Genomic DNA, 57671 nt, shown 5'->3' on the forward strand with positions numbered 1-57671 from the left:
AAAATGTGTAAGAGGTAAATCTAGAAGGTAGGTTAGGCTAAGATTGTTTAGTTATAGGGCACTAGAGCTTACTTCACCTTTTTTAAATCTTTAATATTGAATTCATATTCTTTCTCGAATTCTATTTTTAAAGAATCAAACTCCTCATCGAGTACAAATTTATAGCCAGCTATCGTATCGTTGGGGATGATTTTTTTGCCTTTGTACTTTTTGAAAAATGCCTTTATCAATTTTGCGTTATCCGCATTGATAGCAACAAAGCATTCCAAAGCTGTATTTTCATACATGTTATAATCACTCTTGATTGATCTAAGTATTCCCATTTTTAGTTCGTTATTTAAGTCCCTCGTTTATGTTATCAATGTCATCTTCAAAATCTATACGAATATCTTCGTGAAGTGTATTTAGCGCCTTATTTATATTTTTTACTTGTCGCTCGTATAAATTGACCATCACTTTACTTTCTTTAAAGGAAACACCGCAGTTTTGCATATTTAAGCAAAAGCATATTAATAGTTCAATGGCAGTTTCTTTTTTGCCTGAGTGTTTAATGTGTTTAGTCACAACTCGAAGTATTCTGCGAATGTTTTTCTTTGTGTAGTAAAAGGTGTTCTTGTCAATGCTCAGAAATTCAGTTTCTATTTCCTCCTTAATAGTATTGATGTAATCAAGTTCATTATCAGCTTCGAATAGCAGGTAATTAAGTAATTCTTTATTATCCTTTTTGTATTTAGCCATTCTCAAGCAGTGCTCAACAATGAGTTCCTTGGGCATCTGCTCCAGTTCTTTTTTTATCGTATGAACGGTGTTAATCTTTATTGGCATATACTGGTTTGTTATTCTTAGCAAACATACTAAAAGTTCAGGATAGGCTAAGTGATTTCTCATGATCGGTCACTTCTTTTTCTACTCTTTTATACAGAATTGTTTTTTATATTGTGTTCAAAATATTTAACAATGAAATCGAAGTTATTCTTAATTGTATTTAGTGCGATTATCTATTGGGTTTTGGTTAATTATGTTCCGTTTGGGACGTATATTGTTTTACCCATTAATTTGTTTGTGACTTTTTTACATGAGTTAGGGCATGCAGTATTTGCATTAATAACAGGAGGGAATGTTCATGAAGTCTTTATTCAGAGTAATGGAGCAGGGTATGCAGTTACTTCAGGTGGATTTGTGCCTCTCATTTTAATGGGAGGATATATTGGAAGTGCGTTATTTGGTAATTTATTATTATTCATAGGAATTTGTAAGCCTAAAACGAGCATGGTAGCATTATATGTTATTATTGCCATTTTAGTTTTTACAGCCATATGGTGGTATAGCTCAATATTTACTACGATTCTTTTATTGTTGTTTTCTGGCTTAGCATTTCTGCTGAGTAAAAAATCAAAAAAATTAGTCGCAGATTTATTGGTGGTTATTGGAACGGTTAGCCTTCTTTATATTATCATGGATTATAATTCTGGTCCATCATCGGATTTAGCCAAGTTTACTGAGATAGTACCGATTCTACCTCAAGCAATATGGGCCATTGTATGGCTTATATTAGTCGTTTGGATGACTTATCTTACTTTGAAAAAAGCATTTAGGAAGTCATAATTAAGATACTTCCTCTGTAGGAAAATAACAATAAATTATTATATTCGTCCGTCTTGTTTTATTTAAAGGAATATTTCAAGATATCCTAGAACTATTTATTAACTAAACCAACTATGAAAGAAACATTAGACGCTGCGTTTTCTGCGATTAATATTATTCCTACCGTATTTCTTATTCTCATATTAATTTATTGGTTAACTGTAATTATTGGTGTTTTTAATATCGATAGTTTTGATATTGATGCGGATGCTGACCTTGATGTGGATGTGGACGTAGATGCCGATGTTGACCTGGATGCTGATATAGATGCCGACGCTGACGTAAGTGCAGGTGATTCGTTACTTTGGTTAAACTCTGCTCTTTCCTTTTTTAATTTAGGAAAAGTACCTTTCATGTTGATTTTGAGTTTTTTTGTATTGTCGATGTGGGTTATTTCGCTACTGATGAATAATGCATTAAATAATGGTTCTGTTCTGTTATCGCTTGTTTATTTAATCCCCAATATTTTGGTTAGTGCTTTTATCATGAAGTTTTTAACCAGTCCTTTTGTGAAGTTATTTGAGAAAGCAGAAAGTGATATTGATAGCAATGTTAGACTAACGGGTAAAATGTGCAAGGTGACTTTAAATGCAACGCATCATAAAATGGGTCAAGCAGAGATTAAGATAGAGGGCTCATCATTTATTATTAATGTGAAGTCCACGGAGGAACAATATAATTTATATAAAGGAGACAGTTGTTTAGTGATAGACTATATACCGGAGAAAAAGATTTACTTAATTGAACCATATAAAAACTAGAAAAGATGTTTGAAGGATTATCAGGATTACCAACAATAATTATTGTTGCTATTTGTGTAATATTATTTGGGTTTATCATATTAGTGATTAAAACCTATCGTAAGGCTACCCAGGGGCAGTCGCTTGTTCGTACTGGTCAGGGGGGTGTTAAAGTTTCATTTGGAGGAATGTTTGTTATCCCAGTTCTTCACCAAATGGAGTTAATGGACATCACGCTTAAAACAGTAACCATTGCTCGTCAAGGTAAAGAAGGATTGATTTGTAAAGATAACTTGAGAGCCGATATTAAGGTTAACTTCTTTGTTCGTGTAAATAAAACTTCAGAAGATGTAATTCAAGTTGCACAAGCCATTGGTTGCGATAGAGCATCTGATAAAGAATCATTGGTAGATTTATTTGATGCTAAGTTTTCTGAAGCATTAAAGACGGTAGGTAAGCAATTTGATTTTGTTGAATTATATAACTCAAGGGAGCAATTTAAGTTAGAAATACTTAGGACAATTGGTACCGATTTGAATGGTTATGTACTGGATGATTGTGCCATTGATTATCTAGAGCAAACATCTATTGACGTACTATCTCCTGATAATATTTTAGATGTTGAGGGTATCAAGAAGATTACGAAGATTACTGCCGAACAACAAATATTATCTAATCAGATTAGAAGAGATAAAGAAAAAACTGTAACCAAGCAAGATGTTGAGGCCAAAGAAACTGTGCTACAATTAGAAAAACAGTTGGCAGAAACAGAAGAAAAACAAAAGAGAGAAATTGCTAATATTAAATCACGCGAGGAAGCCGAGATTTTTAAGGTAGAGCAAGAACAAAAGCTAATCAGTGAAAATGCTAGACTAGCAACAGAAGAAGAAGTTCAGGTAGCAGAAGAGAATAAAGAGCGACAAGTTATTGTAGCGCGTAAAAATAAAGAACGCACCGAGGCTATCGAAAATGAAGCTGTATTAAAAGACCAACAGATTGAAGAAAATGAGCGCGAACGACTTGTAAGCATGGCTCGTTTAGATAAAGATAAAGCTCTAGAAGGTGAGCAAAAGAAAATGCAAGAAGTCATTCGTGAGCGAGTTGAAGTAGAGAAGTCGGTTGTTATTGAAGAGGAAAAAATAAAAGATACCAAAGCACATGCTGAGGCGGAAAGAAATAAGTTAGTGGCCATCAAGGATGCAGAGAAGGAAGCAGAAACGAATCTGGTGACTGAAATTAAAAGTGCTGAAGCGCATCGTAAAGCGGCTGAATTTCAAACTGAGCAACGTATCATGGAGGCTAAAGCTGCTGAAGAGGCTGCTGATAAAGAGGCTAATGCCACTAAAATATTAGCGGAGGCTAAAGCTGCTGAAGCTGCAGCATTAGGAATTTCTGAAGCGCAGGTGATTGAAGCTAAAGCGGAAGCCAAGGAGAAAGAAGGTATGGTTGATGCGAAACTTATTCTTGAAAAATCAAAAGCACAAGCTGAATCTATTAAAGAAACAGGTTTGGCTGAAGCTACTGTTGTAGAAGCTAAAGCGGATGCTGCCGAGAAAGAAGGTATGGCCGTTAACCGCGTAGACAGCGAGAAATACACTGTAGAAGCTAAAGGTATTGAAGAAAAAGCTGCTGCCATGAAGAAGTTAGATGGCGTAGGTAAAGAGCATGAAGAGTTCAAATTGAAATTAGATAAGGACAAAGAAATTCAGTTAGCTAAAATCAATATTCAAAAAGATATTGCAGAGTCGCAAGCTAAGGTGATTAGCGAAGCACTTAAAGCTGCTAATATTGATATTGTAGGAGGTGAAACGATGTTCTTTGAGCAAATTATGGGAGCTATCTCTAATGGTAAGAGTGTAGATAAAGTAGTTAATAATAGTGAGGTTTTAAAGCAAGTAAAAGATACTTTCTTCTCTACTGAGGATGGGCAATCTTTTAAAGATAACATGTCTAGCTTTATTAATCAGTTTGGTGTTTCTTCCGATGATTTGAAAAACTTAACTATCTCAAATCTTTTATTTAAAATTGGCAATTTGGCCAATAATGAAAGTGATAAAAGCTCCATCTTTAATTTATTAGATATTGCAAAAAGTATGGGCTTATCTAATAAGTCTGCTTCTGATATAGGAATTGACCCATTTTAATTGTCAGACAAAATAAAATAAAGAACCCTCAGGACATGGTTCTTGTTAGTTCGAAAAGATAAAATTGTTAGATATCATGTAAATCGGCTCTCCTCCTTGCTAAGGAAACGTACGTCCACTTAGTGGAGGGGAGGTGGTTCTATGTGTATCTTAAAATTTCAGTTTTGTATGAGGTACAATTCAAATGTGTAGGGATAACTTTTAAAGGTTTGAGTGTTGTGTAGACAATTAAACCACCTCCCCTCGTACTTGATGATGTACTCCTCTATTTTAATGAGGAGTGCCGATTTACAGCTTAAATAATTTATTTTTTTGAAATATAAAGAACGATCCAAAGAGATTCCTAAATGGCTAACGAACAGTGTGACAATCTAAATGTCTCCAGTTTGTTAATCGATCAATAATTAAAGCTCATTTACCAGGCTTTCTTCTTTGAAATATAAACTCAAAGCAAATCATGGCTACAACCACACCGCAAGATACCAACGAAAATACAGCTGCCGAACCCCAGTTAGAACAAGGAACCTACGAAATTATTCGAAGTCGTTTAAACCAGCATGGTAAACAACTTCAGAGTAGATTAAATAACTTAAACGAGGAGCGTAAAGGTGTTTTTGGTTCCATAGAAACTACTTTAATTGGTAGCGAAAGAATTACAACGGCTAATAACTGTATCCCTGTGGATATGGTTACCATTGGTAATTCTTTTATTTTTGGTTACAACGTCATCATCGGACTGAAAAAGGAAGTGGATATTTCTGATGTTTTTAGCGTGTATGGCTATAACGCTGAAGAGCATAACTTTCATGAGGAATCCTTGGAGTTATTGATTTCTGATGAATTTGAGAAGGATTTTAAAAACTTATATAAGTACTACAAAGAAACGCAGTTTATAAAGTTTGGTAAAATAGGGCCTTCGCTATTCTTGGTTTTTAAAACAGGAAAAGGAAAGTTTGATATCAAGACCTTTAAGTTTTTGATAAAAGGAAATACGATAGAGTACGTAGATAACAGAAGTGACCACGAATTCGTATTTCCGGATCAGCATGAGTTTAAATGGACCCGCACCACGCGTGATATGCATGTAAAAGGTCAGTTTCCACACATCTCTATTGAGGAGCAAATTTTTGTGGAAACAACTGAAGGTGATTTGACCATAAAGGTAGAGAATAACACCGATTCTGGTTTGGGTATTTATGCCGAAGAGGTGGAGCATAAAACACAAACACTGGATGATGCAGAGTTTTATTATTCCATTATCGAAAACCTGATTGTACTAAAAATAAAGCCTTACCAAGAAGAGCAATTTCGATATATCGTTTATAATAAAAAAATGCAGGAGGCTGTTCGAATAGATTCGCTGGAAGACTCATGTGTTTTATTGCCCGATAGCCACGGTTTAATATTCGCCAATGGTTATTATTTGCAAACTGGGGAGATAAAGATTTTTGATAATGAACTGACGGAGATGATTTTTCTACGTCGTATACCATCCCCAAATGGCGAGGATTATTTATATATATTCTATAATCAAACTCGTGGCGATTATGTGTTACTATCCTACAATTTAATTGCTCAGCAGGTAGAAACACCAGTTATTTGTAATGGATATTCTTTGTTTGAGAATGGTGAAATCTGTTTTATGAAAACCGATGGTGCACCTAAAAAACACCATGCCTTACAAATATGGAAAACGCCTTATCTGGATAGTAATTATCAGTTGGAAACAGAGTCAAACCAGACTTCGTTTTTATATAAAATTGGCAATAAGGATATTGTTAGGGGAATGTCGGAATGTAATGAGGTACTTAAGCTCATTCAAAAAGAAGACAGTTATGCCAATCTGTATTTTGATATTCAAAAAACGGCCAATGATATTTTAGATTCGTATTATTGGATAGGAAATGAGGAAGCAGCCAATCTTCAGGAGCCTCTTTTACAAATTAAAGAAACGGCAGGGAATGCCATAGATGAATACGACAAGGTTGTTAGCATTAAAAAGAACTCGGCTGCAGAGGTGACCAGAGTGATGGAGCTAATTTCCAGTGTCACTAAAAAAATTAAAGACACCTCTTTTTCTGCTATCAATGAATATGTAGATGTGCTGGCAGAATTACGAACGCTGCGTGGCGAAACTATTTCGTTGAAAGAGTTGCGTTACGTAGATGTTGCTCATATCGAGAGTGAAGAGCTTAAATTGGAAGAATTCAATCAGGAGATTTCAAATAACTGTGTTCAGTTTCTGCTGAAACCTGAAGCCTTAGAACCATACAGTAATAAAGTTGAAGAGCTGAAGGGTGATATTAAGGAAGTGAAAAAGGTGGTGAAAGCCAATGACATTGAAGAAGAGTTGAGCCAGACTTCCGGTGAGTTAGAGATGTTGATTGAAATTGTTAGTAATTTAAAAATTGATGATGCCACAGAAACCACGCGTATCATCGATAATATATCTACCATATACTCTAGTTTTAACCAAGTAAATGCAGCTTTAAAACGTAAGCGTAAGGAGTTATTAAGCCTGGAGGGAACTGCAGAGTTTAATGCGCAAATTAAGCTGATTAGTCAAGGTTTAACAAATTACTTAGAGCTATCGGATTCTCCTGAAAAGTGTATTGAATTTCAAACTAAACTGATGGTTCAGATTGAAGAGCTGGAAGGTAAGTTTTCGGAGTTTGATGAGTTTATCGATAAGATTTCTACCAAGCGAGATGAGATTTATAACTCCTTTGAATCGAAGAAAATTAGTTTGGTAGAGGCTCGAAACAAACGTGCTAATACATTATTCCAATCGTCTGAAAGAATACTAAAAGCCATTCAAAATAGGGTTTCTAAATTTGGAGATGTAAGTGAGATAAATGGTTATTACGCATCCGACTTAATGATTGAAAAGCTTCGAAACATTGTTTCTGAGCTAATAGAATTAGAAGATTCGGTGAAGGCCGACTCTATTCAAAGTCAATTAAAAACCGTCAAAGAGGAGGCCATCCGTCAGTTAAAAGATAAAACTGAATTATATGTAGATGGCGAAAATATCATCAAATTCGGGGAGCATAAATTCTCGGTAAATACCCAACCATGTGAATTAACGATGGTTTACAAGGGTGAGGAGATGTTTTTCCACTTAACAGGAACTAACTTTTACGAGAATGTAAAAAATGAACAATTCTACGGATTTAAAGACCTGTGGGACCAAAGCATTCCTTCGGAAAATACAAAAGTTTATCGCGCGGAATATTTGGCTTATAAAGTTTTTGTAAAATGTCAGCAGGAATTCAATGGCCAATTAATTGCATTAAAAGATGACGATATCCTAAAGTACATTCGTGATTTTATGGCGCAACGCTATAACGAGGGTTATGTAAAAGGAGTGCACGATATGGATGCCTTTATCGTGGTAAAGGAATTAATAGAATTATTAAAAACAGCAGGACTTCTAAAATATTCTACCCAAGCACGTGCATGTGCTGTTTTATTTTGGAATAAATATGCCTCGGCAGAAGTTAAGGAATCGTACTATAAACAGTTAAAAGGTGTAGGTGCTTTATTAGAAATATTTCCAGATGCACAAGAGTTTCAATACATTGTTGATGGCTTAAAAGTGCAGATAGCAGAGTTTATTAACAAAACAGAATTGTTTAATCCTATTTTGGTAGACGAGGCAGCGGAGTACTTTTTTCATGAGGTGGTAAAAGATGAAAACTTTGTGATTGACAGCGAGGCTGCGGATTTATATAAATCGTTTATCGCTTATTTAAAGGATAAAAAGGCCAACGATTTCTATCAGCAGTCTATTGAAGAATTAAATGCTGAACCTGTTGCGCAATATAAACTGATTAAAAAATGGCTGAGTGCTTTTATGAGTGCTTCTAGTCAGACCAATAAAACTCAGTATACTGATGAAGTGGCAGTGCTCTTGATGCTCAATTGTTTCAATAAGAAAAACATTGTTAAGGCATCTTTACGAAAGGAGCTGGAAGGGTTTCAAGGAACGCATAATGCTTTGGTTGATGGGAAATATTCTTTCGATTACAATCAGTTTATTCTTAAATTAAAAGCATACGAGAAGAACACAGCACTGCGTTTTGCCGATTTTACAGCGCTTAAAAAAGATTTGATTCAAGATTTCGAAGAGGAACTTCGTTTAGAGGAATTTAAACCGCGTGTGTTGTCGTCCTTCGTCAGAAATAAATTAATAGATAAAGTATACTTACCATTGGTGGGTGACAACTTAGCCAAACAGTTGGGTGCAGCTGGTGAGGGTAAGCGTACCGACTTAATGGGAATGCTGTTATTGATATCGCCTCCAGGTTATGGTAAAACTACCCTGATGGAATATATTGCCAGTCGTTTGGGTATCATTTTTATGAAGATAAATGGTCCTGCTATTGGTCATGAGGTAACTTCCTTAGACCCTGCCGAAGCTGGTAATGCGAGTGCTCGTGAGGAGTTGAAAAAACTGAACTTGTCGTTTGAGATGGGTGATAATGTGATGATTTATCTCGACGATATTCAGCACTGTAATCCAGAGTTTTTACAGAAATTTATATCGCTTTGTGATGCCCAGCGTAAAATCGAGGGTATTTATAAAGGACGCAGTAAGACCTATGATTTCCGTGGAAGAAAGGTTTGTGTAGTGATGGCGGGTAACCCATACACCGAGAGTGGTGATAAGTTTCAGATTCCAGATATGTTAGCCAACCGTGCCGATATATATAACCTGGGAGATATTTTAGGCGATACAGCCGATGTGTTTAATATGAGTTATATCGAAAACTCGTTAACATCGAATAAAGTGTTAAACCAGTTGGCTGCCAAGAGTCATAATGATATTTACCCAATGCTTAAGTTGGCTGATTCAGGTAATAAAGAAGGACTTGAATTTGAAGCCAGTCATACGCAAGGGCAGATTAATGATTATGTGAATATTCTGAAGAAATTAATGGTTATCCGTGATGTTATTTCTAAGGTGAATCAACAATATATTGAGTCGGCTGCACAAGCGGAAGAATACCGAACTGAACCAGCTTTTAAGCTTCAAGGTTCGTATCGTAACATGAATAAGATAACCGAAAAGATTGTGACCATCATGAACGATGATGAGCTGGAGACTTTGATTCTTTCGCATTACGAAGGAGAGTCGCAAACACTGACTTCAGGAGCAGAGGCCAACATGCTTAAATTTAAAGAGATTGTAGGCAAATTATCTGATGAAGAAGTACAACGTTGGGACGATATTAAAGCTACTTTTCAGAAAAATATGAAACTAAAAGCTGGAGGTAGCAGTCAGGCAGCGCAGGTACTGGAAGGTATGGTGAGTGTTACCGAAAGTATTAATAATGTTTCTGAGACGTTGAAAAAGTGTATATGGAATAGCTAAAAAAGTGGGCAGTCTTCAGTAGGCAGTTAATAGTAATATTTCTATAATGACCGATAACGAATGTCGCTTCACGATATTGCTCCGACGGAGCCAAAGCAACAGCCCAGTGCATAGCGCTGGGTATACGTAATGTAAATCAACCGATGCATCACAAGGTCGTTTTTAATAAAAACAGAATTTGCATCGGAACTAGTTATTAAAAACAACCATTGACTATTTACTAAAATATAATAAGCAATAAACTAATGTTATGAATATAAGCGAATATCTTAATTCTGAAAAAGCCCAACTGGCCGTATTAACTAAAATGGCCAAAATTGACGGTCAGGTAACTGGTTCTGAAAAAATGTTTTTGAACCTAATGGCGCGTAAACTGGATATTTCAAATAACGATTTTGAGCATATTTACGAAAATACCGATAAATACGAATACGTACCACCCATTAATGAAGAAGATCGATTCATCATGTTTTATCGTGTTATTCAAATGATGAAAATGGACTTGTCGGTAGATGTTGAAGAGATAGATTTTTGTAAAGAACTAGGCCAAAAACTAAACATTAGTACCGATAAAATAGATGAGATCATTAAACTATCCATCATGAAAAATAAAGAAGTGGTGGAGTATGATGATATTAGGAAGTTGTTGGTGGGGTAGGTTAAATTGATGAAAACTATATGATAAAAGCTTATAGAGCATATACATATTTAGTTAATGTTATAGCATTAATATATATTGCAGCTGAAATTATTGATGGTTTTTCAACATTTTTAACTGAAGATTTCCTCATATTAGGTTTAATTGTCAGCGTATTATTTACCTCTTTCACTCTATGTAAAGCTAGTAGCCACTTTTCTGATGATAGAAAAGGAAAAGTGATTTCTTCAACAGAAATAAAGTCTATGATGAAAGAGGGGAATGTTGATAAGGGAATAGTTTGGGCTAATTTTTCATTTGGTTTTTTAATAAGTCTTATGATGATTTTATATATTATTGAAGAGTCAATTCGTAATTTAATCTCTGATGCGCCAAGACTAATCTCCATTCTAGTTATAGTTCTATATGGTATTGTTCAAATGCTGTTTGCTATATTGATAAAAAAAAAGATTCATTAATTATTTGAAACCAGCATTATTAGATATTGTGTTGATATAGCAGAAATGGTAAGAGTCCAGATTAAAACAACATAGAGGGACGCTTGGCTGATGATTAAATAAAGCTTTTAGAATGATTACCGACAACATCATTATAGCTCAAATATTTAGTGCCTTATTATTGTGCGCTTTTATCGCCTTACATATATACTATGGTTATGTTTCTAGCCAGCAATTAACCGAGATGATCAAGTATTACTTTAAGCAAGGAGGTGTTGAAGTACTATCTGTTGATAAGCTCAGTTTTAACGACCAATTAAGAACTGGAGCTATCTTTACATACATAAGCAAGTACTTGGTGAGGTATACTTATAAACCTTTTACGTATGGGAGTAAGTATTATAGAAGGGTTGAAATTATCAATGAATCGGGAGAAGAGGAGTTGGTTTATATAGCTGTTTTTGTAAAACAGAAAGCCATCGTATATTGCGATGAAGTTAAGTTTTAAATTCATTTTGCTCAAGCTTTCGTAGCTTTGCAATAAGCCGAAACCAATTGTTCCAGAATATTTACCACTTAATTTCTTTTAAGCCTTTACTACGTAAATATTCGTTGGTTTGGCTAAAATGTTTGTTGCCTAAAAAGCCTCGGTAAGCCGATAGAGGAGAGGGATGTGCTGATTTTAAGATGCAATGTTTGTTGGCATCAATATACATCGATTTTTTACCTGCATATGCACCCCAGAGTAAAAAAACAACATCCTGCTTTTGTTGAGCCAGATGTTTAATTAGACTATCCGTAAACTTTTCCCAGCCCTTTTTCTGATGCGATCCAGCCTGATGAGCTCTTACGGTTAAGGTAGCATTTAAGAGTAATACACCTTGCTTGGCCCATCTTTCTAAATTACCACTCTCGGGGCGAGGAATACCGCAGTCGCTTTCAATTTCCTTGTAGATATTAACCAATGAAGGAGGAACTTTTATTCCGTCGTTTACCGAAAAGCATAAGCCGTGTGCTTGGTTTATATCGTGGTAAGGGTCTTGCCCCAAAATAACCACTCGGGTTTCTTTTAATGGACATAGGTTAAAAGCATTAAAAATGAGATTTGCCGGAGGGAATATGGTATGTTCATCATATTCATCTGCAACAAAATCACTTAACTCTTTAAAATAAGCTTTCGAAAGCTCTTCGTTTAAAAGCTGTTTCCAACCAGATTCCATTTTTACGTCCATAGCCGTTATCTTTTATCAAGGTATAATATTACAATTTTTCGGCTTCCTTTTGTATTTAGCCAACGGGCTTTTACTTTTCACCTACAGCAGAAAAGTAAACAAAAGATGCCGCTGCTGCTGATAAAATTGCTAAAAACTTAAGCATATAACCAAAATCAAAGAACTCGTTGCACTGAAGTAACTTTGATTTTTTCACCTTATAAACTTAAATTTTCTGACGCATTTTATTAGAGGCAGAAAGTCTTTCAGCAAAAAAAATAAAAATAGCCGAGAAAAACGATTTGCTTTTAATTACTTTACATATACAACTAATTATTGTGAGTTGAATTCATTGACCTTTTAAATATATGGCGAGAATATTTCTAGTATTTGTTTTAGTTTTTTTTGCTTGCGAGAGTGCCTGCGCACAGGAAGCTGATTTGTTGAATCAGTTAGATGAAGAAATAAAGCGCGAATGGTTGTATAATCAGAACAAGGAAAATAGTTTGGATTCGCTAAAACATGAGGTGTTGTTAAATGCCACCAAAGGAAAGGAGTGGGAGCAATTTAGATTATATGAGCGTATAGCCAATGAATACTCCACTTATGTGTTTGATTCTGCAATGTTGTATTTTCGCAAAGCCTTAGATTTAGCTTACAAGCTTAATCATTCAAAAGCCATTGCTCAATGTCAATCTGATTACGGGCATTTATTGGTTTCCGTTGGATATTACAAAGAGGCCATTGATACGCTCAATTTAGTTTCTATTCAACATTTATCTTCAGATAAAATGGCGCGCCATTATGGCTATTTAGTCCGCGCCTATTACGATTTGGCCGATTATATTAATGATGACTTTTATGCACCTGAGTATCGCAGCATCGCAAGCAATTATGTAGATTCGGTTTTACTATATGCCGAACCGAATACAATTCAGCCAGTAATTACAAAGGCCTTGCGTTTTTTGGTGCATTGGCAACCAGATTCGGCCATGTTGTATTATACTTCAGCTCTTACGGATATGAAACCCGATATACGCGAGCGGGCTGTTATTCATTCCTGCTTGGGTTTTATACAAATAGAGATGAATAATACCAGCCAAGGCGAATCGCACCTAATTAATTCAGCTGTTGCCGATTTAAAAAGCTCTACCAAGGAGGCTTTGTCGTTGATGGTGTTGGCTAACTTTTTATATGAGCAAGGTGATGTTGAGCGGGCCTATAAGTATATTCTAAAGGCGAAAGATGATGCAGAGTTTTTCGGTTCGAAACAAAGGAAGCTTCAGGTCTCTGAGATATTTCCAGCCATTGAAGGTGCTAAACTGTTGTTAGAAGAACGCAAAAAAGAAAAAGCGATCAGAAGCACTTGGTTAATATCTGGCTTGACCTTAATTGTACTTGTTTTTTTATTAATTGTATATAAACAGCTCTTTAATCTTCGCAAGATTTGGCTGATGATAAAGCAAAACAACAAAGAGCTGGAGGCTTTAAATACCCAACTCAACGAAGCCAATAAGATAAAAGAAAAATATATTGGCCATTTTTTTAATACCGGTTCAATGTTCATTAATAAGATTGAGGATATCTCTAAATCGATGAATAAACTCCTGATTTCAAATAATCCTCAAAAGTTAAAGGCCGTATTAAAAAGTATCAACCCTAAAAAAGAACGAGAACAGCTTTTTCATAACTTCGACGAAATCTTTCTGAAGATATTCCCCACTTTTATTGATAGCGTTGAGCAACTCATAAATTCAGAAGAGAAGTACGTTTTAAAACCAGGGCAATTATTAAACACCGAGCTGCGTATATTAGCGCTAATAAGGTTAGGTGTTGATGATAACGAAACCATGGCGCAAGTACTAGGTGTTTCGATTAATACTATATATACCTACAAAACCAAGGCTAAAAATAAATCGCCCCTTCCTACAGAAGAATTTTTTAATAAGTTGGCCGATATTAAATCTGTGTAAATAAAACTATTTCACTTTAACGGGGATGCCGCTAACCATGAGAAATACCTGGTTGGCTTTACTGGCAATATATTGGTTCATCCAGCCTTGTAGGTCGGTAAATTTGCGCTGAACTTCATTTTCGGGCATCCCGCCTAGCCCAATCTCGTTGGTCACGAAAATAAACTCAGCATCTTGCTCTATCAGTTTATTAAATTCTGCCTTAGCCAGATCAAGAGAGGTGTCTATATCACTTTTGTTATCGAAAAAGAAGTTGGTTAACCAAAGGGTGATACAGTCCACTAGTACCACTTTACCAGAAAAGTTATGACTTGAAAGAAACTTCTCCTCTTCGATATTCTCCCAACGTTCATCCCTATCAGCTTTATGGCGCTCAATTCGCTTTTGATGCTCTGCATCCCAAATTCTGGAAGTAGCCAGATAAACGGGTTTGTCGCTTGCTGCTAATGCTAAGTCTTGCGCGTATGAGCTTTTCCCAGAACGCTGTCCGCCTGTTATTAAAGTTATTTTTTGCATACCATATTAGTCATTAGATAATAGTCATCAGTAAATCCATCACGATTGACCAAAGACTATTTAGTATTTATTATTTTATAAATTCTACTTCTTCAAAATTGGAGTGCAAGGTCAACTTAACTACTGCTCCATAGTTTAATTTTAGCTGAAATATTTTTAATAAAGGTATTTCTAAAAATCTCGATAATAAACATCGGATGACTCCTGAATGTGTTACAATAGCTATTTTATCTGCATTGCTGTTTTTTACTCTATCGTTGATGAAACCATTAGACCTTTGAAAGAGTTGCTCAAAATTTTCACCATTTGGAGTAGGGCTGTTAACGAAATCAGCACTCCAACTCTTCATCACTTTCTCATCTATATCTGCCCATGGTTTTAATTCCCAATCTCCAAAATGCATTTCCTTTATCCTGTCATCATAAACGATTTTAGCAGTAGGGAATAAGTACGAACTCAATTTGTCACACCTCATTAACGGACTAGAATAAACTTGCTGTGGTTCAAATAGCTTTAGACTTTGTTGAATGCTTAAAGCTTCGTCTTCAAAGGTATTTATCACATCAATATCCGAACTTCCGTAACACAAGCCTGCTTTGATGTCAGGTGTTGTGTGTCTGATTAAATAAACTTCCTTCATCGAACTAAATCATCGTTAAAATAGCACTTAAGGCTATTATACTTAGGTAAAAAACTACTTCGGTAACTTGTTGCATGGTGCCGAGGCAATCGCCCACATAACCACCAATCCACTTTTTAAAATATTTCTCTAACCATATTTTTGTGATGATTAAAGGAATTATAATAAAGAAGACTTGCCAATTCATAAAAAACAGAAAAGATGCAAGACCTATGATAATAGCGATCCAAAGATCTGTAATGTGCAGATTCTTGGTCACTGGTTTTACCTTACTCAATTCATCCTCTCGAACATAGGGTAGGTTGTACATGGTAGAAACTGCGAACGTTCGACTGATACTATGTCCAGCGATTAACGCAGGAATTACATAGGCTTGAGGCAAAGAACTAAGCGCAAGAAACTTTAACATTAAAAGTAATATCATACCTATCATGCCGTAAGCACCTACCCTTGAGTCTTTCATTATTTCAAGGATTTTTTCCGTAGTCCAGCCTCCTCCAAAGCCATCGCAAACATCGGCAAATCCATCTTCATGAAAAGCACCCGTTAATAAAACCGTACTCACCATGGACAATAAAATGCTAATGCTATTGGGGAATAAAAAGCTGCTAGCCCAGTACACCAATGCTCCTCCTGCTCCAACAATTATCCCGACCAAGGGAAAGTACCGATTGCACTTATTAAGGTTTGCCTCTGAATATCCAACCCAACTAGGAACTGGTATACGGGTGATAAACATTAATGCTGTAAAAAATAATTTTATCTCTTTCATGTTTTAAACTAGTATCAAGACCCAGGTATTTAAACCATTGACCAATGACTAATGACCATTGTACTATTTAATCCTTATTAGAAACGCCAGCATCTTCGAAACTACTCATCTCGTTAAAAAAGTTAACTGCGCTTTGAATGATTGGATAAGCAATGGCACTTCCAGTACCTTCACCTAATCGCATGCTGATATCTAAAACGGGTTCTGCTTTTAAATGTTCTAACATTAAAGCGTGACCTTTTTCGTGCGATTTATGAGAGAAAATACAATAATCTAACACTTTGTTATTAATTTCAGAAGCAGCTAGTAAGGCCGATGTTACGATGAATCCATCAACTAATATGACCATTTTTAGCTCTGCAGCTTTAAGCATGGCTCCAGCGATAGTCGCTATTTCAAAACCACCCAATGCTGCTAAAATATCTGCTGGAGTATTTTTATCTTGATGCAAAACAACCGCTTTTTCAATGACAGCAGCTTTATGTGTTATGCCCTTTTCATCCATTCCTGTTCCTGCTCCAGTGGCATCAATAGCGGCGCAATTTGTATAAGCAGTTAAAAGAGCTGCAGCAGCAGTAGTGTTACCAATACCCATCTCTCCAAAACCTATAATATTGGTTCCTTCTTGATGTAACTCATCTACAATACTAGCACCATTTTTCATGGCCTGTTCACATTGCTCAGCACTCATGGCAACTTCTTTTGCAAAGTTTTTAGTCCCATGAGCTACTTTAGCATCAATCAGTTTATCGTTGCTTTTAAAGATGAAATTAACACCAGTATCAGCAACTAATAGTTTTATATTATTCTGACGAGTAAACACGTTAATAGCAGCTCCTTCTCCTAAAAAGTTCATCACCATTTGAAAGGTTACCTCTTGTGGAAAAGGACTTACGCCTTCCTCAGTAACACCATGATCGCCCGCACATACAAGAATGGCTGGTTTTTTTAGTTCTGGAGTCAAGGTGTTTTGAATCTCGCATATCTTTTGTGCAATAGTTTCTAATTTACCTAATGAACCTAGGGGCTTGGTTTTGGTATTTATTTTATGTGTTATCTGTTCAGATAACTCTTTATTAATAGCTTGTATATTAAAATGCATATTTGAGTTTTTTAAGAATAAAAAAAGCGCCTTGATATTTCAAAGCGCCTGTAAAAATAAGTTATTTATTGGGCAAGCCATAAGGCTTATCCTATTTTTAAAAATTCCATCCTATTCTTAAGCCAGAAGTTATAGCCAAAGGAAAATCATCGATTCCGCCAATAAAAGCTTTGTGCAGACCAAAATCATGATCATCTTTACCAAAGCCATATCCAACACCTACAAACCAATCTAATACAAAGCCTTGTTCAAACACCCATTGTTTACCAATGTTAAGCATCACCGCACCTACTACATTTGTTTCTCGTTCCGGCTCGTCAATGCCGCCAAATAAACCATAAACAGGTTCGTAATCATAATTGTAGTAAGAAAAGATTAATTCGGGACGAAAATAGGCTCCCTTAAGGATATGGGCAAAACGCTGACCTTTTATATAATAGTCGGGGCTTTTGATAAACTTATATCCTGCTTTTAAAAATACACCAGATTCATTATAATCGCGAGTGTCCCAACCAGCACCTATAATTCCTAAGGTTGTTTCAAAGCTTCGCCCTGGACTAATACTTCTTTCGTATGTAATTTTGGTGCTATTAAATAAGGGAGAAAGGAAACCTACCTTAATGATATCCTTTTTATCCTTTACATAGTTTTCTGGGTCAAACATGGTATTGGTAAAGGTTAATTCTTTACCGTTAGCAAAAATAGCTTTGCTTACATTATTCTTGTTAATACCAAATACAACGGTCTCGCTAATTTCTGGGGTCAGATATTTTATTTCTTCATCGCCAATTTCTTTAATGGTACAATGGATGGTGTCGTTGTTGGTTTTAATTAAGCGATCCTGTGCTTTGATGTTACCTAATGCAGTAAAGGTTAGCATTAGAACAATTAAACTTAGCTTGTTCATTTTGTTAGGTTCTTTTAGTTATTAATTTGTTGCAAAGGTATGATGCAATTTTGTATAAAGAGTTGCTTAAGCAAATTATTATTTTAAAATGCCTTTAACATCGTAGCCTAATTCGTTTATAGCTTTCTCTACTTGACTTTCATCAATTTCTTTGCCAGTTATTTCTACTGTATTTATTGATGGGCTTGCTATAACAATATTTATGCCATCTATCTTTTTAAGGTTTTTCTCAACGCTGGCTTTACAGTGACTGCAGGTCATTCCTTCAACTTGAAAGGTTTTAGTTGTTAGGTTGCCAGCAAATGAAAACTGAGACGCATTAAAGTTGGGTGCTACATTTATTGAAGAGCTTGGTGCTATAATGGAATCGTTATTTGTTTTAGTTTCTGGTTTAAGTTGAGTTTTTCTTATCTCTATATTTTTACTGAGGTATCCATAAATGATTAATCCAATTAATACTACCGTGCTGGCTATCTTCATCCATGGAGGTAATAGTTCGTGTTGGTGATGAAGATGGGACGCATCCGTCATTTGAAACCACTCAGCAGGCAAAAAGTGGTTAATTAAAAATCCGAATACTAAAGCTCCTCCAATAATAGATCCTAAATAGCTAAATAGAGTTTTGTTACCAAATACCTTTTTAATTATGGTGATGGTCGCTGCATTAGTAGCTGGGCCAGCCATTAGTAAAATTAATGCCGCACCAGGAGATAATCCCTTCATCATTAAAACGGCTGCTATTGGTACAGATGCTGTGGCACATAAATATAAAGGTACAGATGCTATTAAAACCGTAAACATACTGAGTGCTTCGTTCTGAAGATATAAGGTGAAGAATTCATCGGGAATAATCGTTGATAGAACTGCAGCTATTAATATACCAATGATGAGCCACTTGGCTATATCCATTAAAAACTCGTTAAATCCATATTTCAAAACTCTTTGTAAGGAACGATCTTGGACGGTATTATCATTTGAACAACATGAATCGGTGCAAGTTTCAATAGGTTCTTTTTTATCCTTAGCTAATATATTTGTGACTACGCCTCCTATCACTCCTGTAATTAAAGCGACCAATACACGAATAATGGCAAAAGGCAAGCCTAGTAAAGAATAGGTTACTAAGATACTATCTACGCCAGTTTGGGGTGTGGAAATTAAAAATGATACGCTCGACCCTTTGGAAGCTCCATTTTTATAAAAGGATATACCAGTGGGTATTACTCCACAAGAACAGAGGGGTAGAGGTATGCCAATTAAAGCTGTATTTACTACAGATTTAAAATTGCTCTTTCCCATATATCTGTCAATCCAATGCTGCGGAAACCAAACTTTGAGTACGCCTGCAAAAAAGAATCCCAATAATAAATATGGCGACATAGCATTGAGTAGCTGAAATAGCTCTTGGGCAAACTCTTTAATAAAATCAAGTATCATAAGTACTGCTTGTAATTAGACTGTTTTGAAAATAAAACCAATGACCAGTTTAATAAAGAAACATGGTAAATGTCATTTATGTTTTAAGCAAAAAAAATCCCCAAATAAGGGGATTTTAAAATATCTTTAGAACAAGTATTATCTCATATCTATAATATCTACATCTGGGTTGGCTGCTTCATCAAACACAAACATATTATCTGCCATTGGCGTGTTTGTTTTCATATTTTTGATTAAAATGGTATAGTTGTTTCCATCTTTACCAATTTGTTTGATGCCATTCAGCTGCATATCGTTTTTCTTAATTTCAAGTTTAATTCTAGAGTATGGTTTGTCTCTATTGATAGGATAAAGGTCAATATGGTACATCACCACTCCATCCTTAGTTTTTTCACCAACAAAAGTGTACTTAAAACCTGTTTCATAAATAGTAAATATTTTTGCTGGGTTTAAAGTTTCTTCATCTTCAGGATCTGGTTCGTCCACATTTACTTCCTCGGCATCAATCATATGTGTCCACATTGTTTTTCCATCAAAGTAAGTGTCTACATCCATTAGGTTAACTTTGTATTTATCTCCTTTTATAGAGATGTCGCCATCGTATTGTTCCTGAATATCTTCTTGTTGATTTTCCATAGCAAAAGAGAAATCTGCCTCAATAGTGGTGTATGTTTTGGTTTTTGTAGATAACTGGTCTAATATTTCCTTTGCTTTTTCTGGATTCTGTCCGAATACAAATCCAGGTATAAATGCTATAAGTAAAAGTATTTTCTTCATCATATTAAAATTAATAAAACCTTTTTGGCTGGGATGAAAAAGCAGATGTTACTTGCTACGCCATGTAGGTTGTGTTTTTATAAATTAGTTAAGCTTTATTTATTCTATAATACAGTTAGTGTTTTCAAAAACGATACCAAACTCTACAGGCCTTTTATTATGTGCTCTAACGAAGCTTCGTCTGGTACCAATACTTGTCGAGCTTTGCTACCTTCAAATGGTCCTACAATACCTGCAGCTTCCAGTTGATCGATAATTCTACCGGCTCTGTTGTAACCAATAGAGAACCTGCGCTGAATTAACGATGTAGAACCCGATTGGTTAGCTACCACCACACGTGCAGCTTCTTCAAAGTGAGCGTCTTTATTACTCATATCCACTTCGCCCGCCTCGCTTGTTGAGGTGTCTCCAACGTATTCTGGTAATAACAAGGCGCTTGGATAACCTTTTTGTGAGCCGATAAAATCATTTATTTTTTCAACTTCAGGTGTATCCACAAAGGCGCATTGAACGCGCACTAAGTCGCTTCCTTGCGAGATTAACATATCTCCACGGCCAATTAACTGGTTGGCTCCAGGTGAATCTAAAATTGTTCGGGAGTCAATCATCGAGGCTACTTTAAAGGCTACCCTAGTTGGGAAGTTGGCTTTAATAACACCTGTAATAATATTGGTAGATGGTCGCTGTGTTGCTACAATCATATGAATACCTACGGCACGAGCCAACTGCGCAATACGTGCAATAGGCATTTCAACCTCTTTACCCGCCGTCATAATCAAATCAGCAAATTCATCAATAACCACCACAATGTATGGTAAAAAGCGATGCCCATTTTCAGGGTTAAGTGATCGTTTTACAAACTTATGGTTGTATTCCTTAATGTTACGCGCATGGGCTTTTTTAAGTAAATCATACCTCGAATCCATTTCAATGGTTAACGAGTTTAAAGTATTCACTACTTTTTGCACATCTGTAATGATAGCTTCATCTTCATCATCTGGCAATTTAGCCAGGAAGTGGCGCTCTATTTTACTATAAATATTTAATTCAACCTTTTTAGGATCGACTAAAACAAATTTTAATTGCGATGGATGCTTTTTGTATAACAGTGATGTGATAATAGCATTTAATCCAACCGATTTACCCTGACCTGTGGCACCCGCAACTAACATGTGTGGCGCTTTAGCTAAATCAATCACAAAAGTTTCGTTTGAAATTGTTTTACCTAAAGCGATAGGTAATTCATATTTTGTAGTCTGAAACTTTTTAGCGCCAATAATAGATTTCATCGATACTACTTCTGGCTCACTGTTTGGTACTTCAATACCGATGGTTCCCCTGCCAGGAATAGGCGCAATAATACGAATTCCTAAGGCTGCTAATGATAACGCAATATCATCTTCGAGGTTTTTAATTTTGGAGATTCTAACACCTGGTGCAGGAACAATTTCGTATAATGTAACAGTTGGTCCAACCGTAGCTTTAATACTTTTAATCTCAATTTTATAGTCGATGAGAGTATTTACAATCTTATCTTTATTGGAATTCAGCTCTTCATCAGTAACAGGTTCATTACCCATATGATGATCTTCTAATAAATCAACAGGAGGTAGTTGGTACGAAGATAAATCAAGTGTTGGGTCGTAATCTCCTAAAGGCGTGTTATCTTTTACCTCAAATACTTCATCTTCTTCCACTTTTTCAATCGTAAAGCTATCGTCTTCCGAATTCTCCGATCCTGCATTTTCAGAGATGTCTAATTCTACCTCTGTTTTAGGTAATGTGGTTTCTGTTTCCTCGGTAGGTACTTCTTCCTCTGGAGTAATTTGTTTTACTACAAACTCTTCTTCAGGTGCTGTTTCTTCTGGAATCTCTTGTTTGTTTGCTATAACAACATCCTCAATAGCTTCTTCGTTTTGTAATAAGTCTATATCTTCTGTTTCGGGTTTAGCTTCTTCTGTAACTTTATCCGCGGGTTCTTTTGTGTCATCCGTAGCTTTAAAATAGTTTCTGATAAAAGGAGCAAAACTATCGAACGTAAATGTGACGTAAATGATAAGCGTAAAAAATAGGAATAGAATAATTCCAACATTGCCAATAGCAGCAATCAACCATTTACTCATAAAATATCCCATCTCACCACCTAGTAATATGTAGTGATTGTTAACGATATTCATAAATATATAACCCAATAAAATAGAAAGCCATGCTCCAACAAAGAAACAGTGTAAGATGGTTTTTTTTACTGAAGCCAGCTTAATATTGAAAAGCCTAAAAGCGATGACTACAAAAGCAACAATAATAGCCACAGCAGCAATACCTATACCTGAATTAATAAATAAATCGGCAAAGTATGCTCCTAGTTTACCTGTTCTGTTTTGAACTGTAATTTCGGAGTTACTGATGAATTCGAAAAAGTTAATGTTGAATTTACTACTGTCAGCGCCTCCTGTAAATATAAATGATACGAAGGCAACCAATAGGAATATAGAATATGCTATTAGGAATAGACCAACAAAAAACCGTACTCTAAAATCACTAAGCTTCGATTTAAAGTCGGTTAATAAATTCTGTTTGGATTTTGCCTTTGTTTTTGCTTTAGGACGTTTAGTTTTTACTCCCATTGTAATATTTAGTTTTTACCAGATGCTAGCTTGCCGACAAAATTAATAAATGTAGTTTCTAAATAGTGATATATATCTAATTCTTTTTAAACGTAATTTCTCCTTTCTTATTATTAAGCTGAAATACAGAATTAGTAGACTAAGAAATATATCTAAGATGAATGATGTTATCGGAACTAAAAAGCCTTATTGGAAGTTGTGAATAAGTGTAATAATTAAATCTTCAATTTCAGATTCAGGTACATTTTTTGATTTATTAGGGACTTTAAAAGTAGACTTTGAAGGAATATTGTAGTCAATATCTTTTGCAGTAAAATGAAAACGAACACCATTGTAGTCAACAGAAAATTCTAGTAACAGGCCTGGAACTTCTGAAAAAGGCGTATGTCTATTGGGAATATCAATATTTATAGACTCAGCATAATAGATATCAAAGGTTGGTAAGCCTTTGAAGGTTACTTCTCCTTTTCGGCATGTTAAGCCAGCAATTTCTTTAGTCTCATCTTTAAAGTAGGTAATTTCAGGAGATACCTGATCGTTAAAAAAGAAAAAGTTTGACCTGCAAGCCCCCTTGTACATCAGTTTGTTATCCATAAAGCGAAAGATGGTTGCACAAGAATCATCGATGGCAGGAGAGAAAAAATCCAGAGCAAATACGTTAAAGCTCCCTTTGAGATTGTATCTGACTTTGTTGTCTCTAAAACTTAAAGTCATTTTGTCGGGCATCAAACTGCTTGAAGCAGACTTGCTAACTTCTTCGGGGTAATTAATGGAATATGTGACTACACCAGCACTAGGGAAATCAGACTGGTCTGCCTTAGTTTTACATCCCTGTATTATTACAGAAAGCAGAGCTATATATATAATAAACTTCATTCAGTTACCAGGAATGTAAAGTGTAAATTAATATTAGGTTGTCCTCTGGTTCAAAAGTAAGTATAATAAATGAACCAATTCTTTATTTTAGTATGGAATAAAGAATTGTTTGTCAAAAATACGGCTCTATAACTTTATGTTTTTAACAAATAACATAAAAGCATCCTCATAGTTGACGATGCTTGGTGAAGTGCTTGCTTGTGTAGTAAAACGTTTATTTTTGTGGTAAAAATATTTCTGAAATCATGCATCTGGCACTACCTCCGCCAATGGTTTCAATGGTATCAATAGGTATTGGACAAGGCTCGCAATAAGTATCTAAGGCTAGTTTCTGATAATCACTTAATATATTATAGGCGCTTTGCGACATAACCAATATTTCTTTTTGGTCTTTATTTTTTAAGGATAGCATATTGCCTGCAAAATGATTGACCTGATCTAATGAGATATCAATAATTTCATGGCCTGTAGATTCCAGCGAATTAATTACTAGTTTTTTTTCTTCTTCATCAATAATACTTTCTAAACAGATAACTGAGAATTTTTCGCTAACACACATCATTACATTGGTGTGATATATTTCTTGTCCGTTTTTATCAGTCGATGTAAAGGCAATTGGCTTATATCCGATTTTATTACAGAGTTCATTCAATACATCTTTATCTGTGCGAGGAGATATACATGCATAAGCGAGTTTGTTAATGTGATCGAAAATAATACTTCCCGTACCTTCTAAAAATTTGTGTTGTTTTTCATATTCTGATAGATCTATCAATTCTGAAATTTCAAATTGCTCTTTAATCTGATTTAAAATTTCGGGTCTTTTTTCGGCCTGGCGGTTGGGTGTGGCCATTGGGTATAAAATGGCTTTCCCATTAGCATGGAAAGATCCCCAATTGTTTGGAAATATAGCATCAGGTTTCTTCGGTTCGTCCGTATCCTGAACTACCATAACATTTATGCCTTTTAACTTTAAATGCTCGGCAAAGGCGTCAAACTCTGCTATGACTCTTTGTTTTAAATCATCCTGAGATAATTCTGTTTTGTTTTGAAATGCATTAGAAACAGCTGTTTCTGCATTGAAACCAAAATTTGCAGGTCGAACTAGGAATATGTTCGAGGTAGATTGTATCATTATCGTAAATCAATTAATTATGAATGTAAATTTAGAAACATACTACTTTGCGTAAAATGATAAAACTTAGCAAAAAAAAAGGCTGTTGAAAATTTTCAACAGCCTTGAACCTATAAAATGTATTATTTCTAAATCAAACCTCTATCGTTTAATAGAGCTTTTTCGTCTGGTTCCGCACCTCTAAACTTTTTGTACAGAATCATTGGGTCTTCAGTTCCACCTCTTTCTAGTATGTTTTCTCGGAATTTTTTAGCTGTCTCCTGATCGAAAATGCCATTCTCTCTAAATGCTTGGAAAGCATCAGAATCTAAAATAGCAGACCAGATATAAGCATAATAACCTGCTGAATAACCTCCAGAGAATACGTGGTTAAAATATGTACTTCTGTATCGGGTAACTATTTCTGGGATAAGTCCCATTTTGGCAACAGATTCTTTTTCGAAATCATTAGGATTCATCGTTAGTGCTTCCGTTAAGGTATGGTAATCCATATCCATAATAGCTGCCGCTAGATATTCTGTAGTGATAAAACCTTGGTTAAATTTAGAGCTCTTCTGAATTTTAGCAATTAACTCATCCGATATAACTTCGTCAGTTTTATAATGCTTGCCGTAAACTTTTAAAAGTTCAGGTTGTGCAGCCCAGTGCTCCATAATTTGCGAAGGAAGCTCCACGAAATCTCTTGGTACCGCAGTTCCAGATAATGAGTTGTACTCACATTTAGAAAGTAGTCCGTGTAAAGCGTGGCCAAACTCATGAAATAGAGTAGAAGTTTCGTCAAAGCTTAATAAAGCTGGAGTATCTTCTGTTGGGCTAGTAAAGTTACAAACCATAGTAATGATAGGAGCAATGTGCTTACCATCTTTCACTTCTTGTTTGCGATATGAGCTCATCCAAGCACCACCTCTTTTGCTTTCTCTAGGATGAAAATCCATAAACAGAATTCCTACATGAGTATCGTCTGCTTCTTTTACTTCAAAAGAAATTGCATCAGGATGAGGAGTAGGAAGGTCTGTTCTCTCTTCAAATTTTAATCCGTATAGGTTTGTTGCAGTATATAATATACCATCTACCACGTTGCTTAATTCAAAATATGGACGTATTTCGCTTTCGTCTAAATCATACTTTGCTTTCTTCACTTTTTCAGAATAGTACCACCAATCCCAAGGCTCAAGCGTAAAGTTTCCGCCTTCTGAATCAATTATATTTTGCATATCGGCCACTTCTTGCTTAGCAACTTTTAAAGACTTCTCCATGAGAAACGAAAGTTTGTCATTAACCGTTTCTGGAGTCTTAGCCATATTCTTTTCAAGAATAAAAGATGCATGGTTTTCGTAACCTAAAAGCTTAGCTCTTTGAACGCGCAAAGAGGCAATCTTTTTAATGTTCTCCTTATTGTCGTATTCGTTATTGTTGTCGCCTCTATTAATGTATGCTTTAAATAATTTTTCTCTTAAAGCTCTATTGGTTGAGTATTGTAAAAATGGAGTAATGCTTGGGCGATGTGTAGTGAAAACCCATTTACCTTCTTGGTCATGATCTTTAGCTGCTTTCGCTGCTGCGTCAATTTGTCCTTTTGTTAAACCATCTAAATCTTCTTTTTTATCAACAACCATTATGTAGTCGTTGGTTTCGTTTAGTACATTATCGCCAAACTGAAGTGTTAACAAGGATAATTGCTCATTTATATTTCTGAATTCATCCTTTGACTCTGCAGGAAGATTAGCACCGCCTCTTGTAAAAGCTTGGTAAGTTTTTTCAAGTAACATGGCTTTTTCACCGGAAAGATTCAGTTCACCCTTTTGCTCGTATACCGATTTAATTTTAGCAAATAAAGCTTCATTTAAATATATATCATCACTAAGTTTAGATAACATTGGAGCTACTTCTTTAGCGATAGCTTTTAACGAATCGTTGGTGTTAGCGCCTGTGAGGTTATAAAAAACACTACTTACCTTGTCTAGTAACGGACCGCTATATTCGAGTGCTTCAATGGTGTTTTCAAAACTAGCAGCATCTTTGTTTGCTACAATAACACTTATATTATTTTGCTGTTCTGCAATAGCTGCGTTAAAAGCCGGTAAAAAGTGCGAAGGTTTTATTTCGTTAAAAGGTGCAATTTGGAATGGTGTGGTATACTCATTCAGTAATGGGTTGTCATTCATTGCTTTTTCTGTTTTACATCCGATAATGAGAAGGCACATCATCGAAACCAAAATAGTGAGTTTTTGCATAATGGATAAATTATTAATTGGTTTGATGCAAAAATACTTATTACACTACTAAATAATAATGACTAAATTCATGATTGATAATTTATCGCATTATGATTGTTTCTGATGGAATTAAAATTGATGCATATAATTACGAATTGTTAGCGGTGTTGTGTCTGTGGTTATGATTTGGAAGTTATGGTGCTTTGGATCGAAAACTTCTTTGTAAAATTCGAAATCTATTTCCTTAAATAAAGAAATAATTCTGTAATTGTTTATAGCACAATACTTTCTCTATTTATATGAAAACGTTAATTTATTGATTGCTAACCTGTCACACGTATATATTTATGTTGTAAAACAATCATCTTTTTTGCATTAAATGATGGTTGAGGTCATTTAAAGTCTTATTTTTGTGCTCGATTCTGAAATAAGTAATAATTCAAAAAAATAAGATAATGAGTATGAAACCATCGCACATTGAGCACATTGGTATTGCAGTTAAAAGTTTAGATGACGCTATTCCATTTTATGAAAAAGCTTTTGGATTAGAATGTTATGCTGTTGAAGAGGTTCAAGAGCAAAAGGTAAAAACAGCTTTTTTTAAGGTTGGACAAACCAAAATTGAGTTGTTAGAGTCAACTGATCCTGAAGGTCCTGTTGGAAAATTTATTGAGAAAAAAGGAGAAGGCGTACATCACCTTGCTTTTGCTGTTGAGAATTTAGCAGAAAAATTAGTTTCTATTCAAGAAGCTGGTGTAAAAGTAATTGACAAAACTCCTCGTCAAGGTGCTGAAGGATTAAATATTGGTTTCTTACATCCAAAATCAACTTTTGGTGTATTAACAGAGTTGTGCGAAGATCCTGCTAAGTAAAAATTTGAAATATATTATTAGATGTCAAGTCAAGATAAAATTAAAAAGCTTATTGACCTTAGAAATGAGGCTAAGTTAGGTGGCGGTCAAAAAAGAATTGATGGTCAGCATGCAAAAGGAAAACTAACTGCTCGTGAGCGTATTGAAGCGCTTTTAGATGAGGGTAGTTTTGAAGAGTTTGATATGTTTGTTACCCACCGTTGTGTAAACTTCGGAATGGAGAAGAAGAAATTCATGGGTGACGGAGTAGTAACTGGTCACGGTACTATCGATGGCCGTGTTGTTTATATATTCTCAAAGGACTTTACGGTTTTAGGAGGTTCATTGTCAGAAACAATGGCTGGAAAAATTTGTAAAGTAATGGATATGGCAATGAAAGCTGGTGCTCCAATGATCGGAATTAACGATTCTGGTGGTGCTCGTATCCAAGAGGGGGTAACTGCTCTAGCGGGTTATGCTGAAATTTTCCAACGTAACATTGAGGCTTCAGGAGTAATTCCGCAAATTTCTGCGATTTTTGGTCCTTGTGCTGGTGGAGATGTATATTCTCCTGCGCTTACTGACTTTATTATGATGACTGAGGAGAACTCTTATATGTTCGTAACTGGTCCTAAAGTTGTAAAAACGGTAACAGGTGAAGATATTTCTGTTGCAGATTTAGGTGGAGCTCACGTTCATGCATCTAAATCAGGTGTAGCACATTTCGAGTTGGAGAATGAACAGGAAGGGTTATTGTTGATCAGAAAACTTCTTTCTTATATGCCTCAAAATAATCTTGAGGAAGCTCCGATATTAGAAACTAGTGATCCTATTGATCGTTTAGACGACGTTTTAAATACAATCATTCCAGATAACCCTAACATGCCATACGACATGAAAGAGGTTATTCATACGTTAGCGGATGATGCTGAGTTTTTAGAAGTACACAGAAATTATGCTAAAAATATTTTAGTAGGATTTTGTCGTATGGGCGGACAATCTGTAGGTGTTGTAGCTAACCAGCCAAGTTTCCTTGCGGGAGTTCTTGATTGTGATGCTTCGCGTAAAGCAGCTCGTTTTGTACGTTTTTGTGATGCCTTTAATATTCCAATCCTTACTTTAGTTGACGTTCCTGGTTTCTTACCTGGTAGTGGACAGGAGTATGCTGGTATTATTACTCATGGTGCAAAATTAATGTTTGCGTATGGTGAAGCTACAGTTCCTAAAATTACGGTAACACTTCGTAAGTCATACGGTGGTGCGCATGATGTAATGAGCTGTAAGCAACTTAAAGGTGACCTTAACTATGCATGGCCTTCAGCTGAGATTGCTGTTATGGGTGCTAAAGGTGCTATTGAGGTTCTTGAAGGACGTGCTATGTCAGCAATCGAGGATCCAGAAGAGAAAAAGAAGTATGCAGCAGACAAAGAAGCTGAGTATACTGAGAAATTCTCTAATCCATACAATGCAGCAGCGCATGGTTATATCGATGATGTAATTGAGCCACGAAATACTCGTTTCCGCGTAATTAGAGGATTACAGGTTCTTCAGACTAAAAAGGTGAGTATGCCTCCTAAGAAGCACGGAAATATTCCATTGTAATAAATAACTAATAGATATGACTTTACTAAGTGTTGAATCAAGTACTTGGACCATAACTATTTTAGGTTGGGCAATTGTTTTTGTTGCCCTGCTTTTTTTAGTAGGTATATTTCTAACGATTCCAAAGATTATACGTTGGGCATCTAATAGAAAAGTAAGAGTCGTTGAAAACGGGCAAGAGGTTGTTAAGGATATTAATGACATTTCAGGAGAAACCAATGCGGTAATTGCTACCGCATTGCACCTGTTTTTAAACGAGAATCACGATGACGAAAGTAATGTAATTACCATTAAACAGGTACAAAGACGTTACTCTCCCTGGAGTTCAAAATTATATGGAATGACTAATTATGGTTTTCCGCATAATGTTTCAAAACAAAACCGTTATAGCCGTAGATAATTCCCCTTTTCTACACACGACTATCTGTTTTTAGTTTTCATGTTTGTTAAGTATAACATAACCATATTAACGTACATGATTTTAGTAACATCTGGTAAGGTTAATGTAACAAATAAGCTCAATTAAAAAGGTGTTTATTTGTTATATCAGCTACAGATGAAATAAACATAAAATTAGACAAATGAAAAAGTTTGATTTTTCCGTAGCAGGAAATAAATATAACGTTGAAGTTAAAGACTTCGAAGATTCGGTTGCGACTGTATCGGTAAATGGTACTATCTACGAAGTAGAGGTGCATCAAGATAAAAAAGCGGTTTCTAAAACTCCAAAGTTGGTACGTAAAGCAGTTACGCCACAACCAGGAGAAGGAGCTGTGCCGCAAAAAGCAACAGGTGCTGGAGCTGTTAAAGCACCGCTTCCAGGTAATATCTTTAAAATTGAGGTAGCTGTTGGTGATACTGTTGTAAAAGGCGATGTTCTTCTTGTAATGGAGGCCATGAAAATGGAGAATAATGTATTAGCTGAAAAAGGTGGGGTAGTAAAATCAATTAAAGTTGGTTTGGGTGACGCAGTGCTTCAAAACGACATATTAATTGAATTTGAATAGCCATGAAAAAGCACATAACTACATTTATTACATTAACCTTTTTGCTTTGCTTACAAGTTGTTTTTGGTACAGATATTATGGCTGCACCAGAAGCGGTTGGAGCAATGGATGGTTTAACTACTCTTTGGAACTTTACTGGCTTTGCTAATATCGATTATTTTAATCTGATAATGATCTCGGTTGGTTTGTTCTTTATCTTCCTTGCGGTTAAATATGATTACGAACCTTTGTTATTAATACCTATAGGAACTGGTATTATTTTAGGTAATATACCTGGAGCGGAAGCTTATGGTGTATATGCTAAGGATTATTTAACTTCATTAGTTGCTAGTGGGCAATTGGATGCTGGCCAAGCTACTCCTTCTGTCTTGGAATACCTATATTTCGGTGTACAGCAAGGTATTTACCCTCCTTTAATTTTCTTAGGTATTGGTGCGATGACTGATTTTTCTTCGCTGATATCTAATCCTAAATTAATGATTCTAGGAGCGGCTGCTCAAATTGGAATTTTCGCTACTTTTCTTGGTGCTTCGGCTTTAGGCTTTACGCCTCAGGAAGCAGGAGCAATTGGTATTATTGGTGGAGCTGATGGTCCTACGGCTATCTTCTTATCATCGAAGTTAGCGCCACACTTGATGGGAGCTATTGCAATTGCAGCTTATTCATATATGGCTTTGGTTCCAGTAATCCAGCCGCCTATTATGCGTTTGATTATTCCTAAAAAAGAGCGTGCTATCAAAATGAAACCACCAAGAGCGGTTTCGAAAACGGAGAAAATAATGTTTCCGTTGATAGCGTTGTTGCTAACTACGTTTATATCACCGTCAGCCTTACCTCTTTTGGGTATGTTGTTCTTTGGTAATTTATTAAAAGAATCGGGAGTAACAGAGCGTTTAGCTGATACTGCTAGGAATTCGTTAATTAATATTATAACTATTCTTTTAGGAATTACGGTTGGAGCTTCTACACAAGCTAGTGTATTTTTAACTACTGATTCGTTAAAAATATTCGGACTGGGAGCTTTATCATTTATTGTAGCAACTGCTGGAGGTTTGTTATTTGCTCGTTTCTTAAATGTATTCTTGCATAAGAATAATAAGATTAATCCTTTAATTGGTGCTGCTGGGGTGTCTGCGGTGCCAGATTCAGCTAGAGTTGTTCAGCAGGAAGGGTTAAAAACGGATCCGAATAATCACCTACTAATGCATGCTATGGCACCTAATGTTTCTGGTGTTATTGGGTCTGCGGTTGCGGCAGGTATTATGCTTAGCTTCTTATTGTAATAAAATAAACATTAAAGATAATAATATAAAGGATCGTCATTTTGGCGATCCTTTTTTTTGCTAGAATCGCATTTACATAAATTAACATTTAAAAATATATTTTTGCATATTGTAAATATATTTTTAAATTTGTTAGGGTTTAACTAAAAAGAAAAATGTAATAGAATAAATAGGATATAGAATATATTGTGTTTGTTTTATGGTTAGCCCCCATTTTTCACCAAGCCATTCTCTTTTTTATGCGTTTTCGCAGGCTGCACTATGTGTTTGTTCAAGTCGTTTGGATAATATATGTTTTTTAATTACGTTTGCAGTGTTGATTTTTGAACAGATAGAACGAAAGTTTTATTACTTGAAAGATCATAAGTCTAATAAGTATTTCTGTTAGCATCTATAATCTAACCATACATTAACTTTTAAACTGTAAGTAAAATATTAATTTTAATTTTATATTTGCAGTCTATTTACAAACTGTAAGTGTTCCCCCACTTTTGTAGATAGATTAACTCACATAAATGAATTATACAATAACAAAAACCTTTAATCGTATGGAAGTCAAAAAAACAATCCAACAAGTTTTATAGTTGAAGAAATTATTCTTCAGATTTTATTAGATGCCCAAAGTGCGTCTAATTATTGATTCGTTATGCACGATCGGTATTGATGTATCGTGACTCTCAGTATTGAATTATCTTTTTTTTAAATACACATTTATTAATTTAAACCTTTTGTTTTATGCGGAAATTAGCATTATTTCTGTCATTAGTTCTATGTATAGGACTACAGACTTTGAATGCCCAAACAAAGGCTATTTCAGGTAAAGTTGTCGACGATCTTGGCGAGGCAATCCCTGGAGTATCTATTGTTGTTAAGGGTACAACAACTGGGACTATTTCTCGTCCTGATGGTACTTATCAGCTTAATGTACCAGAAGATGCCACTGCTATTGTCTTTACGTTTGTAGGAATGCAAATGCAAGAAATAGCTTACACTGGTCAATCAACTATAAATGCAACAATGGTATCTGATACAGAAGATATTGATGAAGTTGTTGTAACAGCTATGGGTATTAAACGTTCTGAAAAATCTTTAGGTTATTCAGCTACGAAAGTGTCTAGCGATGAATTAATTAAGGCTAGGGAGACCAACGTGACTCGAGCATTAGCAGGAAAAGTTGCAGGAGTACAAGTTCAAACTACATCTTCTGATCCAGGTGCTGCTTCATCTGTAATTATTCGTGGTTTTGGTTCAATTAATGGAAGTAATCAGCCTTTATATGTAGTTGATGGTGTGCCTTTACAAAACAATACAATCGAAACATCTGGGCATGCTATTAGTGCAGGGGGTATTGGTAATATTGCTTCCAACGATATCGAATCTATGACGGTATTAAAAGGAGCAGCTGCAACTGCATTATATGGTAGTCGTGCCTCTAATGGTGTTATTGTTATTACTACAAAAAGTGGAACGAAGCAAGGTGATAAAAACTTCTCTATACAATATAATGGAGGTATGCAGTTTCGTCAGGTTTCTCTTTTTCCAGAATGGCAGAATGATTTTGGTCAAGGTTGGAATGGAAAACAAACGTACATAGAGAATGGTTCTTGGGGACCTAAATTAGATGGATCGACACAGGTTTATGGGCCACAATGGAACAAGCAGCAGTTGATTCATGAGTATGACGTTAAAGAAGACAACGTAAAAGAGTTTTTTGATATTGGTATATCATCAAATCATAACATCTCTATTAGTGGAGCATCTAAAGATGAAGATATGACTTATTATTTGTCATTTTCAAACACAGATGATGATGGTATTATGCCATCAGATGCAGATTCATATAAAAGAAATACATTAGCATTTAGATCTACTTTCGACGCTACGGACTGGTTTAAAATTTCATCTTCTGTGAATGTGGCAAATTCAGAAACAGATGTAGTAGGTTCTTTCCAGGGTACTTCGGTTGTAGATGGATTATATGAAATGCCTCGTGATGTTTCAATTCTTGATATGAGAGATTTAAGTAGTGCTTTTAATACACCAGAAGCTTATTTTACTCCTTACGGTATTACCAATCCTTATTGGTCTTTGGCTAATAATTATAATCATTTAGATTCGAAGCAGTTGTATGGTAAATTACAACTAGATATAAAGCCAATTAAAGAGTTAACATTGACATATCGATTTGGTTTTGATTATACAGACTATGATAGAAAAGTGGGTACGCCTAGAATTAATAATGATGATGCTTTAATTGATGAAGATTATGGTTATGGGCCAAAAAATATGAATCAAGATGGTTCAGTTTATGCTGCTTACAGACGTTCATATGAGTTGAATCATGACTTCTTAGCTAATTTTGATAAAAGGTTTAATGATATAACCTTTAGTGCTAATTTTGGAGTTAATGTAAATGAGAGAAGTGCTACATCGATGGCGGGACAGACTGATGTTTTAACATTTGAAACTGGCTTTTGGGATTTAAGTAATGGAGCTACTAGAAGTGTTTTGACAGAAAGTCAAGTTACTAGAAGGATGATTGGCGTTTTTGGTGATGCTACAGTGGGTTATAAAGATATGTTATTCTTAAACGTAACAGCTCGTAATGATTATTCGTCAACGCTTCCAGCGGATAAAAATAGCTATTTCTACCCAGGTGCAACATTGAGTTGGTTGTTTAGCGAAATGATGCCAAGTAACAACATTCTTTCGTTTGGTAAACTTCGTTTAGCGTACGGTAGAACAGGTAATGATGCTACACCTTATTTAACTACTACTAATTATGTACAAGGGTATGCAAATGGTTACTATGGAAGAGATATTGCACAGTTTCCAATGAATAGTGCAAATTCATTTATCTTAGGTGATACCGCAGGAAGTAATTCATTAAGACCAGAAATGACGTCAGAGGCTGAAGTTGGATTAAATTTACAATTTCTAAATAACCGTATTGGTATTGATATGGCTTATTATGATAGAAAAACAGAGGATCAAATCTTTACTTTACCAGTTGACCCTTCTACAGGTTATAGCTTTATGGTTACAAACTTTGGAGAAGTTCAAAATCGTGGTATTGAGGTTCTGTTAAATACTACACCAATTAAAACAAATAACTTTCGATGGGATTTAGATTTTAACTTTGCAAAAAATAAAAACAAAGTTTTAACTATGCCTGAAAGCTTAGATGGAGGAAAAGTTACTATTTATAATTTTGCAGCTGGTAATGATGCAGTATATATGTATGCAGAAGAAGGTAAAGAAATGGGAACGTATTATACTTATCTTCCTCAGTATGTTACAGATGAAAGTAGTGAGCATTACGGAAAAGCAATTGTAGACAGTAATGGACAACCTGTTCTAGGAGATGAGGTTGAAGATACTGGAAAAACAATGAATCATGATTGGAGTGGAGGTATTAATACAACTTTTTCTGCTTATGGTTTCTCATTAAGTGCGGCATTAGATATAAGATATGGTGGTTATATGTTTTCGAGAACTAAAAACTTAATGCAATTTACTGGTAATGGAATTATTACTACATACAATGATAGAAAACCATTTGTAGTACCTAACTCAGTACAAGCAACTACCGTTGGAGAAACTGTTACTTATAGTGAAAATTCTACTGCGCTTAGACAGACGGATGGAAGTATGCAAGATTATTATAATGATTATGGATATGGAGATGGTGGTTTAGCTTATCTTAACGATAGAACATATGTTAAATTGCGTAATATTACTTTATCTTACTCCTTACCTCAGAAATGGGTAAAGGAAGCCTACCTAAGTAATGTATCTTTATCAGCTTTCGTGAATAATCCATTTGTTTGGACAGCATCAGATAACTATTATGTAGATCCAGAATCAAGTACAACGGGTACTGACTTACAAGGTGCTTTTGGAGAATTATATTCTAATCCTTCAAGTCGAGTATATGGATTTAACCTAAGTATAACATATTAAAATAATGAGATTTATGAAAAGAATATTATTCTTATTAGCAATTATACTAGGTATCACCTCATGTGACGATTACCTAGATATAAATACAGATCCTAATTCACCTTCAGGTGATGTTGTTTCTTCGGATATGATATTTCCTGGAGTAGAAATGAATTTAGCGAGTAGTTACGGTAACTTTTTGCGTATCGTTGGGGGGTATTATGGGCAACATTACGCACATAACTTCGGAACTAGCAACTATATGGATTATTCGGAGTTTAAAATGTCTCCTACAAGATCTAGTGGTACATATACGCAACTTTATACGCGTGTTATAAATAACTTAAATACTATTATCAAGAACTCTGAAAGTAAAGAAGAGTGGGGCACATATTTAGCTGCTACTACTTTAAGAGTTTTTACATTTCAAACAATAGTTGATGCTTATGGAGAAGCACCTTTCAGTGAAAGCGGTAATCCAGATATAGTAAGCCCAAATTATGATGAAGGTTCAGCTATTTATGATGCTATACTTGCAGAATTAAATGTTGCTTTAGCTAATGCAGCTACTACAGATGTTGTTTGTACTAACTTTCTATTTGGATCAACCTCGGCAGAGGAATGGATTTCTTTTGCGAATGCTTTAAAATTGAAATTACTAATGCGTGTTAGTAATGTAAGGAATGTACAGTCGGAACTTGCATCTTTAATTGCGGAAGGTAACTTTCCGACAGAAGATGTTACTTGGGACGATTGTTGGACGGATGAAACTGGAAAAGCAAGTCCATTTTATCAGGAAGAATATGCCAATTACTTTGGTTCTACGCAAATTAATGTAGTAGCAAATATAGCTTATATGCAGACTCTTCTGGATAGTAATGATGGTCGTGTTTCAGAATTTTTTGAAACTAATGAGTCGGGGCAATATAAAGGTGGTGTTTCTGGTACAAACTTTAGTACATCCTCGCAGTATAAGTCTCCTTATTTCTGTCGTCCAGTATTTGCCTACGATATGCCAGTTGCGTTAATATCTGTATCGGAAACGGAATTTTTCTTAGCAGAATATCATGCTAGATATGGTACATCCGCTGATGCACAGATGCATTACGAAGAGGCTATTAAGGCATCTTTTATGTCTGTAGGAGCAACAGGTGCTGAAGATATTTATACAAATCAATATCCTTGGGATATCGCTAAGTATGAAGAGTTGATTGGTATTCAAAAATGGATTGCGTTAGGCGGATCAAATAATTTCGAATCTTGGTGTGAAATGCGTCGCCTTGGGTATCCAATGTTTGGTTCAGTTAGTGGAGAAGATATTTACAATGTTGCAAACGATGATTATAAACCTGAACTTTATGTTTCTGGTACTTTATATTCGCCAATAAATGTAAATACCGACCTAGGTGCGAATAAAGTGTTGCAACGACTTAAATATGCTGAGAGTTCGTCTAATAGAAATAGTAATGCTCCAGCAAACAAGAAAGATGATGTACCAGTGTTTTGGGCTGAATAATAGTAATCCTCTAAATTAGAAAACATGAAAAACAAAATATTATTATTTGCTTTAGTTGCTATCATCGTAGGGTTTACTTCTTGTGATGACGAAACTACGGCTAATATGACAAGAATCACCTATTATCCTACATTAGAGTTGGAAGGTGAAACATCAATGATTATTGACAAAGGTGAACCATATGAAGAACCTGGATATTCGTCATTTTTAAATGGTGAAGATATAACTGATGAAGTAATTGTAACTTCTGACGTAAATACCGATGAGGCAGGGATTTATAGCGTTAAGTATGAAGTTGTAAATCCAGAAGGGTTTAAGGTAACAAAGACGAGAATTATTTACGTTGCTGACCCAACTCCATCGCCGATTGAAACTGGATTACACGATGTATTGGTTGGAACGCATAGGATTAACCAAAATAGTGGTGCTAAAACTGATTATGATGGTTATCAAATATTATTCCTTCAAACAGAACCTGGAGTATATTATGTTTCTGACTTTTTAGGTGGATATTATGACCAAAGGGCTGGTTATGGAGCTAATTATGCAATGACTGGATATTTTAGACTTGAAGCAGATAATACTTTAACTCTAATTAGTAGTTATCTTGAAGGTTGGGGTGATTCTTTAGATGGTATGAAAAATGCTTCTTTTAATCCTACGACTGGGCAAATTGTGTGGTCTGTTGACTATGCAGGATTCTTAGAGTTTAATGTTATTTTAAATTAATAAAGCTGATATGAATATGAAAAATATTTCATTAAAGATATTAACGCTATTCTTCGGTTGTTTTTTATTTATTTCTTGTGAGAAAGATGAGATAGGAAATACTGCTACTGAAGCAATGGCAGGAGAATGGTATGTAAAAGTTGATGCTATTGATGCAGATGGTGGGGTTGTTTATGATGATCCGTTTGGCAATGGTCATTTTCACTTGGATATGTATAATACATCAAATAATGATGATAACCAAATGTGGATTGATGAGAATAAAAACTTTCAATTACATTTTAAATCAAAAATAAATGTTGATTTAAGTTCTATGACTTTTAGCGTTGATGCTGGAGCTAATGAATATGAAGATAACACGATTACTCTTACGGAAGGTAAACTTCTAAAAGGGGCTGCAACAACTCCAGGTGGAGCTGTTGCTGATAGTATTGTGTTTCTTATTTCAATTAGTGATGATACATTTCCTGCAGATTATGGATATGATAAATATAGAATTGCAGGTTTTCGATATACTGGGTTAACCTCTGATGAGGATCATTAATAAGGTATATTAAACCCCATAACAACTAGGCTGTGGTGGGACACATAGATTAAAGGTTTAGTTGTGTGAGTGGAGGGCAGATTCGTTAGAATCTGCCCTTTTTTCGTTTTAAATTTTATATTTAGATAGTATTAAAGTTATTAATATGCATAAATATGCTCTATATTTTATGTTGTAGTATGTTTTGTAATTGCTTAAAAATGTGAGCTATGTAATATATATTGTTTATATATTTTGCATTGTGTATTGATTTCATCGAACTTGCATGTAGTAATTGTAAAAATTAACTGTATGCTACAAAGAATATTTATGGGAGGTGTTTTTATCTCCTTACTAATCCTAACCAGTTGTCAATGCAAAACCGAAGGTCGGTTTGTAAAAGACGCGGAACTAATTAATCAAGCACTTCATCTTACAACGAATGATGCAAAGGTTATCCTTACTCCAAAGAGTGATTATTCCATAGAAGTAGAATATCAATTACTAGGAATTACTAATCCAGATTCCTATGCCTTGTTACAACAGATCGACGTGGTACCTACTGAGTTTGAAGAAAGCAAAAATGAAATTCTTTACTCAACAAAAGGACTTAGCGTAAAGATTCAAAAATGTCCATTAAAAATTAGTTATTACAAGCACAATAAACTCTTATTCGAAGAAGAACAAGGGTTTGTATATAACGATTCTATTAAAGGTTTCAGAATGCAGCTTGATTCTACCGAATTACTTATGGGAGGAGGAGAACGTGTGTTAGGGATGAACCGTAGAGGACAAAAGCTTCGCTTGTACAATCAGGCAAGTTATGGTTATGGTACTAAGGCCGAGCTCATGTATTATTCACTTCCAATAGTTATCTCATCTAATAAATATATGTTGTTATTTGACAATACGGCGGATGGATATTTAGATTTAGGTAAGACCGAAGAGGATATCTTACAATTTGAAACCGTTGGAGGAAGGATGAGTTATGTGGTAACTGCTTCTGATAATTGGCAAGGGCTAACGGATAATTATACTGCTATTACTGGCTATCAGCCTATGCCTCCTCGTTGGGCTCTTGGAAATATAAGTTCCCGGATGGGCTACCGTTCTCAAAAGCAAGTAGAAGATGTGGTTAGTTTATACCAGAAAGAAGATTTTCCTTTGGACGGTATGGTCTTGGATTTATATTGGTTTGGTCCCGATTTACAAGGTCATATGGGCAATTTAGAGTGGGATAAAAATGCTTTTCCTGAACCAGAAAAGATGATGGCCAATATAAAAGATAAAGGGGTTAAAACAGTTTTAATAACTGAGCCATTTATTCTAAAGAATAGTGGCAAGTATAAGGAATGTGCCACGCAAAATCTACTTGGAACTGATTCTATTGGAAATCCTTATATCTATGATTTCTACTTTGGAACCACCGCTTTACTAGATATTTTTAAACCTGAAACCAAAAGTTGGTTTTGGGATGTTTATAAAAAGCATTCGTTAAGTGGTGTTGATGGATGGTGGGGTGATTTGGGAGAACCTGAGGTGCATCCAGATGAATTACAACATGTAAATGGAGCAGCCAATTTGGTACATAATGCATATGGTCATGAATGGGCTAGAACGGTATTTGAGGGATATGAGCAAGATTTTAATGATAAACGTCCTGTTATACTCATGCGTGCAGGTTATGCAGGATCACAACGTTATGGCCTAATTCCATGGTCGGGTGATGTAGCTCGTTCCTGGGAAGGACTGCAACCTCAAGTGGAGATTTCCTTACAGATGGGGATGCAAGGATTGGCTTATATGCATTCCGATTTAGGAGGTTTTGCTGGAGATTATAAGGATGCAGAGCTTTACACTCGTTGGTTGCAATATGGCGTTTTTCAACCTGTATACAGAACGCATGCTCAAGAGGATGTTCCTCCAGAGCCTATTTTTTGGGATAAACAGACCAAAGATATTACGCGGAGATATATTAAATTGAGATATGCTTTAACGCCTTATTTATACACTTTAAGTTATTTTAATAGTACGCAAGGTACACCTTTAATGCGTCCTCTTTTTTATGTGGATGATAACCCTGAGTTATTAGAGGAAAGAAATTCATATCTATGGGGAGAAAACTTTTTGGTAGCTCCAGTAACTGAGAAAAGTGCTACAGAATGGTCGGTTAACTTTCCTGCGGGAAGTAATTGGTATAACTATTTTACAGGAGAGAAAATTTCTGGAGGACAAGTAAAAAGTGTTCCTGTTGATATATATAATATTCCTGTATTTGTTAAAGGAGGCTCTTTTATTCCAATGGTTCCTGAGTTTAATAATATGGAGGAATATAATACTGAGGAGCTGTTTGTGCATTATTACCACGATAAAACAGTCACTTCTTCGCAAAGTATGATGTACGAAGATGATGGTGAAACCAATAATTCATGGAAGAATAATCAATTTGAGAAACTTCACTTTTCTTCGCTTAATAGTAGTGATGCGTTAAGTATTATTATTAAAAGAGATGGATATGATTATTCAGGTAAGCCAGCATCAAGAGAAATTACTTTGGTAATTCATCAGTTCGAAGATGAGCCAGAATTGGTATCTATCAATAATAAGGAAATCTCATTTAATTGGAATTCAGACAAACAAGAGTTAACAGCAACTTTCACTATGAAAACTAATGCATTAAAAATTGACATTAAATAATAGCGTTATGAAGAAAATAATTTATCTCATTTTTATGCTTGCTGCACTTTTTTCATGCAAGCAATCCGCGACTAAAAAGGAACAAACCGCCGAGAAAGAAGGTAAGGTTGTAGTTTATCAAGTTTTTACCCGACTATTTGGAAACACAAACACCAATAATAAACCATGGGGAACTATTGAAGAAAATGGTGTTGGTAAATTCAACGACTTTACCGATAAAGCACTATCTGAGATAAAAGACCTTGGCGTAACGCATGTTTGGTACACAGGAGTTCCTCATCATGCCACATGTACAGATTATACGGCGTTTGGAATAACTAACGATGATCCAGATGTGGTAAAGGGAAGAGCAGGTTCGCCGTATGCGGTAAAAGATTATTATCAAGTTGATCCGGATATGGCTGTTGATCCGAACAAGAGAATGGAGGAATTTGAGGACTTAGTTGAGCGAACACATCAGCATAATATGAAAGTGATCATAGATATCGTGCCGAATCATGTGGCCCGTTATTACAAGGGATTGAATAATCCTGAGGGAATTGTTGATTTTGGAGCGAATGATGATACTACGCTTGAGTATGCTAAAAACAACAATTTTTATTATATCCAAGATGGCTCTTTTAAGGTGCCTGAACCATTGGATAACTATAAGCCTTTGGGTGGTGCAGACCATCCCCTTATTGATGGAGAATTCGAAGAAGTTCCTGCTAAATGGACAGGCAATGGTTCTCGTTTAGCGCAGCCCAGTCATTACGATTGGTACGAAACAGTAAAGGTGAATTATGGCGTTAAACCAGATGGAAGCTTCGATTTTGATATTTTACCTAGCAACTATGATATCAAAGATTATAAGGAGCATTTTGCTTTTTGGCAAGGAAAAAATATCCCAGATTCTTGGAATAAGTTCAGAGATATTGCCCTGTTCTGGTTAGATAAAGGAGTAGATGGTTTTAGATTTGACATGGCTGAAATGGTGCCCGTAGAATTTTGGAGTTATTTAAATTCATCTATCAAGATGAAAAATGCAGAAGCATTTCTTTTAGCCGAGGTATATCAGCCAGCGCTTTATAGAGATTATATTCATAAGGGTAAAATGGATTATTTATATGATAAAGTTGATTTGTATGATACCATCAAACATGTGATGCAAGGGCATGGTTCTACCGATAATATTGCACCTATACAGCATAAATATGCCGATATTGAACATCATCTATTACACTTTCTAGAAAATCATGACGAGCAAAGAATTGCTTCGCCTGAGTTTGCAGGTGATGCAAAGAAAGGAATGCCAGCTATGGTGGTTTCGGCTACCTTAAGTACTTCTCCTACTATGATTTATTTTGGTCAGGAAGTAGGTGAGCCTGGAGCTGAAAAAGCTGGATTTGGAGCGCCAACGCGTACATCAATTTTCGATTATATAGGAGTGCCTCATCATCAGCGCTGGATGAATGACGGTAAGTTTGATGGCGGACAATCAACAGGAGATGAGAAGCAACTTCGAGCATATTATCGAACTTTATTGAATTTTACGATAAATAATGAAGCAATGCTTGGTGAATATGCCGACATACATGCCTTCAATAGAGAAAATACACCAGGTTATACAAACAAAGTGTATTCGTTTGTACGATGGAGTGAAAATGAGAGAGTACTTGTTATTTCCAATTTTAGTGATGCCGAGAGTTATTCGTTTAATTTAAAAGTGCCAGCAGATATTGCAGGTAAAATGTTGTTAAGTGATAAAGAATATACAATGACGGACGAATTTACCGGCGCTTCTCTAAAACTGAATGTTCATGATGGTGTAAATATTGATATTGCCCCACTACAATCGTATATATTATCTTTTTAAAATATAAGAGCTTGGTTTTGAAGAGTGTTTTTCGAAAAGTCATTTCTTAATACAAGCTTTTTTGTCTATCAAAACAACTACCAAAAAAAATCCGTTACAGCTGTAGCGGATTTTTTCGTGAATGCCTTGTTATTGTGCATGAGAATAATGCAGATATTTACACTCCTGATTAATCGATGTCTTTCCAAGCCTTGCATAAGAAAGGTTCGATGCTTCAAAACTTAAACGTCGCAAATGCTTCATAGTTTATTCGCAACTATAATGTGATAATTCTGCGAACCTTTTGCGAACAGCTTGCGAAGAAATGCGAAGCCGCCCCGAAGCTTTTGCGAAGCGGTCCTGAAGAAAGTAACCGAAAATGTGAAAAAACGGACATTGTCGGGATCATTTTTGCCTAAAACGAGGAAAATTGGAATCATTTTTCGATTTAACTGCTCAAATTGGAATTATTAGCATATTTCATCCTAAAGCAAAGCAACATAAAGATTTCTGCAACTCCCTAATGGTCAGTATATCAATGTTATATCAAATTAGACAGGATTAGCATGATAAACCAGGATTTCTTTTTCCTGTAAATCATGTTAATCCTGTCTTTTTTTAAGCAATAATCTTAAAAATATAACTTACAATAAGGAATTTAGCCTTAATTCTCTTCCCAGAATTCCTCTTCTTTTAGCTCTTCAATTCTGGATTTGCAAAACTTTTCGATATCAGATTTTTTTCTTTCTGCAATCGTGTCAGCCTCGTAGTAACTAAGTAGCTTTTCATATCTTCCTAAAGCTTCCTTCTTATCTTTTATTCCATAATCGTATAAAGTAGCCAGCTTGTAATCTACATATTTACTATCCGGAGCGTTTCCTTTCATTAATAAATATATCTCAAGCTCTTTATCATATTGCTGGGTACGTTGGTAATTTAAAGCTATTTCATTGTAAATTAAATTTAAGGTTCCTCCATCGGCTTGTATTAGATTAAGAGCTTTATTTAAATAATACAGACTTTCTTTGGGTTTAAAAAGGTAATTATCTTTAAGAAAGCAGCTGCCAAGCATATAATAAATCTGAAAATCAGTGGTGTCTTTAGTAATATATTGCTCAAGCGGTTTTATTGCCGTTCTGTAATTTTCAAGTTTCCAATTGCTCATACCTAGATACTTGTTTGTCATTAAAGAAGAATCTTCATTTTGATTTAACTGTGTAAATACTTGTAGTGAAGCATTAATGCTGTCTGTGTGATATAAAGTTTTTCCGTACAAACGTTGTAATAGTTGATTGTTGGCAAAGCTTTCTTTATAATAAATGTGATAAAACTCTACGGCCTCTTCAATTAACCTTGATTTAATATAAAGGTCCATAGCTTTAATCATTACAGTGGGATTTGCTTTTATTTGGCAAGTTCTGTTGTAGTAATATATGGCACTATCTTTTTTATGAACCGATTTATATAAATCTCCAATCTGATTGGAAAGAAATGAATTAGTAGTGTCCTTTAAATATGTGGGTATAAGAATGTTTAAGGATTTTCTTCCTAGTCCCATCTTTTTTAAACTTAAGCCCTTTCTAATATTGTAATAATCAGGTTTGATATCTTCATTAATTAATTTATCCTGCAACGTTAGAGCAGATTGAAATTGACTTTGTTTAAAGTATAAATTCTCCAATGCCTGGCTTACTTGAATATTGCTTGAATCCTTAACGATAAGTTGTTCTAGTATGTCAATGGCTTTGTCGTACTGATAATGATGCATTAGAGAATCGGCATTGTGCATCAAAATAGAGTCGTTTAGCATAGGTTTTTCCGAGAGTTGATAAACGGAATCTTGTTGTATACTGGCCAAAAGGCTAAAAGGTAATACAAGGAACGCAAAAATAATTAGAGTAGAATGTGATCTGGTAAGTTTCATGTTATCTGGGTTTTAATAAATAAAATAAATCTATCAACTACAAACTTAGTTAAAATATTTGTTCAACTAAAATATTAGTTGTAGATTTGAACTAATAATTTAGTTGAATCATTAAACATTGTTTTTAAGAACGGGCTATTTCTTAAAGATATCAACGAAAAGTTTATAATGAAAGAGTTAACAAAAGCAGAAGAACAAGTAATGCAACAACTTTGGGAATTAGGCGAAACCAACGTGAAAAGCATTATTGAAAAAATACCGGAACCCAAACCGGCATATAATACCATATCAACTATCGTAAGAATTCTTGAAACCAAAGGTTTTGTAGATCATAAAAAGGCGGGTAAAGGATATGTGTATTTCCCTATTGTATCGAAAGAAGTGTATAAAAAGAAGTTTATGAAACGTGTTATGTCTCACTACTTTCAAGATTCGTTTAAAGAGCTGGTGTCCTTTTTTGCCAAAGAAGACAAAATGGATATTGCCGATTTAGAGGAGTTGATGAATGATGTTAAGAATGAACTCACCAGTGCGACTGGAGTGAATAAGCAGAGTAATGAATAAAAGCTTAATGAGTTTTTAATTTAGATTATAATATTGAGACTTTAGTTAAAATAGAACACATGGAATTTTTTATTAATTACCTATTGGAGTCGTCGATAATACTTGGAATATTAACCATATTTTATCGTTTCGTATTACATCATGAACCACTTTTTAAGTTTAATCGGATTTATCTGTTGTTTTCGCTTTTGTTGGCAACAGTTGTTCCGCTTATTCATATTTCTATTTATAAAAACAACGCAGCAAACACCCAAGGTTTTGTTAATTTATTAGATACCGTTAACGTGTTTGCTGGCGATATGCGCCAAACTGTTGTTCCCGCTATAGCGGATAATCAATCGTTTAGTTGGATTTATATGCTAGGTGCTATAGGGTTGTTGCTCAGGTTGCTTATAGGGATTGTTCGATTGGGCGGACTTTCGAAAAAGGCAAACTGGCAAAAAATAAATGGCGTTAAAATAGCTGACTTGCCCGGTCGCTTTAACCCATTCTCGTTCTTTCATGTCATTTTTATCAACCGTTCATTGTATTCAGATAACGATTTGGATAAAATTATGGTGCATGAAATGGCGCATGTTAAGCACAAACACTCAATCGATGTTTTGCTGTTCGAGAGTTTGTTAATTGTTCAATGGTTCAACCCTTTTGCATGGTTAATTAAATACCTGCTTAAGGAGCTGCACGAATTTCAGGCAGATCGTTCTGTTTTAAATAAAGGAACATCTGTTGGTTCGTACAAAAACTTGTTATTGTATCAGGCTACAGGAGCCCGCTTGTTGCCCGTCAATAACTTTAATCAATCAATTACTAAAAAACGATTTAAGATGATGACTAATAAAACCATAAAAAATAAGGCATTTATAAAAACACTAGTTGCTGTTGCAGTAATTTTTGGAATAGGATTATTTTTTGCTTGCGATAATGCCGTTGAAGAAGTTCAGGATGGTAACTTAAAGAGTGCTGAAATAGAAAAAGTTTATGATGTAGTAGATGTTATGCCTGCATTTCCGAAAGGTGAACTTGCCCTTCGTAAATTCATTGCCATTAATGTAAAATACCCTAATGATGCTAAAGAGCAAGGAAAGGCAGGGAGAGTATATGTGCAATTTATCGTTTCTAAAACAGGTGAGGTTAAAGATGCAAAAATAGCCAGAAGCGCTGGTTTTGAATCATTAGATGCAGAAGCGATACGTGTTATTTCCTCGTTGCCTGACTGGGAACCAGGAATGAAAAATGGAGCAAAGGTAGATGTTAGTTTTACGATACCTATTAATTTTTCTTTACAGGATAAAGATGGAAGTACAGCTTCTAAGGAAAAAGAAGGTAATTCCTCAAAAGAGGAAAATGAAAATGGTGTTCATGTAGTTGGATACAGTAAATAAAATAATAATCTCACCAGGAAATATGTTTTTTTCTGGTGAGATTAATTCTCTCCACGAACAAAATCATAAAAACCACCGAACAAATAATACTTGTCATAGCTTTTTATCGGTAAAAGCAGTTAATTTTGTACCGATAAATAGGGAAAGCAAGACATGGCAATAATATACCATCCACAGAAATATAAGTTAGAGGATAAATCCATGCAGAATTTCATCGATACAGATGAAATCAATGAGATTTTAGAGGGGGCGAAAGATCCGAGCAAAGAGCAAGTTAAAGCAGTGATAAAAAAAGCACTGGATAAAAACAGACTTTCACTTCAAGAAACCGCCATATTAATAAATGCTAACGATCCAGAATTAGTAGCAGAGATTAAGCAAGCTGCAACTAAACTTAAACAACAAGTTTACGGCAAACGCATTGTTCTTTTTGCACCTTTATACATTGGTAATTTATGCATTAACAACTGCACCTACTGTGGTTTTAAAGCAGATAACAAAGCGCAAAAAAGAACTACGCTAACCGCGGATGATTTAAAACAAGAAGTTAAAGCTTTAGAAGATGCGGGTCATAAACGTTTAATTTTAGTTTATGGTGAGCATCCTCGCTATAATGCCAAGTTTATTGCAGAATCCGTAAAAACGGTTTATTCCGTAAAGCATAAAAATGGAGAAATCCGCAGGGTTAATATCAATGCGGCTCCTTTAGATGTAGATGGGTTTAAAACGGTAAAGGAATCAGGCATTGGTACCTATCAAATATTTCAAGAGACCTACCATAGAGAAACTTACCTAAAAGTTCATAAAAGTGGACTGAAAAGAGATTACGATTGGCGTATCACTGGTTTAGATAGAGCCATGGAAGGCGGTATTGATGATTTAGGTATTGGAGCGTTATTAGGTTTATACGATTGGCGCTTCGAGGTGATGGGATTACTCCGTCATGTCAATCACTTTGAGTCCGTTTTTAATATCGGACCGCACACCATTTCTTTCCCTCGTATTCAAGCAGCATCAGGAATAGATGTAGATCCCAAGTGGGCTGTTTCCGATGAGGATTTTACTAAGTTAGTTGCTATTCTTCGTCTGGCCGTTCCATACACTGGGCTAATTTTAACCGCGCGCGAGCCTGCTGAAATTAGAGATGAAGTACTTCAATATGGGGTTTCTCAAATTGATGGAGGTACTAATATAGAGATGAAAGGGTATTCTCAGGATGAGGATGAGCAGGATTTAGATCAGGAGCAATTCGAAATCAAAGATGATCGTTCATTGAATGAAGTGATGGAGGAGTTGGTAGAGAATGGATTTATTCCGTCTTTTTGTACATCCTGCTATCGTCGAAATAGAACAGGAGAGCACTTTATGGAGTTTTCTGTACCTGGCTTTATTAAACGATTTTGTCAGCCCAATGCTTTATTAACTTTAGCAGAATACCTTGAAGATTATGCACCAGAAAAAACAAAGGTGAAGGGATATCAATTAATTGAAGAGGAGCTGAAAAACTACGATGATCCTCGCTTTAAAGAGAAGTTAGTTGAACGTTTAGAAGATATAAAAACAGGTACAAGAGATTTATATTTCTAATTCTCATAAACTATTCAATTCTTTGTGCGTATATGCCATTTTAAAACTATTATTTTATGAAGTTGAAGATATTATTAGGGGTAGTTGCCGTAAGTGCAGCATTATTAAGTTGTGATATTGAACAGAAGATTAAAGAGCTTGAAAAATCTAGCGATGCTGTTGATGCAGTATGGGATTACAATGCTGCAGCGTCACATTTTCAAGCTGTATCAAAGGCAACTGATGATGTTGTAACAAGAAGTGAAGGAGGTTACGATATCCCTATTACTACCATTACACCTGCTGATCTTACAACTTTTCCAAAAGATATTGTAGTTGATTTTGGTACAGTTGGCATGGAAGGTAACGACTACCGTATAAGAAAAGGTAAACTTTTAATAAAACTTGAAAATGGCTGGTATCGTGAGGAAGGATCAGTAATAACCACCACCTTTGAAGATTATTATCAGGATAACTTTAAAATTGAAGGTAAACGCATAGCTACTAATAAGGGATTGAATCCTGAAGATCAAATATTTTTTGAAGTAGAAATTGAAGATGGTAAAATTACAGATCCGCAAGGGAAAATTGTTACCTATGAGCAAAAGAACCTACGAACATGGATATCTGGTGAAGACACTCCTTTTGAATTGTGGGATGATGTGTACGAATTAGATGGAACTCAGAATGGTAAAAGCTCAAATGGGGTTGACTACAAAATATTTACCCGAGTGGGATATCCTTTGGTAATCGATTTAACTTGTCCTTTTGTAAAAGATGGTGTGCTTGATGTTGAAATATCTGGAGCTCCACAAATAAGTGTCAATTATTTCAAGGATGTGGACATGGATGAAGTACCTGATTGCTCACCTTCTGCAACCATAACTGTAAATAATGTAGACTATCCATTATAAAAGAATTACAATAAAATGAAACTCCCCTATAGGCACCATGCTTGTAGGGGAGTTTTGTTTTTATTGCTTTTTTCTTCTTACATTAAAGGTCTTTTAGGCTGACCAAAATCATACGAACAATTGGCTAACAGGTTAAACTATTAGATACTTATATTGTTTTGCTTAGCAATAATCAGTGAGTTTTTTCTTAAATTACAATGAGGAATACTCTAACTATCTACTATCTAAAAAATCTACTATGGCCAATTCAAAAATAAGAATACAAGATGCATTAGATTATCACACCAAAGGAAGTCCTGGTAAAATAGAAGTTATCCCCACTAAAGCCACTAAAACTCAGCGCGATTTAGCATTGGCATATTCCCCTGGCGTGGCAGAACCGTGTAGAAAAATTGCCGATAATGTGGAGGATGTATATAAATATACAGCTAAGGGTAATCTGGTAGCCGTAATCTCTAATGGTACAGCCGTTTTAGGTTTAGGCGATATTGGCCCCGAAGCTTCAAAGCCTGTGATGGAAGGGAAAGGCTTGCTTTTTAAAATTTTTGCAGGTATCGATGTTTTTGATTTAGAGCTGAATTCTACCAATGTGGAAGAATTTATTACTGTAGTAAAAGCACTTGAACCTACTTTTGGAGGTATTAATCTGGAAGATATAAAAGCGCCAGATTGTTTTGAAATTGAGCGAAGATTAAAAGAAGAGTTGAATATACCCATCATGCATGACGATCAGCATGGAACCGCTATTATCTCAGGCGCAGGTTTAATAAATGCGCTTAAGGTGGTGAATAAAAAAGGTGCGGATGTTAAAGTAGTGGTATCGGGTGCTGGAGCATCAGCTATCTCATGCATGAAGATTTTTCTGGAGTTAGGAATCAGTAGAAAAAACATTATAGTTTGCGATTCTAAAGGAGTTATTCGTAATGATCGTGAAAACTTGCCCCCAAGCAAAAAAGAATTTGCTACGGATTTAGATCATCATAAATTAGAAGATGCCATTGTGGGTGCAGATGTATTTTTAGGTTTATCACAAGGTAATGTGATGACGGCAGAGATGCTTAAGAATATGGCTCCTAATCCCATTGTGTTTGCCTTGGCCAATCCTGATCCTGAAATTGGATATGAATTAGCCATGGCCACACGAGATGATGTGCTGATGGCCACAGGAAGATCTGATCATCCCAATCAGGTGAATAATGTATTGGGTTTCCCATTTATTTTTAGAGGAGCTTTAGATGTGCGAGCTACTGAAATAAATGAGGCGATGAAGTTGGCTGCGGTAAAAGCGATTGCAGAATTAGCGCAGGAGCAAGTGCCAGAGGTGGTGATAAAAGCCTATAACAAAGACAATATTACTTTTGGTCGCGATTATATTATCCCTAAGCCACTCGATCCTCGATTGCTGACTCGGGTAGCGCCAGCGGTGGCAAAAGCCGCAATGGATAGTGGTGTAGCTAAAAATCCTATTTCCGATTGGGATGCTTACAAAACCAGTTTGGTGAAACGTTTAGGTAATGATGACCAGATTATACGTCGATTGACTAATAAGGCCAAGCAACATCCAAAGCGTATTGTGTTTGCTGAAGCTGAAGATTATCGTGTTTTAAAAGCTGCCCAAATTGCCTTAGACGAGGGTATTGCTATTCCTATTTTATTGGGTGATGAGGAGAAGATAAAAGGTTTGATTGAAAAACATCAGCTGGATTTACATGATACTAAAATCATCAATCCGCAAGCTAAAACTTCGCAGGAAATGGTGAGTAGATATGCTCATCTATTTTTTGAGAAAAGGCAGCGTCGAGGATATAACCCGTACGAGGCGGAGAATGAAATGAAGAAGCGCAATTACTTTGGGTGTATGATGGTGGAAACAGGCGAAGCCGATGCTATTATTTCTGGAATTAGCCGAAAGTATACGCAAACCATAAAGCCTTCACTTGAAATTATTGGAACGGCTGGACCTGGTCAAAAAGTATCTAGTATGTATTTAATGTTGACCAAAAGGGGACCTCTATTTTTTACGGATACAACCATGATTCCGAACCCCACATCGGAAGAGTTGGTGCAAATAGCTTTTCAGGCTGCTAAGGCGGTTAAACAGATGATGAATATTGAGCCGAAAGTCGCCTTCTTAGCTTATTCTAATTTTGGCTCTTCAGATGATGCAGAACCTAAATTAGTGCGTAAGGCAGCTGCATTGATGAAGGAAAACTATCCTGAGATTATTTCGGATGGTGAGATACAAGCTAATTTTGCTTTTAATCAGGAGGAGCTGAAGGAGAATTATCCATTTTCCGATTTAGTTAATAACGAACCTAATGTGCTTGTGTTTCCCACGTTAACATCGGCTAATATTGCATATAAATTATTGCAGGTAATGAAAAGTGGAGAGGCTATTGGGCCTATTATACTTGGAATGAAACGCCCAGTGCATATTCTGCAGTTAGGGAGCTCGGTGAGAGAGGTGTTAAATATGATAACGATTGCTACCGTTGATGCTCAGATAAAATCAACCATCGAGAGCTTATAAAGCATAAATTACTATACTCTTCCCTTTGTCCATGCCGATAAAGGGAAGAGTCGTATTAAAGTAAATTCTTGGTAAACAAGGATAAACTAAACCATTGTTTATTATCTGTAAAAATATTATCCAGCTTCAAATTACCCATATCACCAATTTGTTTAATCGAAGCAGGGTTAAACTTGTGCGAATTCTCCGTATGAATAGATTCTCCTTTCTTAAACACAATTTTATGGTTGATTAGAGGAAAGTCAATGGTCATAGTTCTATTGGCAATTAAATGCATTTCTATTCTATCATCAACATGGTTATAAAAAGCATGGTGTTTAAAATCATTTGTATTTAAATTACTTCCCATCATATTATTCACAACACGAAGTATATTCTTGTTAAATTTATCAGTCACTTTTTTATCATCATTGTACGCTTTTTCCAAAATGCTAAAATCTTTTACCAAGTCCATGCCCAGTAATAATTTATCACCCGGTTTCATCACCTGAGATAACTGCTGCATAAAAGTTTGTCTCTCTGTTTTGGATAAGTTACCAATGGTGCTCCCTAAAAATAAAAACAAGTTTTTCCCTTTAAAAGATAGTTGCGATAGCTGTTGTATAAAATCAGCCACAACTCCTCTAATAAGTAGCTCTGGATAATGCATACTTAAATGACTGGCCGCTCTTTTAATAGCCGATTTGCTTATGTCAACAGGGCAATAGGTAATTTTGGATAATTCGTGTTTGGGCACCTGATTCAAGAAGAGAGATATTTTGGTATGGTCTCCGCTACCTAATTCCACCACATTATATCCACTTAAACTCATTTTTAAATCGGCATATAAGTTAGATATAATTCGTTTTTCGGTATTGGTTGGATAATACTCCTGGAGTTGTGTAATTTCTTCAAACAATTTAGAGCCCACCTCGTCGTAAAAATACTTTGGTGAGATATATTTCTTTGAGGCTAGTAGTCCTGTTTTAATTTCTTCAATGCTACTTTGCTGATCGCTTTTTTGCAAAATATCCACTAGCTCAACTTGCTCTTTTACTTGAAGAACTTCTTCAGAATAATTCATATAAAAAGTATTTGAATAATGGATTTAGAAAGCATTAATAGCTTCGGGCACTCCGGTTTCGTATAGATTAGTTGGATCGTTGCTCCACTCAAACCACCCTCCGTCAAACACCGAAACTTTAGGCCAGCCCATTAACCAAGCATTAAAAAAAGCTTCGCTGCCTCGCCATCCTGTTCCACAATAAAAAGCCAAATGTTTATCTGGCGTTACGCCAATTTTTTTCCATTTTTCTTCTACCTCATGAAACTCTCTTACGGTATGATCCACGTTCCTGTAGTTTTCCATATGGTAAGCATCCGAACCACAATGCCCAAATATGGCTCCTGGTATGCGACCTTTTTTCTCAATATAATTGTAGCCACTAACTTCGCCAATGTATTCAGGGTAGCTGCGTACGCAAACAATATCTGCATCTGGGGCCTCTATCATTTGTTTAGCTTCGGGTACATCAACCGCTAATTGACTTTGCGCAGGTATTTGTGCGCCGAATTCAGAAACAGCTCGTTTAGGCACGTCTTCCGTACTTATTTCATAACCAGCATCCTTCCAACTCTGAAAACCACCGTTTAAAATACGAACATCTTTAACTCCAGCGTATAGCATGATAAATGCATTACGAATGGCTCCAATATGTCCAGCAGCACTTCCGGGGAAGTCATCATCGTTATCTGGCCACATAAATTTTCCGTAAAGAATCACCGTAGTGTCTGCGCTTATTCCATGTTCTTCCAGCGCTTTTTTAATTTCTTCAGGCGATCTTCTATTCCACGTTTCGGGTGCTTCCAAAGCCAAGGTGTCCATATCAATAGCTCCTGGAATATGACCTGTTAAGTAGGCATCTCTATTTCTATAATGAGAATGAACGATCACTGTTTTACCACCTGGATGTGATGTAGGTATTATCCCTTCAGTAATTTCTTTTACCCAGTTCGCTGAAACCAAATTTTTATATCTGGCAAGTTGCTCCATGGGTAACTCTAAATTAGGTATCCACTCCGTTACTAAATTAAAATAGATTGAAACGTTTGGATAGCCAGCCTTTGAAAAAAGGTGAGCAACTATTTCTGATTGGGAATGCTCGTATCCATAAATAATGAGCTGATGCTGCGGTAGAATTTGTTTTGAACGTACTACTTCAATCCAGTCAATGTAGTTGGTCCATTTAAAAGGTAAGGTTTTAGCACCTGCTATGTGTCCTCCTCTTTTTTCGTTTTCCATTCGCCATCCGTTGTAGGCGTCTATGGGTCGTATATCAATGATTTTTATTTCGGGATTGTTTAAGTAAAGGGATAACTGTTTGGTGGAGATGGTTTTAATTGAATTCATAAATAGTAGTTTTTATGTTCCTATTAAATGTACGGAAAAATCTAAATCAGAACCAAATAAAAAAATGAGTATTGTATATGCTTAATAAACAGTAGCCTATTTTCAAACTAAAGTTTCTTTCGCATAATCTAAAAAACTTATCTTAGAAGAAATTAAGCATTTGCACACATGAAGAGTAATCAATCAAAAGTTATTAAATCGATAGCAGCCATTGCTATTGCTATATTTCTGTTGATATCGTCATCTATAAAAATACCTGTTATTGATGCACAAACTGATCATTATTTTAAATCGTCTATTTCGCAAGCGGGTATTGCTTATGCTACTTGCCGTTTAATTAATGCATCAGTTTCAGTAATTCAGCATTCAACTGTAGAGCTAGAACCTGCAGGGGTTGGTGTTTCTTTGGCTGTGGGGCAAGTTTTAGACCCAATTGATGATATGACCGAACGCTTATCTGACGTACTGGTAACGGCCATAGTATCCTTAGGTGTGCAAAAGTTGGCTTACGAAATTGCAACTCTTTTTGCACCTACTTTAATAGCTATTTTGCTTATTGTTTCATCCGTTTTGTTGTGGATTAAAAACAGACGAGTGGCCATTGTGCAAAATGGAATAATTAAGATGGTGGTAATAATTACCGTGTTTAGATTATTCTTGCCATTATCTTCTATTACAAACGACTTAGTGAATAAGTATTTTTTTGAGGAACAGATAGAATTAGCAAATCATGAGTTATCATTAGGCTCGGGTGAGTTAGATAAGTTGGGCGATTTTACCTTACCTAAGGTGGATGGCATTATGGGAACCATTGAAAATAGTGCAGTTTTCCTTTCTAAAAAGTCGAGAGAATTTAAGAATGCGCTGACAAAAACGGTGGAAAATATGGGAAGCATGATTGAAAATTTACTCAATCTTACTTTTTTATATGTTGGATTATTTATCATTCAAGTTATCATTCTTCCTATTTTTTCGTTTTGGGCCATGGTAAAACTTAGTAATGCCCTTTTTAATACTAAAATTCCTTTGCTAATAAAGCATAGTGCCACTCAAGAACAAGATGTAGAGAAATAAAAAACTGTTGCAACATCTTTCAGCATGGCAATAATTTGCTGCTCGTATATTTCGTTTTTATCGAATTGTAGATAAATTTGTTTGCACTAATATTTAATACAACGGATAATGATTAGAGATGCTGAAGTAGGTGATGGGGCTGCTATTGCCGAAATATATAACCATTACATACAAAATACCATAGTTACCTTTGAAGAAGATTCTGTTGAAAAAGAGGAGATGCAAAAGCGCCTTATGTATGTGAGTAAAAAATTGCCATGGCTTGTATTTGAACAAGACAAACAAATACTGGGTTATGCTTATGCTAGCGAATGGAAATCGCGCTGTGCTTACAGGCATTCCTTAGAAACTACGGTTTATTTAAAGGATGGAATGAGTGGTAAAGGAATAGGAAGTAAATTATATGCAGAACTCATTAGGCGTTTAAAACACAAGGATTATCACACTTTAATTGGTGGAATATCCTTACCTAATGAAGGAAGTGTAGCTTTGCACCAAAAGTTTGGTTTTGAGAAAATAGCGCAGTTCAAAGAAGTAGGCTTTAAGTTCGGGAAATGGATTGATGTGGGCTATTGGCAATTGATTCTGGAATAATCCAGGCAGAATTACAGCCGTGGAGATGTTAAAAATTAATAACTGCCTAAAAATAAACTCCAATTCATAAAACATTAAAAATCAAAGTACCGTTATTTGTCAAACCCTAATATGGATTTTCTAGAAAGAACATAATGATGATGGACAGATTAAAAACAACCAACGCCTTATTATTAATAATAGCACTACCTATCTTTTTTTACGTGCTAAAAATATTGTCGTTTATTTTTATCCCTTTACTTCTTTCTATGTTCATTGCGCTTTTGTTTTTGCCGTTAATGCGTTGGTTTCAGAATAAAAAATGGCCCAAAAGTTTAAGTATTCTATCTGTAATTTTACTCATTGTTGGAGGGATAAAGATTGGTGGTGAACTTATTAAGCTTTCTAGCAGGGAAATTCTATCTGCCGATGCCGACTTTTTAAGTAAGGCAACCAATAAATTGTTGGAGTTAATTTTAATGGCCGAAGGTTTTTTAGGAATAGAGCGAGTAGAAGGGAGCAATGTATGGCTTCATTATATTAACGACCTGCATTTACTGAACGATGTAGGTACCACATTTAACTTTATTAGCAATGCTTTATCAACCATGTTAATGACCATCTTTTTTGTGGTGTTATTACTGGCTGAATCTATCAACTTTCAAAAGTTATTAAATACTACCATCATCAAGCATAACTATTCTTCCATTAAAATATTTGCTAAAATAGAGAAGGACCTCATTAAATTTATTGTAGTAAAGTTATTAGTAAGTGCAGGAACGGGTATTGGTATAGGTTTAGCCTGTCATTTTTTTGGCGTTAGCTTTCCTATTTTTTGGGGATTATTTGCCTTTGTAATCAATTTTATTCAAATGATTGGTTCGTTTGTTTCGGTGATTACTACAAGTCTGTTTGCTTTAATTGAACACGATGCTACGGGAATGGTATTGTTTTTTGTTTTAACTATAACCGCTGTTCAGGTTTTGTTTGGCGGTATTTTAGAACCCATTTTTATGGGAAAATCATTTTCAATTAATATCGTTACTATTCTTGTGATGTTAATGTTTTGGGGTTATATCTGGGGTATTCCAGGTATGATAATGTCTATACCTATTACTGTTTTCTTGAAGATTATGTTTGAGCAATTTAAGTCCACACGAATGATTGCTACTCTTATGGATGGTAATACGGCTGGCAAGAGGTAGTGCTGGGGTAGAAAAGTAAAGAGGTATATGGGAAGTAACGGGTACGCTATTATTTAATGAATGCAGCAATTAAGATTCCAAAATAGGTTAGAAAACTTATTGAGGCTATGACTTTTGTTTTCATTTGTTCCGCGTAACTATACCATAATAAACAAGCACTTGTTAATGCACCTGCAATATAAAGTATTCCGATAGGAATCACTGCGAATGCAACCGCAGGATTTGTGTTATCGTTAATCCCAAAGAGAAACCACCCACAGACTACTGAAATAATTAGTAGTAGAATAGATGCAATAGTTATTATAAATTCTGCTTTTGAGTAACTGTATTCATTAACAATGTCTTCTTCAGTAATTTGGATATCATTTTCTAATAAAGGG

Annotated in this window: 45 protein-coding genes (1 of these 45 running past the window's edge); 27 read left to right on the forward strand and 18 right to left on the reverse strand. The window is 35.4% G+C overall.

Features of this window, described 5'->3' with window-relative positions:
• Positions 1–68 precede the first annotated feature (68 nt).
• Positions 69–323 carry a hypothetical protein gene (locus A8L32_RS20295; protein ID WP_075591363.1) on the reverse strand — a complete coding sequence of 85 codons (255 nt, stop codon included), beginning with the start codon at positions 321–323 and terminating at the stop codon, positions 69–71.
• 10 nt (positions 324–333) lie between these two features.
• The gene (locus A8L32_RS20300; RefSeq protein WP_143525181.1) at positions 334–825 is read right to left on the reverse strand and encodes a hypothetical protein; all 492 of its coding nucleotides are present in this window, start codon (positions 823–825) and stop codon (positions 334–336) included.
• A 132-nt stretch (positions 826–957) separates the two neighbouring features.
• Between A8L32_RS20300 and A8L32_RS20305 the strand changes: the two genes are divergently transcribed.
• The 7 genes from A8L32_RS20305 (at position 958) to A8L32_RS20335 (ending at position 11508) form a co-directional block, all read left to right on the forward strand.
• On the forward strand, positions 958–1605 hold the full coding sequence (locus tag A8L32_RS20305; RefSeq protein WP_075591364.1) for a M50 family metallopeptidase: 648 nt from the start codon (positions 958–960) through the stop codon (positions 1603–1605).
• A gap of 113 nt (positions 1606–1718) precedes the next feature.
• A complete protein-coding gene (locus A8L32_RS20310; RefSeq protein ID WP_075591365.1) occupies positions 1719–2405 on the forward strand; it encodes an OB-fold-containig protein in 687 nt (228 codons plus the stop codon).
• 5 nt (positions 2406–2410) lie between these two features.
• Entirely contained in the window at positions 2411–4528 is a 2118-nt protein-coding gene (locus A8L32_RS20315) for a flotillin family protein (RefSeq protein ID WP_075591366.1), read from the forward strand.
• Positions 4529–4985: 457 nt separating this feature from the next.
• On the forward strand, positions 4986–9905 hold the full coding sequence (locus A8L32_RS20320) for a DNA repair ATPase (protein WP_075591367.1): 4920 nt from the start codon (positions 4986–4988) through the stop codon (positions 9903–9905).
• Between the two features lie 250 nt (positions 9906–10155).
• Positions 10156–10563: a hypothetical protein gene (locus tag A8L32_RS20325; protein ID WP_075591368.1), complete on the forward strand. Its 408-nt coding sequence runs from the start codon at positions 10156–10158 to the stop codon at positions 10561–10563.
• Between the two features lie 20 nt (positions 10564–10583).
• Complete coding sequence (locus A8L32_RS20330; protein ID WP_075591369.1) at positions 10584–11021, forward strand: hypothetical protein; 438 nt, start codon at positions 10584–10586, stop codon at positions 11019–11021.
• Positions 11022–11133: 112 nt separating this feature from the next.
• Positions 11134–11508 (forward strand): hypothetical protein, encoded by a 375-nt coding sequence (locus A8L32_RS20335; RefSeq protein ID WP_075591370.1) that lies wholly within the window; start codon positions 11134–11136, stop codon positions 11506–11508.
• A gap of 61 nt (positions 11509–11569) precedes the next feature.
• Here A8L32_RS20335 and ung read toward each other — a convergent pair whose 3' ends face one another.
• Positions 11570–12232 (reverse strand): uracil-DNA glycosylase, encoded by a 663-nt coding sequence (ung, locus tag A8L32_RS20340; protein ID WP_075591371.1) that lies wholly within the window; start codon positions 12230–12232, stop codon positions 11570–11572.
• Positions 12233–12579: 347 nt separating this feature from the next.
• On the opposite strand from ung, the gene A8L32_RS20345 reads away from it, so the two are divergent.
• Positions 12580–14184: a DUF6377 domain-containing protein gene (locus A8L32_RS20345; RefSeq protein WP_075591372.1), complete on the forward strand. Its 1605-nt coding sequence runs from the start codon at positions 12580–12582 to the stop codon at positions 14182–14184.
• Positions 14185–14190: 6 nt separating this feature from the next.
• Here A8L32_RS20345 and cobU read toward each other — a convergent pair whose 3' ends face one another.
• The 11 genes from cobU to A8L32_RS20400 form a co-directional block, all read right to left on the reverse strand.
• Positions 14191–14700, reverse strand: a complete 510-nt coding sequence (gene cobU, locus A8L32_RS20350) for a bifunctional adenosylcobinamide kinase/adenosylcobinamide-phosphate guanylyltransferase (RefSeq protein ID WP_075591373.1) — start codon at positions 14698–14700, stop codon at positions 14191–14193.
• A gap of 70 nt (positions 14701–14770) precedes the next feature.
• Complete coding sequence (gene cobC / locus A8L32_RS20355; protein WP_075591374.1) at positions 14771–15340, reverse strand: alpha-ribazole phosphatase; 570 nt, start codon at positions 15338–15340, stop codon at positions 14771–14773.
• Positions 15341–15344: 4 nt separating this feature from the next.
• On the reverse strand, positions 15345–16112 hold the full coding sequence (locus A8L32_RS20360) for an adenosylcobinamide-GDP ribazoletransferase (protein WP_075591375.1): 768 nt from the start codon (positions 16110–16112) through the stop codon (positions 15345–15347).
• A 67-nt stretch (positions 16113–16179) separates the two neighbouring features.
• Positions 16180–17214, reverse strand: coding sequence for a nicotinate-nucleotide--dimethylbenzimidazole phosphoribosyltransferase (gene cobT / locus A8L32_RS20365; RefSeq protein WP_075591376.1), 1035 nt, complete (start codon positions 17212–17214; stop codon positions 16180–16182).
• A gap of 97 nt (positions 17215–17311) precedes the next feature.
• The gene (locus A8L32_RS20370) at positions 17312–18121 is read right to left on the reverse strand and encodes a hypothetical protein (RefSeq protein WP_075591377.1); all 810 of its coding nucleotides are present in this window, start codon (positions 18119–18121) and stop codon (positions 17312–17314) included.
• A 78-nt stretch (positions 18122–18199) separates the two neighbouring features.
• Positions 18200–19558, reverse strand: a complete 1359-nt coding sequence (locus tag A8L32_RS23740; protein ID WP_075591378.1) for an SO_0444 family Cu/Zn efflux transporter — start codon at positions 19556–19558, stop codon at positions 18200–18202.
• Positions 19559–19696: 138 nt separating this feature from the next.
• Complete coding sequence (locus tag A8L32_RS20380; protein WP_075591379.1) at positions 19697–20335, reverse strand: LolA family protein; 639 nt, start codon at positions 20333–20335, stop codon at positions 19697–19699.
• Between the two features lie 143 nt (positions 20336–20478).
• On the reverse strand, positions 20479–22959 hold the full coding sequence (locus tag A8L32_RS20385) for a DNA translocase FtsK (protein ID WP_075591380.1): 2481 nt from the start codon (positions 22957–22959) through the stop codon (positions 20479–20481).
• A gap of 186 nt (positions 22960–23145) precedes the next feature.
• On the reverse strand, positions 23146–23835 hold the full coding sequence (locus tag A8L32_RS20390) for a hypothetical protein (RefSeq protein ID WP_075591381.1): 690 nt from the start codon (positions 23833–23835) through the stop codon (positions 23146–23148).
• A 214-nt stretch (positions 23836–24049) separates the two neighbouring features.
• Positions 24050–24970: a citrulline utilization hydrolase CtlX gene (gene ctlX, locus A8L32_RS20395; protein ID WP_075591382.1), complete on the reverse strand. Its 921-nt coding sequence runs from the start codon at positions 24968–24970 to the stop codon at positions 24050–24052.
• A gap of 128 nt (positions 24971–25098) precedes the next feature.
• Positions 25099–27204, reverse strand: coding sequence for a M3 family metallopeptidase (locus tag A8L32_RS20400; RefSeq protein WP_075591383.1), 2106 nt, complete (start codon positions 27202–27204; stop codon positions 25099–25101).
• 437 nt (positions 27205–27641) lie between these two features.
• On the opposite strand from A8L32_RS20400, the gene mce reads away from it, so the two are divergent.
• From mce to A8L32_RS20455, 11 genes are all read left to right on the forward strand, one after another.
• The gene (gene mce, locus A8L32_RS20405) at positions 27642–28058 is read left to right on the forward strand and encodes a methylmalonyl-CoA epimerase (protein ID WP_233145513.1); all 417 of its coding nucleotides are present in this window, start codon (positions 27642–27644) and stop codon (positions 28056–28058) included.
• Positions 28059–28079: 21 nt separating this feature from the next.
• A complete protein-coding gene (locus tag A8L32_RS20410; RefSeq protein WP_075591384.1) occupies positions 28080–29639 on the forward strand; it encodes an acyl-CoA carboxylase subunit beta in 1560 nt (519 codons plus the stop codon).
• Between the two features lie 16 nt (positions 29640–29655).
• Positions 29656–30039 (forward strand): OadG family protein, encoded by a 384-nt coding sequence (locus tag A8L32_RS20415; RefSeq protein WP_075591385.1) that lies wholly within the window; start codon positions 29656–29658, stop codon positions 30037–30039.
• A gap of 181 nt (positions 30040–30220) precedes the next feature.
• Positions 30221–30646 carry a biotin/lipoyl-containing protein gene (locus A8L32_RS20420; RefSeq protein ID WP_075591386.1) on the forward strand — a complete coding sequence of 142 codons (426 nt, stop codon included), beginning with the start codon at positions 30221–30223 and terminating at the stop codon, positions 30644–30646.
• A gap of 2 nt (positions 30647–30648) precedes the next feature.
• The gene (locus A8L32_RS20425; RefSeq protein ID WP_075591387.1) at positions 30649–31929 is read left to right on the forward strand and encodes a sodium ion-translocating decarboxylase subunit beta; all 1281 of its coding nucleotides are present in this window, start codon (positions 30649–30651) and stop codon (positions 31927–31929) included.
• Positions 31930–32664: 735 nt separating this feature from the next.
• A complete protein-coding gene (locus tag A8L32_RS20430) occupies positions 32665–35892 on the forward strand; it encodes a SusC/RagA family TonB-linked outer membrane protein (protein WP_075591388.1) in 3228 nt (1075 codons plus the stop codon).
• Positions 35893–35905: 13 nt separating this feature from the next.
• A complete protein-coding gene (locus A8L32_RS20435; protein WP_075591389.1) occupies positions 35906–37387 on the forward strand; it encodes a SusD/RagB family nutrient-binding outer membrane lipoprotein in 1482 nt (493 codons plus the stop codon).
• A 24-nt stretch (positions 37388–37411) separates the two neighbouring features.
• Positions 37412–38116, forward strand: coding sequence for a BT_2262 family domain-containing protein (locus tag A8L32_RS20440; RefSeq protein ID WP_075591390.1), 705 nt, complete (start codon positions 37412–37414; stop codon positions 38114–38116).
• A gap of 10 nt (positions 38117–38126) precedes the next feature.
• Positions 38127–38660, forward strand: coding sequence for a lipid-binding protein (locus tag A8L32_RS20445; protein WP_198931824.1), 534 nt, complete (start codon positions 38127–38129; stop codon positions 38658–38660).
• A 291-nt stretch (positions 38661–38951) separates the two neighbouring features.
• Positions 38952–41336 carry a glycoside hydrolase family 31 protein gene (locus tag A8L32_RS20450; RefSeq protein WP_083631434.1) on the forward strand — a complete coding sequence of 795 codons (2385 nt, stop codon included), beginning with the start codon at positions 38952–38954 and terminating at the stop codon, positions 41334–41336.
• 7 nt (positions 41337–41343) lie between these two features.
• Positions 41344–43191, forward strand: coding sequence for an alpha-amylase family protein (locus A8L32_RS20455; RefSeq protein ID WP_075591392.1), 1848 nt, complete (start codon positions 41344–41346; stop codon positions 43189–43191).
• Positions 43192–43834: 643 nt separating this feature from the next.
• On the opposite strand, the gene A8L32_RS20460 is transcribed toward A8L32_RS20455, so the two are convergent.
• Positions 43835–45094 carry a tetratricopeptide repeat protein gene (locus A8L32_RS20460; RefSeq protein ID WP_075591393.1) on the reverse strand — a complete coding sequence of 420 codons (1260 nt, stop codon included), beginning with the start codon at positions 45092–45094 and terminating at the stop codon, positions 43835–43837.
• 168 nt (positions 45095–45262) lie between these two features.
• On the opposite strand from A8L32_RS20460, the gene A8L32_RS20465 reads away from it, so the two are divergent.
• From A8L32_RS20465 to A8L32_RS23900, 5 genes are all read left to right on the forward strand, one after another.
• Positions 45263–45658, forward strand: coding sequence for a BlaI/MecI/CopY family transcriptional regulator (locus A8L32_RS20465; RefSeq protein WP_075591394.1), 396 nt, complete (start codon positions 45263–45265; stop codon positions 45656–45658).
• 59 nt (positions 45659–45717) lie between these two features.
• Entirely contained in the window at positions 45718–47040 is a 1323-nt protein-coding gene (locus A8L32_RS20470; RefSeq protein WP_075591395.1) for a M56 family metallopeptidase, read from the forward strand.
• 153 nt (positions 47041–47193) lie between these two features.
• A complete protein-coding gene (gene hydG / locus A8L32_RS20475) occupies positions 47194–48627 on the forward strand; it encodes a [FeFe] hydrogenase H-cluster radical SAM maturase HydG (protein WP_075591396.1) in 1434 nt (477 codons plus the stop codon).
• Positions 48628–48683: 56 nt separating this feature from the next.
• Positions 48684–49520, forward strand: a complete 837-nt coding sequence (locus tag A8L32_RS20480; RefSeq protein ID WP_075591397.1) for a hypothetical protein — start codon at positions 48684–48686, stop codon at positions 49518–49520.
• A gap of 238 nt (positions 49521–49758) precedes the next feature.
• On the forward strand, positions 49759–52050 hold the full coding sequence (locus A8L32_RS23900; protein WP_075591398.1) for an NADP-dependent malic enzyme: 2292 nt from the start codon (positions 49759–49761) through the stop codon (positions 52048–52050).
• A 55-nt stretch (positions 52051–52105) separates the two neighbouring features.
• Here A8L32_RS23900 and egtD read toward each other — a convergent pair whose 3' ends face one another.
• Both egtD and A8L32_RS20495 read right to left on the reverse strand, forming a co-directional pair.
• The gene (gene egtD / locus A8L32_RS20490) at positions 52106–53113 is read right to left on the reverse strand and encodes an L-histidine N(alpha)-methyltransferase (protein ID WP_075591399.1); all 1008 of its coding nucleotides are present in this window, start codon (positions 53111–53113) and stop codon (positions 52106–52108) included.
• 24 nt (positions 53114–53137) lie between these two features.
• Positions 53138–54439, reverse strand: coding sequence for a rhodanese-like domain-containing protein (locus A8L32_RS20495; protein ID WP_075591400.1), 1302 nt, complete (start codon positions 54437–54439; stop codon positions 53138–53140).
• Positions 54440–54607: 168 nt separating this feature from the next.
• Between A8L32_RS20495 and A8L32_RS20500 the strand changes: the two genes are divergently transcribed.
• From A8L32_RS20500 to A8L32_RS20510, 3 genes are all read left to right on the forward strand, one after another.
• Positions 54608–55513, forward strand: coding sequence for a hypothetical protein (locus A8L32_RS20500; RefSeq protein ID WP_075591401.1), 906 nt, complete (start codon positions 54608–54610; stop codon positions 55511–55513).
• Positions 55514–55621: 108 nt separating this feature from the next.
• Positions 55622–56107 (forward strand): arsinothricin resistance N-acetyltransferase ArsN1 family B, encoded by a 486-nt coding sequence (locus A8L32_RS20505; RefSeq protein ID WP_075591402.1) that lies wholly within the window; start codon positions 55622–55624, stop codon positions 56105–56107.
• A gap of 140 nt (positions 56108–56247) precedes the next feature.
• Complete coding sequence (locus A8L32_RS20510) at positions 56248–57291, forward strand: AI-2E family transporter (protein WP_075591445.1); 1044 nt, start codon at positions 56248–56250, stop codon at positions 57289–57291.
• Between the two features lie 49 nt (positions 57292–57340).
• Here A8L32_RS20510 and A8L32_RS20515 read toward each other — a convergent pair whose 3' ends face one another.
• Positions 57341–57671 carry the 3' portion of a hypothetical protein gene (locus A8L32_RS20515; RefSeq protein ID WP_075591403.1) on the reverse strand. It continues 26 nt past the right edge of the window, so only the last 331 of its 357 coding nucleotides appear in the window; its start codon lies off the right edge, out of view; its stop codon occupies positions 57341–57343.

It is taken from the genome of Labilibacter marinus, from assembly GCF_001659685.2.
Classification (GTDB): Bacteria; Bacteroidota; Bacteroidia; order Bacteroidales; family Marinilabiliaceae; genus Saccharicrinis; species Saccharicrinis marinus.

Coding starts and splice junctions, on each gene's coding strand:
- A8L32_RS20295 (WP_075591363.1), bottom strand. CDS start 323: ATGGGAATACTTAGATCAATCAAGAGTGATTATAACATGTATGAAAAT.
- A8L32_RS20300 (WP_143525181.1), bottom strand. CDS start 825: ATGCCAATAAAGATTAACACCGTTCATACGATAAAAAAAGAACTGGAG.
- A8L32_RS20305 (WP_075591364.1), top strand. CDS start 958: ATGAAATCGAAGTTATTCTTAATTGTATTTAGTGCGATTATCTATTGG.
- A8L32_RS20310 (WP_075591365.1), top strand. CDS start 1,719: ATGAAAGAAACATTAGACGCTGCGTTTTCTGCGATTAATATTATTCCT.
- A8L32_RS20315 (WP_075591366.1), top strand. CDS start 2,411: ATGTTTGAAGGATTATCAGGATTACCAACAATAATTATTGTTGCTATT.
- A8L32_RS20320 (WP_075591367.1), top strand. CDS start 4,986: ATGGCTACAACCACACCGCAAGATACCAACGAAAATACAGCTGCCGAA.
- A8L32_RS20325 (WP_075591368.1), top strand. CDS start 10,156: ATGAATATAAGCGAATATCTTAATTCTGAAAAAGCCCAACTGGCCGTA.
- A8L32_RS20330 (WP_075591369.1), top strand. CDS start 10,584: ATGATAAAAGCTTATAGAGCATATACATATTTAGTTAATGTTATAGCA.
- A8L32_RS20335 (WP_075591370.1), top strand. CDS start 11,134: ATGATTACCGACAACATCATTATAGCTCAAATATTTAGTGCCTTATTA.
- ung (WP_075591371.1), bottom strand. CDS start 12,232: ATGGACGTAAAAATGGAATCTGGTTGGAAACAGCTTTTAAACGAAGAG.
- A8L32_RS20345 (WP_075591372.1), top strand. CDS start 12,580: ATGGCGAGAATATTTCTAGTATTTGTTTTAGTTTTTTTTGCTTGCGAG.
- cobU (WP_075591373.1), bottom strand. CDS start 14,700: ATGCAAAAAATAACTTTAATAACAGGCGGACAGCGTTCTGGGAAAAGC.
- cobC (WP_075591374.1), bottom strand. CDS start 15,340: ATGAAGGAAGTTTATTTAATCAGACACACAACACCTGACATCAAAGCA.
- A8L32_RS20360 (WP_075591375.1), bottom strand. CDS start 16,112: ATGAAAGAGATAAAATTATTTTTTACAGCATTAATGTTTATCACCCGT.
- cobT (WP_075591376.1), bottom strand. CDS start 17,214: ATGCATTTTAATATACAAGCTATTAATAAAGAGTTATCTGAACAGATA.
- A8L32_RS20370 (WP_075591377.1), bottom strand. CDS start 18,121: ATGAACAAGCTAAGTTTAATTGTTCTAATGCTAACCTTTACTGCATTA.
- A8L32_RS23740 (WP_075591378.1), bottom strand. CDS start 19,558: ATGATACTTGATTTTATTAAAGAGTTTGCCCAAGAGCTATTTCAGCTA.
- A8L32_RS20380 (WP_075591379.1), bottom strand. CDS start 20,335: ATGAAGAAAATACTTTTACTTATAGCATTTATACCTGGATTTGTATTC.
- A8L32_RS20385 (WP_075591380.1), bottom strand. CDS start 22,959: ATGGGAGTAAAAACTAAACGTCCTAAAGCAAAAACAAAGGCAAAATCC.
- A8L32_RS20390 (WP_075591381.1), bottom strand. CDS start 23,835: ATGAAGTTTATTATATATATAGCTCTGCTTTCTGTAATAATACAGGGA.
- ctlX (WP_075591382.1), bottom strand. CDS start 24,970: ATGATACAATCTACCTCGAACATATTCCTAGTTCGACCTGCAAATTTT.
- A8L32_RS20400 (WP_075591383.1), bottom strand. CDS start 27,204: ATGCAAAAACTCACTATTTTGGTTTCGATGATGTGCCTTCTCATTATC.
- mce (WP_233145513.1), top strand. CDS start 27,642: ATGAGTATGAAACCATCGCACATTGAGCACATTGGTATTGCAGTTAAA.
- A8L32_RS20410 (WP_075591384.1), top strand. CDS start 28,080: ATGTCAAGTCAAGATAAAATTAAAAAGCTTATTGACCTTAGAAATGAG.
- A8L32_RS20415 (WP_075591385.1), top strand. CDS start 29,656: ATGACTTTACTAAGTGTTGAATCAAGTACTTGGACCATAACTATTTTA.
- A8L32_RS20420 (WP_075591386.1), top strand. CDS start 30,221: ATGAAAAAGTTTGATTTTTCCGTAGCAGGAAATAAATATAACGTTGAA.
- A8L32_RS20425 (WP_075591387.1), top strand. CDS start 30,649: ATGAAAAAGCACATAACTACATTTATTACATTAACCTTTTTGCTTTGC.
- A8L32_RS20430 (WP_075591388.1), top strand. CDS start 32,665: ATGCGGAAATTAGCATTATTTCTGTCATTAGTTCTATGTATAGGACTA.
- A8L32_RS20435 (WP_075591389.1), top strand. CDS start 35,906: ATGAAAAGAATATTATTCTTATTAGCAATTATACTAGGTATCACCTCA.
- A8L32_RS20440 (WP_075591390.1), top strand. CDS start 37,412: ATGAAAAACAAAATATTATTATTTGCTTTAGTTGCTATCATCGTAGGG.
- A8L32_RS20445 (WP_198931824.1), top strand. CDS start 38,127: ATGAATATGAAAAATATTTCATTAAAGATATTAACGCTATTCTTCGGT.
- A8L32_RS20450 (WP_083631434.1), top strand. CDS start 38,952: ATGCTACAAAGAATATTTATGGGAGGTGTTTTTATCTCCTTACTAATC.
- A8L32_RS20455 (WP_075591392.1), top strand. CDS start 41,344: ATGAAGAAAATAATTTATCTCATTTTTATGCTTGCTGCACTTTTTTCA.
- A8L32_RS20460 (WP_075591393.1), bottom strand. CDS start 45,094: ATGAAACTTACCAGATCACATTCTACTCTAATTATTTTTGCGTTCCTT.
- A8L32_RS20465 (WP_075591394.1), top strand. CDS start 45,263: ATGAAAGAGTTAACAAAAGCAGAAGAACAAGTAATGCAACAACTTTGG.
- A8L32_RS20470 (WP_075591395.1), top strand. CDS start 45,718: ATGGAATTTTTTATTAATTACCTATTGGAGTCGTCGATAATACTTGGA.
- hydG (WP_075591396.1), top strand. CDS start 47,194: ATGGCAATAATATACCATCCACAGAAATATAAGTTAGAGGATAAATCC.
- A8L32_RS20480 (WP_075591397.1), top strand. CDS start 48,684: ATGAAGTTGAAGATATTATTAGGGGTAGTTGCCGTAAGTGCAGCATTA.
- A8L32_RS23900 (WP_075591398.1), top strand. CDS start 49,759: ATGGCCAATTCAAAAATAAGAATACAAGATGCATTAGATTATCACACC.
- egtD (WP_075591399.1), bottom strand. CDS start 53,113: ATGAATTATTCTGAAGAAGTTCTTCAAGTAAAAGAGCAAGTTGAGCTA.
- A8L32_RS20495 (WP_075591400.1), bottom strand. CDS start 54,439: ATGAATTCAATTAAAACCATCTCCACCAAACAGTTATCCCTTTACTTA.
- A8L32_RS20500 (WP_075591401.1), top strand. CDS start 54,608: ATGAAGAGTAATCAATCAAAAGTTATTAAATCGATAGCAGCCATTGCT.
- A8L32_RS20505 (WP_075591402.1), top strand. CDS start 55,622: ATGATTAGAGATGCTGAAGTAGGTGATGGGGCTGCTATTGCCGAAATA.
- A8L32_RS20510 (WP_075591445.1), top strand. CDS start 56,248: ATGGACAGATTAAAAACAACCAACGCCTTATTATTAATAATAGCACTA.